This is a genomic window from Xylophilus sp. ASV27, assembly GCF_016428875.1.
Taxonomy (GTDB): Bacteria; Pseudomonadota; Gammaproteobacteria; order Burkholderiales; family Burkholderiaceae_C; genus Xylophilus.
Map to the genome: position 1 here is coordinate 1 of NZ_JAELTO010000028.1, position 42,869 is coordinate 42,869.

The 42,869-nt window shown below is 68.5% G+C and carries 48 protein-coding genes and 3 pseudogenes; 36 read left to right on the forward strand and 15 right to left on the reverse strand.

Annotated features, from left to right (window positions below; all coding sequences use genetic code 11):
• The 13 genes and pseudogenes from tuf to JHD63_RS08165 form a co-directional block, all read left to right on the forward strand.
• Positions 1–126: pseudogene (gene tuf, locus JHD63_RS08105) on the forward strand (elongation factor Tu); the annotation flags it as partial.
• Between the two features lie 27 nt (positions 127–153).
• On the forward strand, positions 154–465 hold the full coding sequence (gene rpsJ, locus JHD63_RS08110; protein ID WP_054257904.1) for a 30S ribosomal protein S10: 312 nt from the start codon (positions 154–156) through the stop codon (positions 463–465).
• A 278-nt stretch (positions 466–743) separates the two neighbouring features.
• Positions 744–1,424 carry a 50S ribosomal protein L3 gene (gene rplC, locus JHD63_RS08115; RefSeq protein ID WP_198970244.1) on the forward strand — a complete coding sequence of 227 codons (681 nt, stop codon included), beginning with the start codon at positions 744–746 and terminating at the stop codon, positions 1,422–1,424.
• Positions 1,424–2,044 (forward strand): 50S ribosomal protein L4, encoded by a 621-nt coding sequence (gene rplD, locus JHD63_RS08120; RefSeq protein WP_198970245.1) that lies wholly within the window; start codon positions 1,424–1,426, stop codon positions 2,042–2,044. The genes rplC and rplD overlap by 1 nt, the downstream gene beginning before the upstream one ends.
• Entirely contained in the window at positions 2,041–2,361 is a 321-nt protein-coding gene (gene rplW, locus JHD63_RS08125; RefSeq protein ID WP_198970246.1) for a 50S ribosomal protein L23, read from the forward strand. The genes rplD and rplW overlap by 4 nt, the downstream gene beginning before the upstream one ends.
• A gap of 2 nt (positions 2,362–2,363) precedes the next feature.
• A complete protein-coding gene (gene rplB / locus JHD63_RS08130) occupies positions 2,364–3,188 on the forward strand; it encodes a 50S ribosomal protein L2 (RefSeq protein ID WP_198970247.1) in 825 nt (274 codons plus the stop codon).
• Between the two features lie 10 nt (positions 3,189–3,198).
• Positions 3,199–3,474, forward strand: coding sequence for a 30S ribosomal protein S19 (gene rpsS, locus JHD63_RS08135; protein ID WP_198970248.1), 276 nt, complete (start codon positions 3,199–3,201; stop codon positions 3,472–3,474).
• An 11-nt stretch (positions 3,475–3,485) separates the two neighbouring features.
• Positions 3,486–3,818, forward strand: coding sequence for a 50S ribosomal protein L22 (rplV, locus tag JHD63_RS08140; RefSeq protein ID WP_198970249.1), 333 nt, complete (start codon positions 3,486–3,488; stop codon positions 3,816–3,818).
• A gap of 17 nt (positions 3,819–3,835) precedes the next feature.
• Entirely contained in the window at positions 3,836–4,735 is a 900-nt protein-coding gene (gene rpsC / locus JHD63_RS08145) for a 30S ribosomal protein S3 (RefSeq protein WP_198970250.1), read from the forward strand.
• A 24-nt stretch (positions 4,736–4,759) separates the two neighbouring features.
• Positions 4,760–5,176, forward strand: a complete 417-nt coding sequence (rplP, locus tag JHD63_RS08150; RefSeq protein ID WP_198970251.1) for a 50S ribosomal protein L16 — start codon at positions 4,760–4,762, stop codon at positions 5,174–5,176.
• A gap of 15 nt (positions 5,177–5,191) precedes the next feature.
• Positions 5,192–5,401, forward strand: a complete 210-nt coding sequence (gene rpmC / locus JHD63_RS08155; RefSeq protein WP_198970252.1) for a 50S ribosomal protein L29 — start codon at positions 5,192–5,194, stop codon at positions 5,399–5,401.
• 9 nt (positions 5,402–5,410) lie between these two features.
• Positions 5,411–5,680 (forward strand): 30S ribosomal protein S17, encoded by a 270-nt coding sequence (rpsQ, locus tag JHD63_RS08160; RefSeq protein WP_198970253.1) that lies wholly within the window; start codon positions 5,411–5,413, stop codon positions 5,678–5,680.
• Between the two features lie 114 nt (positions 5,681–5,794).
• On the forward strand, positions 5,795–6,304 hold the full coding sequence (locus JHD63_RS08165; protein WP_198970254.1) for a peroxiredoxin: 510 nt from the start codon (positions 5,795–5,797) through the stop codon (positions 6,302–6,304).
• A gap of 15 nt (positions 6,305–6,319) precedes the next feature.
• Here the strand turns inward: JHD63_RS08165 and JHD63_RS08170 are convergent, their stop codons facing one another.
• Both JHD63_RS08170 and JHD63_RS08175 read right to left on the reverse strand, forming a co-directional pair.
• Positions 6,320–6,814 (reverse strand): GNAT family N-acetyltransferase, encoded by a 495-nt coding sequence (locus JHD63_RS08170; protein WP_198970255.1) that lies wholly within the window; start codon positions 6,812–6,814, stop codon positions 6,320–6,322.
• 46 nt (positions 6,815–6,860) lie between these two features.
• The gene (locus tag JHD63_RS08175) at positions 6,861–7,523 is read right to left on the reverse strand and encodes a cytochrome b/b6 domain-containing protein (protein ID WP_198970256.1); all 663 of its coding nucleotides are present in this window, start codon (positions 7,521–7,523) and stop codon (positions 6,861–6,863) included.
• 165 nt (positions 7,524–7,688) lie between these two features.
• Between JHD63_RS08175 and JHD63_RS08180 the strand changes: the two genes are divergently transcribed.
• The gene (locus JHD63_RS08180; protein WP_198970257.1) at positions 7,689–8,150 is read left to right on the forward strand and encodes a c-type cytochrome; all 462 of its coding nucleotides are present in this window, start codon (positions 7,689–7,691) and stop codon (positions 8,148–8,150) included.
• Here the strand turns inward: JHD63_RS08180 and JHD63_RS08185 are convergent, their stop codons facing one another.
• Positions 8,151–8,648, reverse strand: coding sequence for a TlpA disulfide reductase family protein (locus JHD63_RS08185; protein WP_198970258.1), 498 nt, complete (start codon positions 8,646–8,648; stop codon positions 8,151–8,153).
• A gap of 147 nt (positions 8,649–8,795) precedes the next feature.
• Here JHD63_RS08185 and JHD63_RS08190 point away from each other — a divergent pair, with 147 nt between their 5' ends.
• The 4 genes from JHD63_RS08190 to ptsP are packed head-to-tail and all read left to right on the forward strand — an operon-like array spanning position 8,796 to position 11,869.
• Positions 8,796–9,344: a hypothetical protein gene (locus tag JHD63_RS08190; protein ID WP_198970259.1), complete on the forward strand. Its 549-nt coding sequence runs from the start codon at positions 8,796–8,798 to the stop codon at positions 9,342–9,344.
• Positions 9,345–9,365: 21 nt separating this feature from the next.
• Positions 9,366–9,827, forward strand: coding sequence for a PTS sugar transporter subunit IIA (locus JHD63_RS08195; RefSeq protein ID WP_370590427.1), 462 nt, complete (start codon positions 9,366–9,368; stop codon positions 9,825–9,827).
• Positions 9,796–10,065, forward strand: a complete 270-nt coding sequence (locus JHD63_RS08200) for an HPr family phosphocarrier protein (RefSeq protein WP_198970261.1) — start codon at positions 9,796–9,798, stop codon at positions 10,063–10,065. The genes JHD63_RS08195 and JHD63_RS08200 overlap by 32 nt, the downstream gene beginning before the upstream one ends.
• Positions 10,066–10,102: 37 nt before the next feature.
• Positions 10,103–11,869, forward strand: a complete 1,767-nt coding sequence (gene ptsP, locus JHD63_RS08205) for a phosphoenolpyruvate--protein phosphotransferase (RefSeq protein WP_198970262.1) — start codon at positions 10,103–10,105, stop codon at positions 11,867–11,869.
• Positions 11,870–11,990: 121 nt separating this feature from the next.
• Here ptsP and JHD63_RS08210 read toward each other — a convergent pair whose 3' ends face one another.
• The 5 genes from JHD63_RS08210 to JHD63_RS08230 are packed head-to-tail and all read right to left on the reverse strand — an operon-like array spanning position 11,991 to position 18,485.
• Positions 11,991–15,389, reverse strand: a complete 3,399-nt coding sequence (locus JHD63_RS08210; RefSeq protein WP_198970263.1) for a DEAD/DEAH box helicase — start codon at positions 15,387–15,389, stop codon at positions 11,991–11,993.
• Positions 15,389–16,381: a lipoyl synthase gene (gene lipA, locus JHD63_RS08215; protein ID WP_198970264.1), complete on the reverse strand. Its 993-nt coding sequence runs from the start codon at positions 16,379–16,381 to the stop codon at positions 15,389–15,391. The genes JHD63_RS08210 and lipA overlap by 1 nt, the downstream gene beginning before the upstream one ends.
• 28 nt (positions 16,382–16,409) lie before the next feature.
• A complete protein-coding gene (lipB, locus tag JHD63_RS08220) occupies positions 16,410–17,084 on the reverse strand; it encodes a lipoyl(octanoyl) transferase LipB (RefSeq protein WP_198970265.1) in 675 nt (224 codons plus the stop codon).
• A 16-nt stretch (positions 17,085–17,100) separates the two neighbouring features.
• Complete coding sequence (locus JHD63_RS08225) at positions 17,101–17,397, reverse strand: YbeD family protein (RefSeq protein ID WP_198970266.1); 297 nt, start codon at positions 17,395–17,397, stop codon at positions 17,101–17,103.
• On the reverse strand, positions 17,394–18,485 hold the full coding sequence (locus JHD63_RS08230) for an MBL fold metallo-hydrolase (RefSeq protein ID WP_233167804.1): 1,092 nt from the start codon (positions 18,483–18,485) through the stop codon (positions 17,394–17,396). The genes JHD63_RS08225 and JHD63_RS08230 overlap by 4 nt, the downstream gene beginning before the upstream one ends.
• A gap of 214 nt (positions 18,486–18,699) precedes the next feature.
• On the opposite strand from JHD63_RS08230, the gene JHD63_RS08235 reads away from it, so the two are divergent.
• The 11 genes from JHD63_RS08235 (at position 18,700) to JHD63_RS08285 (ending at position 28,918) form a co-directional block, all read left to right on the forward strand.
• The gene (locus tag JHD63_RS08235) at positions 18,700–19,170 is read left to right on the forward strand and encodes an ATP synthase subunit I (RefSeq protein ID WP_198970267.1); all 471 of its coding nucleotides are present in this window, start codon (positions 18,700–18,702) and stop codon (positions 19,168–19,170) included.
• A gap of 42 nt (positions 19,171–19,212) precedes the next feature.
• Positions 19,213–20,109 (forward strand): F0F1 ATP synthase subunit A, encoded by an 897-nt coding sequence (gene atpB / locus JHD63_RS08240; protein ID WP_198970268.1) that lies wholly within the window; start codon positions 19,213–19,215, stop codon positions 20,107–20,109.
• Positions 20,110–20,168: 59 nt separating this feature from the next.
• Positions 20,169–20,417 carry a F0F1 ATP synthase subunit C gene (gene atpE, locus JHD63_RS08245; protein ID WP_166309855.1) on the forward strand — a complete coding sequence of 83 codons (249 nt, stop codon included), beginning with the start codon at positions 20,169–20,171 and terminating at the stop codon, positions 20,415–20,417.
• A gap of 35 nt (positions 20,418–20,452) precedes the next feature.
• Positions 20,453–20,923, forward strand: a complete 471-nt coding sequence (locus tag JHD63_RS08250; protein WP_198970269.1) for a F0F1 ATP synthase subunit B — start codon at positions 20,453–20,455, stop codon at positions 20,921–20,923.
• A gap of 13 nt (positions 20,924–20,936) precedes the next feature.
• A complete protein-coding gene (locus tag JHD63_RS08255; RefSeq protein WP_198970270.1) occupies positions 20,937–21,470 on the forward strand; it encodes a F0F1 ATP synthase subunit delta in 534 nt (177 codons plus the stop codon).
• A gap of 46 nt (positions 21,471–21,516) precedes the next feature.
• Entirely contained in the window at positions 21,517–23,070 is a 1,554-nt protein-coding gene (gene atpA, locus JHD63_RS08260) for a F0F1 ATP synthase subunit alpha (protein ID WP_198970271.1), read from the forward strand.
• A 31-nt stretch (positions 23,071–23,101) separates the two neighbouring features.
• Positions 23,102–23,968, forward strand: coding sequence for a F0F1 ATP synthase subunit gamma (gene atpG, locus JHD63_RS08265; protein WP_198970272.1), 867 nt, complete (start codon positions 23,102–23,104; stop codon positions 23,966–23,968).
• A gap of 37 nt (positions 23,969–24,005) precedes the next feature.
• Positions 24,006–25,430, forward strand: a complete 1,425-nt coding sequence (gene atpD, locus JHD63_RS08270; protein WP_198970273.1) for a F0F1 ATP synthase subunit beta — start codon at positions 24,006–24,008, stop codon at positions 25,428–25,430.
• 139 nt (positions 25,431–25,569) lie between these two features.
• The gene (locus JHD63_RS08275) at positions 25,570–25,989 is read left to right on the forward strand and encodes a F0F1 ATP synthase subunit epsilon (RefSeq protein ID WP_198970274.1); all 420 of its coding nucleotides are present in this window, start codon (positions 25,570–25,572) and stop codon (positions 25,987–25,989) included.
• 209 nt (positions 25,990–26,198) lie between these two features.
• Positions 26,199–27,266 carry a ligase-associated DNA damage response exonuclease gene (locus tag JHD63_RS08280; protein ID WP_198970275.1) on the forward strand — a complete coding sequence of 356 codons (1,068 nt, stop codon included), beginning with the start codon at positions 26,199–26,201 and terminating at the stop codon, positions 27,264–27,266.
• The gene (locus JHD63_RS08285) at positions 27,263–28,918 is read left to right on the forward strand and encodes an ATP-dependent DNA ligase (protein WP_198970276.1); all 1,656 of its coding nucleotides are present in this window, start codon (positions 27,263–27,265) and stop codon (positions 28,916–28,918) included. Before JHD63_RS08280 ends, JHD63_RS08285 begins: the two co-directional genes overlap by 4 nt.
• Positions 28,919–28,934: 16 nt before the next feature.
• Here the strand turns inward: JHD63_RS08285 and JHD63_RS08290 are convergent, their stop codons facing one another.
• Complete coding sequence (locus JHD63_RS08290; protein ID WP_198970277.1) at positions 28,935–30,320, reverse strand: hypothetical protein; 1,386 nt, start codon at positions 30,318–30,320, stop codon at positions 28,935–28,937.
• A 146-nt stretch (positions 30,321–30,466) separates the two neighbouring features.
• On the opposite strand from JHD63_RS08290, the gene JHD63_RS08295 reads away from it, so the two are divergent.
• From JHD63_RS08295 to JHD63_RS08305, 3 genes are all read left to right on the forward strand, one after another.
• The gene (locus tag JHD63_RS08295) at positions 30,467–33,364 is read left to right on the forward strand and encodes a ligase-associated DNA damage response DEXH box helicase (protein ID WP_198970278.1); all 2,898 of its coding nucleotides are present in this window, start codon (positions 30,467–30,469) and stop codon (positions 33,362–33,364) included.
• 14 nt (positions 33,365–33,378) lie between these two features.
• A complete protein-coding gene (gene pdeM / locus JHD63_RS08300) occupies positions 33,379–34,095 on the forward strand; it encodes a ligase-associated DNA damage response endonuclease PdeM (RefSeq protein ID WP_198970279.1) in 717 nt (238 codons plus the stop codon).
• Positions 34,096–34,176: 81 nt separating this feature from the next.
• A complete protein-coding gene (locus JHD63_RS08305; RefSeq protein ID WP_198970280.1) occupies positions 34,177–35,997 on the forward strand; it encodes a DEAD/DEAH box helicase in 1,821 nt (606 codons plus the stop codon).
• 102 nt (positions 35,998–36,099) lie between these two features.
• Here JHD63_RS08305 and JHD63_RS08310 read toward each other — a convergent pair whose 3' ends face one another.
• On the reverse strand, positions 36,100–36,276 hold the full coding sequence (locus JHD63_RS08310) for a hypothetical protein (protein ID WP_198970281.1): 177 nt from the start codon (positions 36,274–36,276) through the stop codon (positions 36,100–36,102).
• Between the two features lie 58 nt (positions 36,277–36,334).
• Between JHD63_RS08310 and JHD63_RS08315 the strand changes: the two genes are divergently transcribed.
• Complete coding sequence (locus JHD63_RS08315) at positions 36,335–36,877, forward strand: DUF2267 domain-containing protein (RefSeq protein ID WP_198970282.1); 543 nt, start codon at positions 36,335–36,337, stop codon at positions 36,875–36,877.
• A 189-nt stretch (positions 36,878–37,066) separates the two neighbouring features.
• Here JHD63_RS08315 and JHD63_RS08320 read toward each other — a convergent pair.
• From JHD63_RS08320 to JHD63_RS08335, 4 genes and pseudogenes are all read right to left on the reverse strand, one after another.
• A pseudogene (locus JHD63_RS08320) lies at positions 37,067–37,818 on the reverse strand (DDE-type integrase/transposase/recombinase); the annotation flags it as partial.
• 136 nt (positions 37,819–37,954) lie between these two features.
• Positions 37,955–38,506: a TPM domain-containing protein gene (locus tag JHD63_RS08325; protein WP_198970283.1), complete on the reverse strand. Its 552-nt coding sequence runs from the start codon at positions 38,504–38,506 to the stop codon at positions 37,955–37,957.
• The gene (locus JHD63_RS08330) at positions 38,506–39,492 is read right to left on the reverse strand and encodes a TPM domain-containing protein (protein ID WP_198970284.1); all 987 of its coding nucleotides are present in this window, start codon (positions 39,490–39,492) and stop codon (positions 38,506–38,508) included. The genes JHD63_RS08325 and JHD63_RS08330 overlap by 1 nt, the downstream gene beginning before the upstream one ends.
• Before the next feature lie 6 nt (positions 39,493–39,498).
• The gene (locus JHD63_RS08335; protein WP_198970285.1) at positions 39,499–40,092 is read right to left on the reverse strand and encodes a LemA family protein; all 594 of its coding nucleotides are present in this window, start codon (positions 40,090–40,092) and stop codon (positions 39,499–39,501) included.
• Positions 40,093–40,190: 98 nt separating this feature from the next.
• Here JHD63_RS08335 and JHD63_RS08340 point away from each other — a divergent pair, with 98 nt between their 5' ends.
• From JHD63_RS08340 to JHD63_RS08350, 3 genes are read left to right on the forward strand one after another with little or no spacing between them, the layout of a single operon-like run.
• Entirely contained in the window at positions 40,191–40,643 is a 453-nt protein-coding gene (locus tag JHD63_RS08340) for a YybH family protein (protein WP_198970286.1), read from the forward strand.
• 52 nt (positions 40,644–40,695) lie between these two features.
• Positions 40,696–41,682, forward strand: coding sequence for a YheT family hydrolase (locus JHD63_RS08345; protein WP_198970287.1), 987 nt, complete (start codon positions 40,696–40,698; stop codon positions 41,680–41,682).
• The gene (locus tag JHD63_RS08350) at positions 41,675–42,211 is read left to right on the forward strand and encodes a DUF2946 family protein (RefSeq protein WP_198970288.1); all 537 of its coding nucleotides are present in this window, start codon (positions 41,675–41,677) and stop codon (positions 42,209–42,211) included. The genes JHD63_RS08345 and JHD63_RS08350 overlap by 8 nt, the downstream gene beginning before the upstream one ends.
• A 154-nt stretch (positions 42,212–42,365) precedes the next feature.
• Here the strand turns inward: JHD63_RS08350 and JHD63_RS08355 are convergent.
• A pseudogene (locus JHD63_RS08355) lies at positions 42,366–42,695 on the reverse strand (c-type cytochrome); the annotation flags it as partial.
• Positions 42,696–42,869: the final 174 nt, after the last annotated feature.

The window sequence follows — 42,869 nt, forward strand, 5'->3', positions numbered from 1 at the left end:
GGCGACAACGTGTCGATCACCGTCAAGCTGATCGCCCCCATCGCCATGGAAGAAGGCCTGCGCTTCGCCATCCGTGAAGGCGGCCGTACCGTCGGCGCCGGCGTCGTGGCCAAGATCCTGGCGTAACTTGCGAGTGCACGAGGAGATACCATCATGTCCAAGCAAAAGATCCGCATCCGTCTCAAGGCCTTCGACTACAAGCTGATCGACCAGTCGGCAGCCGAGATCGTGGACACCGCCAAGCGCACCGGCGCCATCGTCAAGGGACCCGTGCCCCTGCCGACGCGCATGAAGCGCTTCGACATCCTGCGCTCGCCGCACGTCAACAAGTCGAGCCGTGACCAGTTCGAAATCCGCACCCACCAGCGCCTGATGGACATCGTCGACCCGACCGACAAAACCGTCGACGCGCTGATGAAGCTCGACCTGCCCGCGGGCGTCGACGTGGAAATCAAGCTGCAGTAACACGGCCCGGCGGCATGCCGCCACCCGTTTGAAGCCCGTCCGGCATTCGTGCAGGGCGGGCTTTTCCAATGCCGCTTCCGTTAATGCCTGCGAAGCGTTGCCATGGCTTGCGCCAATTCTCCAGGCGGGCTAGAATGCGCGGCTCTGCCCGATTTGCGTTCATTGCAGATCGGGCGGAATTTTTATCAACCTTCTTTCGCGCACGCGCAACTCGAACTAGCGCGTGCAAACGCAGCGGCCAATTGCAGTCGTTGCGGCGGGAGTTTTGGAGAAAACACATGAGTCTGAGCAACTCCCTCGGGTTGCTGGGTCGCAAGGTGGGCATGATGCGTCTCTTCACCGATGAAGGGGACGCAGTGCCCGTCACGGTGGTGGACGTGTCCAACAACCGCGTGACCCAGGTCAAAACCCAAGAGAACGATGGCTACGTCGCCCTGCAGGTGACGTTCGGCGCGCGCAAGGCTTCGCGCGTGGCCAAGCCCCTGGCGGGCCATCTGGCCAAGGCCGGTGTCGAAGCCGGCGAGATCATCCGTGAATTCCGCGTGACCGCTGACGCGGCGGGCCAGTACCTGGCCGGCGGCGTGGTCAAGGCCGAGTCGCTGTTCGCGGTCGGCCAGAAGGTGGACGTGCAAGGCACCTCCATCGGCAAGGGCTTCACCGGCACGATCAAGCGCCACAACTTCAAGTCGCAGCGCGCGTCGCACGGCAACAGTCGTTCGCACAACGTTCCGGGCTCCATTTCGATGGCGCAGGATCCGGGCCGCGTGTTCCCGGGCAAGAAGATGTCGGGCCACCTGGGCGACGTGACCGTCACCACCCAGAACCTCGACGTGATCCGCGTGGACGAAGCCCGTCAGCTGCTGCTGATCAAGGGCGCCATTCCTGGCGCCAAGGGTGGTTTCGTGACCGTGCGTCCGGCCGTCAAGGCCAAGCCGCAAGCTGCTGAGGGAGCGAAGTGATGCAACTCGAACTCCTGAACGAACAAGGCCAGGCGGCTTCCAAGTTCGACGCGCCGGAAACCGTGTTCGGCCGTGACTACAACGAAGACCTGGTGCATCAGGTCGTCGTCGCGTTCCAGGCCAATGCGCGCCAGGGCACCCGTGCCCAGAAGGACCGCGAACAGGTCAAGCACTCGACCAAGAAGCCTTTCAAGCAAAAGGGAACGGGCCGCGCCCGTGCCGGTATGACGTCCTCGCCGCTGTGGCGCGGCGGCGGCCGGATCTTCCCGAACATGCCTGACGAGAACTTCTCGCACAAGATCAACAAGAAGATGTACCGCGCCGGCATGGCCTCCATCTTCTCGCAGCTGGCGCGCGAAGGCCGCCTGGCGGTGGTGGATTCGCTGAAGGTGGATTCGCCCAAGACCAAGCAGCTCGCCGACAAGTTCAAGGCGATGAACCTGCAATCGGTGATGGTGATCGCCGAAGAGGTCGATGAGAACCTGTACCTGGCATCGCGCAATCTGGTGAACGTGCTGGTCGTCGAGCCGCGCTACGCCGATCCGGTGTCGCTGGTGCACTACAAGAAAGTGCTCGTCACCAAGGGCGCGATCGACAAGCTCAAGGAGATGTTCGCATGAGCACCCCCATCGCGAAGTTTGAAGAAGGTCGTCTGATGGCGGTGCTGGTCGCGCCTATCGTGTCCGAGAAGGCCACGATGGTGGGCGAGAAGTCCAACGCCGTCACGTTCAAGGTGCTGCAGGACGCCACCAAGCCGGAGATCAAGGCCGCTGTTGAACTGATGTTCAAGGTCCAGGTCAAGGGCGTGTCCGTGGTCAACACCAAAGGCAAGACCAAGCGTTTTGGCAAGTCCATCGGCCGCCGCGACAACGTGCGCAAGGCCTATGTGACGCTGCAACCGGGTCAAGAGCTGAACCTGTCCGGGGAGGCCGCGTAATCATGGCTGTCATCAAGATGAAACCGACCTCGCCCGGCCGCCGCGCCGTGGTCAAGGTCACGCGTGATCACCTGTACAAGGGTGCTCCGCACGCAGCCCTGCTGGAGCCCCAGTTCCAGAAGGCTGGCCGCAACAACAACGGCCACATCACCACCCGCCACAAGGGCGGTGGCCACAAGCACCACTACCGCGTGGTCGATTTCGTCCGCAACAAGGACGGCATCCCGGCCAAGGTGGAACGCATCGAGTACGACCCGAACCGCACGGCCCACATCGCCCTGGTGGTGTATGCCGACGGCGAGCGCCGCTACATCATTGCCCCGCGCGGTGTCGAGGCCGGTGCCACGCTGGTGTCCGGTTCCGAAGCGCCGATCCGCGTCGGCAACACGCTGCCGATCCGCAACATCCCGGTGGGTTCGACCATCCACGCCATCGAACTGCAGCCCGGCAAGGGTGCGCAGATCGCGCGTTCGGCAGGCTCTTCCGCCACGCTGCTGGCCCGCGAAGGCACCTATGCCCAGGTCCGCCTGCGTTCCGGCGAAGTGCGCAAGATCCACATCGAGTGCCGCGCCACCATCGGTGAAGTCGCCAACGAAGAGCACAGCCTGCGCCAGCTCGGCAAGGCCGGTGTGAAGCGCTGGATGGGTATTCGCCCGACCGTGCGCGGTGTGGCCATGAACCCGGTCGATCACCCCCACGGCGGTGGTGAAGGCAAGACCGGCGAAGGCCGCCACGCAGTCGATCCGTGGGGCAATCTGACCAAGGGTTACCGCACCCGCAACAACAAGCGCACGCAGGTCATGATCGTGTCGCGTCGCAAGAAGTAAGGGATAGCAAATGACTCGCTCTCTCAAAAAGGGTCCGTTTGTTGACCACCACCTCGTGGCCAAGGCCGACAAGGCCGTGACGACGAAGGACAAGAAGCCGATCAAGACCTGGTCGCGTCGCTCCATGGTCTTGCCCGAGTTCATCGGCCTGACCATCGCCGTGCACAACGGCAAGCAGCACGTGCCCGTCTACATCACCGACCAGATGGTCGGCCACAAGCTGGGCGAATTCGCCCTGACGCGCACGTTCAAGGGTCACCCCGCGGACAAGAAAGTCAAGAAGTAAGGAGCACCGACATGTCTGAAACACGTGCAGTCCTCCGCGGCGTCCGTCTCTCGGTCGACAAGGGTCGTCTGGTCGCTGACCTGATCCGCGGCAAGAAAGTGGACCAAGCCCTCAACATCCTGTCCTTCACGCAAAAGAAGGCCGCCGGGATCGTCAAGAAGGTGCTCGAGTCGGCCATCGCCAACGCCGAGCACAACGACGGTGCCGACATCGACGAACTGAAGGTCAAGACCATCTATGTCGAGCAGGGAGCCACCCTCAAGCGCTTCACTGCGCGGGCCAAGGGCCGCGGCAACCGCATCAGCAAACCCACGTGCCATGTGTACGTGACGGTGGGCAACTAACAGAAGGTCTGGAAGATATGGGACAGAAAATCCACCCGACCGGCTTCCGTCTTTCGGTGAGCCGCAACTGGTCCAGCCGCTGGTATGCCAACAACCGTGACTTCGCCGGCATGCTGGCCGAAGACATCAAGGTGCGCGAGTTCCTCAAGGCCAAGCTCAAGAACGCGGCCGTCTCGCGCATCCTGATCGAGCGTCCCGCCAAGAACGCCCGCATCACCATCTTCTCGGCACGTCCGGGCGTGGTGATCGGCAAGAAGGGCGAAGACATCGAAAACCTCAAGCGCGAGTTGGCGACCCGCCTGCGCGTGCCTGTTGCCGTCAACATCGAGGAAGTGCGCAAGCCCGAAATCGATGCCAAGCTGATCGCCGACTCGATCACCCAGCAGCTCGAAAAGCGCATCATGTTCCGCCGCGCCATGAAGCGCGCCATGCAGAACGCGATGCGCCTGGGCGCCCAGGGCATCAAGATCATGTCGTCGGGCCGCCTGAACGGCATCGAGATCGCGCGTTGCGAGTGGTACCGTGAAGGTCGCGTGCCGCTCCACACCCTGCGCGCCGACATCGACTACGGCACCTCCGAAGCCAAGACCACCTACGGCGTCATCGGCGTCAAGGTCTGGGTCTACAAGGGCGACACCCTGGGCCGCAACGACCTGCCGGCCGTGGTAGAGCCGCGTGACGACGAGCGTCGTCCGCGTGGCCCGCGCCGCGATGGCCGCCCGGGTGGCGACCGTCCGGGTGCCGACCGCCGTGGTCCGCGCCGCGATGCCCGCCCCGCAGGCGGCAACGTGGCGCCTGCCGACGGCAGCGACAAGCCCGCCGGTGCGGGCGGTGCCGCCGCCGACCCCTCAGCCGTTAAGCGCGTCCGCAAGGTAGCCGCGCCCGCTGCAGCAGCGGACGGTGCCAAGACCGAGTAATCGGTCGCATAAGGAAGAAACATCATGCTGCAACCCGCTCGCCGCAAATACCGCAAGGAGCAGAAGGGCCGCAACACCGGCATCGCCACCCGGGGCAACTCGGTGGCGTTCGGTGACTTCGGTCTGAAGTGCACCGACCGCGGCCGCCTGACGGCCCGCCAGCTCGAGGCCGCACGCCGTGCGATCTCCCGTCACGTCAAGCGTGGCGGCCGCATCTGGATCCGTGTTTTCCCCGACAAGCCGATCTCCACCAAGCCCGCAGAAGTGCGGATGGGTAACGGCAAGGGCAACCCCGAGTACTACGTGGCTGAAATCCAGCCCGGCAAGATCGTGTTCGAGATTGTCGGCGTGCCGGAAGAGCTGGCGCGTGAGGCGTTCCGCCTGGCCGCTGCCAAGCTGCCGCTGCGCACCACGTTCGTCGCCCGCCAGCTCGGCGCTTGATCAGGAGAAATCGACATGACCAAAGCTGCTGAACTGCGCCAAAAAGACGTTGCCGGTATCGAAGCCGAAATCAAGGCCCTGCAGAAAGCCCATTTCGGTCTGCGCATGCAGAAGGCCACGCAACAACTCAACAACCTGTCGACGCTGCGCACCACGCGCCGCGACATTGCCCGTGCCAAGACCATCCTTGCCCAAAAGCAGGCCGAGTCCCAGGCTGCCAAGTAAGGAGTGACCATGACGGAAGCTAAAAAATCCCTCAAGCGCACCTTGATCGGCAAGGTCGTCAGCGACAAGCGTGCCAAGACCGTGACGGTGCTGGTCGAGCGCCGTGTGAAGCACGAGCTCTATGGCAAGATCGTCGCCAAGTCGAGCAAGTACCACGCGCACGACGAGAACGGTGACTACCACCTGGGCGATCTGATCGAGATCACCGAGAGCCGCCCGATCTCCCGCACCAAGAACTGGGTCGCCACGCGCCTGGTTCAGAAGGCTGCGGCGGTCTGAAGCTGCTGACCCGGCTTCGGTCCCGTACCGTATGAAGGCGGCCCACCCTCGGTGGGCCGTTTTTCTTTCTGGGGCGCCGATCCCCGGCGCCCTGCAACTGCAAGGAGTGGAAACATGATCAAGGTTGGCGACAGGCTTCCGGCGGCAACGCTGATGGAGTATTCCGAAGTCGAAGGCAATGGCTGCAGCATCGGCCCGAACCCTGTGGACGTGCAGCAGGCCGCCGCCGGCAAGACGATTGCGCTGTTCGCCGTGCCGGGGGCGTTCACGCCCACCTGCTCGGCCAAGCACGTGCCGGGCTATGTGGAACATGCCGCAGCCTTCAAGGCCGCCGGCGTGGATGAGATCTGGTGCCTGTCGGTCAACGATGCCTTCGTGATGGGGGCCTGGGCGCGTGACCAGAAGACCGGCGGCAAGCTGCGCATGCTGGGCGACGGCAGTGCCGCCTTTGCCCAGGCCACCGGCCTGACGCTGGACCTGACCGGCCGCGGCATGGGTGTGCGCAGCAACCGCTACTCGATGCTGGTGAAGGACGGCGTGGTCGAGAGCCTCAACATCGAAGCGCCCGGCAAGTTCGAGGTGAGCGACGCTGCCACCCTGCTGGTGCAGGCCAAGGCCGCCTGATTCCCAAGACGAAGCTCAGCCGAGATCGACCTTGAGGTAGTGCGAGCCCGCCAAGGGGTTGTGGTAGTACGGCGGGATTTCCTCGAAGCCGAGCTCGGAATACAGCTCCCTGGCGGCCTCCATGCCATCGAGCGTGTCCAGCAGCACGCAGGCATAGCCGGCCTGGCGCGCCACGTCGAGCATGGCCTCGGCCAATTGCCGGCCCAGTCCGAAGCCGCGAAACGCCTTGCGCACGTACAGGCGCTTCATCTCGCAGGCATTCGGATAGTCGGCCGAATCCAGCGGCCGCAGCGCGCAGCAGCCGGCAATGGCGTCGTCCACCCGGGCCAACAGGATGCACCCGCGCGGGGGCGCATATTCGCCGGGCAGTCCGGCCATTTCGCCGGCGAAGTCCTGGAAGGAGATATCCACGTCCAGGCTGTCGGCGTATTCCTGGAAGATGCTGCGCACCACCTCCATCGTTTCGGGCTGGGCGGGGCTGAACAGGGAAATGGAAGGTGGCTGATCCATGGCGGAACGATTCTGGCGGCGCTCGAGAGGGGCCCGCGGTCCGGCCCTACAGGTTCGACAGCCACCACGCCAGCGCCCCGCACGCGGCCAGCACGGCCGCCGCGCCCACGAGGGAGCGGGCATCGTCGCGCGACGAGGGCGCCGGCATGGGCAGCCGCTTGTCGCCATGCAGCATGGGCCCGATCAGCGCACGCTTGCGTATCAGTGCATAGAACAGGATGGCCAGCAGGTGCAGGGCCACCAGCACGTAGAGCAGGTACTGGCCGACCTCCTTGTGGTACCAACTGGCCAGGCCGACCGTGTCGCCTGACACGAAGCGCGCCAGCGGGCCGGCAAAGGCGATCTCGTCGTCGCTGGTCAGGCCGCTGGCCACCTGCAGCAGCAGCGCGGCCAGCATGGTGCACACCGCGAGTGCGCCCAGTGGCGTATGGCCGACGCTGTCGACGGCGCCGTCACCCTCGCCACGTAGATACCGCCTCAGCCGTGCGGGCGTGCACGCAAAGCTGGCAAAGCGCGACCAGCGCCCGCCCACCAGGCCCCAGACGAGGCGAAACGCCAGCAGGGCCAGCATGGCATAGCCCAGGCGCAGGTGCCACTCCATGGCGTTGCCGCCCAGTTTGGCGGTGACGACCAGGGCCACGGTGATGGTGGCCAGCGACCAGTGGAAAAGCCGGGTGGGCAGATCCCAGACGCGGATGGTGTGCGGCATGGCGTTGTCGCGGGGCAGTGCGAAGGAAAGCGCCTATTGTGGCGCATGCAGGGCGCGCGGCAGTCGGGATTGCCATTGCGGCCGGCGTGCGCCGGGCGATACTGTCCGCTGGCAAGCGGGAAAACGCGCTTGCCGCTCCGTCATTTCCCACGAAAGGCGCATCCCATGCACATCAAACACCTCGCCCTCACCGCTGCCGCCTCGGCGGCCCTGCTGCTGTCGCTGCCGGCGGCCGCCCAATTCGCCAAGTCCGAAGACGCCATCAAGTACCGCCAAAGCGCCTTGTTCGTGATGGGGCAGCATTTCTCGCGGCTGGGTGCCATGGCCAGCGGCCGTGCCCCGTTCGACGCGAAGGTGGCGCAGGAGAACGCCGACATCGTGGCCGCTCTGGCCAAGCTGCCCTGGGCGGGCTTTGGCCCCGGTACCGACAAGGGCGCGCCGACGAAGGCCAAGCCCGAGGTATGGACGGAGCAGGCCAAGTTCATGGAGCTTGCGGACAAGATGCAGGCAGAGACGCTCAAGCTGGCCGCGGCAGCCAAGACCGGCAGCCTGGACGAGGTCAAGGCCGCCTTCGGCCCCGCCGCCAACTCCTGCAAGGCCTGCCACGACGCCTACCGCAGCCGTTGATCAGGCTTCGGCCAGCAGGCGTTCGATGAGCTTGTGCAGCGCGGCGAAATCAGGGGCGCCTACGAAGCTCTTCACGATTTCGCCGCGCTTGTTGACGATGAAGGTCGAGGGGGTGAGCTGCACGTCGCCCCAGGCCTTGGCCACCGCGCCGGTGTTGTCGATCGCCACCTTGAATGGGAGCTTGCGCGTCTCGGTGAAATTCACCACGTAGCTCGGCGGGTCGTAGCTCATGGCCACGGCCAGCGTCTCGAAGCCCCTGTCCTTGTACTTGTCGTAGGTGGCGACGATCTCCGGCATCTCCGCCACGCAGGTGGTGCAACTGGTGGCCCAGAAATTCACCAGCGTGACCTTGCCGCGCAGGTCGGCGGTGGTCTGGCGCGAGCCGTCGAGCAGCACGAAAGTGGATGCGGGCGCAGCGGCGGTGCCGCCGTGCCAGAAGGCGGCGGCGCCCAGGCCGAGCACGGCGGCGATCGCGGCGGCGTAGAGAAGGCGTTTCATGGCGGTTGGCGGTCTGTGCGCACGGGCCCAGCCTTCGGAGTGTAGGCCGTTTGCCGCGCGCGCGCGGGGGGGTTGAGCCGCCGCGGGCGGCAAAGGTTCCGCAAAGCGGCGTGCGCCGGCACCGGCCGGCCCTCCGATAATCCGAGCATGCGACTGCCTGCCGCCAGCGCCGCGCTGTTCTGCGCCGCCCTTCTTGCCGCCTGCACGCCAGACCTGAACTGGCGCGAGGTGCAGCTGCCGCCCACCCCCCTGCAGGCCCTGCTGCCCTGCAAGCCGGACGAGGGAGAGCGGCCGGTGCTGCTCGCCGGCCTGTCCGTGCGCATGCACATGCTGGGCTGCGATGCCGCTGGCGCCACCTTCACCGTGGCCTGGGTCGAGGTGGCCGAGCCGGCGCAACTCGGCGCGGTGCTCGGGGCCTGGCAGGACGCGTCGCTGGCCCGCATGGGCCTGGTGTCCGGGCCCGACGCGCCGGCCGGGCGGGCCTTCGTGCCCGCCGGCGCCATTGCGCTGCCGCAGTCGGTGCGCCTTGCGGCCACCGGGCGGCGGCCGGACGAGGGTGGTGCGGTGAGCGTGCAGGCGGCCTGGTTTGCCAGCACGCGCGCCGGCAAGGCCTATGCCTACCAGGCGGCCATGTACAGCCCACGCGTGGAACCGGCCACGGCCGAGAACTTCCTGGCCGGACTGCACGTGCCCTGACGGCCGGCACATAATCCGATGGTGCACCGCAACGCCTCGCCCAACCGCATCTTCATCATCGCCCACGCGCCGCTGGCCCATGCCCTGCGCCAGTGCGTGCTGCACGTGTTCCCGGACGGTGGCGAGGGCGTGATGGCGCTCGATGTGCAGCCCAACGTCTCGCCTGAGGAGACGCTGGCGTCCGCGCGCATCATCTTGCAACAGCAGCGCGGCGGCGGCACGCTGGTGCTGACCGACGTGTTCGGCGCCACCCCCTGCAACGTCGCGCAGCGGCTGGTCGATGGCGTACGCTCCAAGCTCGTGACCGGCGTCAACCTGCCGATGCTGCTGCGCACCGTCACCTACCGCCACGAGGCGCTCGACGCGCTGGTCGCGCGCGCGGTGGTCGGTGGCACGCAGGGCGTGATGCAGGTCGCCATCACCGCACCGCAGAACCAGACCCGTCGCAAACATGATCCAGAAGAACATAACCATCAGCAATAGGCTCGGGCTGCATGCCCGGGCGTCGGCCAAGCTCACCAAGCTCGCCGGCAGTTTCCCGTGCGACGTGTGGATCGCACGCGGCGAGCGCAAGGTCAACGCCAAGAGCATCATGGGCGTGATGATGCTGGCCGCGGGCATCGGCACCGAGGTCCGGATCGAGACCGAGGGCGCCTCCGAGCAGGCCGCGATGGACGCAATCCTGGCGCTGATCCAGGACAAGTTCGGGGAGGGCGAGTGATCCAGCGCCCCTTGCTGCCCGGCCGCGGAGGCGCCGCGTGACCTTCGCCGTGCATGGCCTCGCCGTGGCCCGTGGCATCGCCATCGGGCGGGCGGTGCTGGCGGCGTCCAGCCGGATCGACGTCGCGCACTATTTCATCGACCCCGGCAGCGTGCTCTCCGAGATCGCGCGCGTGCGCTCGGCGCGCGACGCCGTGAAAGAGGAGCTGCAGCGGCTGCAGCAGACCGTGGCGCTGATGAGCGCCAAGGAGGCGCCGCAGGAGCTGTCGGCGATCCTCGACGTGCACCTGATGCTGATGCAGGACAAGGAGCTGGAGGAGGGCGTCAAGCACTGGATCATCGACCGGCTCTACAACGCCGAGTGGGCGCTGACCACCCAGCTCGAGGCTATCTCGCGCCAGTTCGACGAGATGGAGGACCCCTACCTGCGCGAGCGCAAGGCGGACCTGGAGCAGGTGGTGGAGCGCATCCTGCGCTACATGAAGGGCGTGGCCTCGCCGGTGGCGCCGCCGCCCGCGCGGCCGGCGCCGCGCCAGCAGGACCTGCAGCTGGGCGACACCGAGGACGTGCCGCTGGTGCTGGTCGCGCACGACCTGTCGCCGGCCGACATGCTGCAGTTCAAGCAGAGCGTGTTCGCCGGTTTCGTGACCGACGTGGGGGGCAAGACCTCGCACACGGCCATCGTCGCGCGCAGCATGGACATCCCGGCGGTGGTCGGTGCGCGCAGCGCGAGCCAGCTGGTGCGCCAGGACGACTGGGTGATCATCGACGGCGACGCCGGCGTGATGATCGTCGATCCGTCGGCCATCATCCTGGCCGAGTACGGCTTCAAGCAGCGGCGCGGCGACCTGGAGCGCGAGCGCCTGGCGCGGCTGCGCCACACGCCGGCCGTCACGCTCGACGGCGAGCGCGTGGAGCTGCTGGCCAACATCGAGATGCCCGAGGACGCGGAGGCGGCGCTCAAGGCCGGCGCCGCGGGCGTGGGCCTGTTCCGCAGCGAATTCCTGTTCATGGGCCGGCAGGGCCACCTGCCCGACGAAGAGGAGCAGTACCACGCCTACCGCCGCGCGGTGGAAGGCATGCAGGGGCTGCCGGTCACCATCCGCACGGTGGACGTGGGCGCCGACAAGCCGCTGGACGACACGCGGCGCGACAACGCCCACCTGAACCCGGCGCTGGGCCTGCGCGCGATCCGCTGGAGCCTGGCCGACCCCGCGATGTTCCGCACCCAGTTGCGCGCCATCCTGCGCGCCGCGGTGCATGGGCCGGTGCACATGATGATCCCCATGCTCGCGCACGGCAGCGAGATCCGCCATACGCTGGCCCTGATCGACCATGCGCGCGCCGAACTCGACAACGCCGGCATCGCCTACGGCAACCCGCAGATCGGCGCCATGATCGAGATTCCCGCGGCCGCGCTCACGCTGCCCCTGTTCCTGCGCTACTTCGACTTCCTCTCCATCGGCACCAACGACCTGATCCAGTACACGCTGGCCATCGACCGGGCGGACGAGTCCGTGGCCCACCTGTACGACCCGCTGCATCCGGCCGTGCTGCGCCTGGTGGCCGACACCATCGCGGAATGCCGGCGCCAGCGCAAGGGCGTGAGCATCTGCGGCGAGATGGCGGGCGACACCAGCATGACGCGCCTGCTGCTGGGCCTGGGCCTGCGCACCTTCTCCATGCATCCGGCGCAGATCCTCGCCGTCAAGCAGGAGGTGCTGCGCTCCAACACCACGCGCCTGGCGCCCTGGGCGCAGCGCGTGCTGCAGGCCGAGGACCCGGCCGCGGCGATGGCCGGCTGAGGATGCCGCCAGGCGCCATGGCGCGGTATGGACGCCGTTTCCTGGAAATTTTTGGAAAAAAGTGGCTGTAGCCCAGGTGATATCTGGGTTTGTTGCTATAAAATATATAGCAAAGCAGGCATCACTCGCCCAGCGGCCGCAGCAGCTCGGCCACGTCGTTCTCGGTGAACAGGGGCTCGCGCCGCGCCACGGCGCCGCTGTAGAGGCTCTCGGCCAGCGCGGCCTTGCGCGCCTGCAGGCCCAGGATGCGCTCCTCGATCGTGCCCTCGGCCACCAGCTTGTAGACGAACACCTGGCTGCGCTGGCCGATGCGGTGGGCGCGGCCGGTGGCCTGCTCCTCCACCGCCGGGTTCCACCACGGGTCGTAGTGGATGACGGTATCGGCCTGCGGCAGGTTCAGGCCGGTGCCGCCGGCCTTCAGGCTGATCAGGAACAGCGGCACTTCGCCGGAGGTGAAGCGGGCGATGGCGCGCTCGCGCTGCTGCGTCTGGCCAGTGAGCTTGGTCCAGGCGATACCGCCGCGGGCCTTGAGCTCGTCCTCGATCAGGCCGAGCATGGTGGTGAACTGCGAGAACAGCAGCACGCGCCGGCCTTCGGCCAGCATCTCGGGCAGCAGCTCCATCAGCAGTTCGAGCTTGGCGGACTGGCGCAGGCGTTGGGCCGCCGGCACCGAGGACACCAGGCGCGGGTCGCAGCAGACCTGGCGCAGCTTGAGCAGCGCATCGAGCACCTGGATCTGCGATTTCGCCAGGCCCTTGTCCTGCAGCGACTGGCGCACGGCCTTCTCGGTGCTCAGGCGGATGGTTTCGTACAGGTCCGCCTGCGCGCCGCCGAGCGTGACGCTGGCGATGTTCTCCACCTTGGCGGGCAGTTCATCGGCGACCTCGCGCTTGTTGCGCCGCAGCATGAAGGGCGTGATGCGGCGGCGCAGCTGGTCCATGCGCTCGGGGTCGGCGTGCTTCTCGATCGGCGCGCGGAACAGGTCCTTGAAGCGCGCCTGGCTGCCCAAGAAGCCGGGCATCAGGAAGTGGAACAGGCTCCACAGCTCGCCCAGATGGTTCTCCAGCGGCGTGCCGGTCAGGCACAGGCGGTGCCGGGCGTCGAGTTCGGCCACCACCTGCGCCGCGTGGGTGCTGGCGTTCTTGATGTTCTGCGCCTCGTCCAGCACCACCAGGTGCCAGGGCTGGACCTGCCAGCGGGCACGGTCGCGCTGCAGCAGCGAGTACGGCGCGATCACCAGGTCGCAGTGCGCCAGCGCATCGGCTGCCGCATGCCGCTCCTTGCCGTGCCAGACCTGCGTGCGCAGCTCCGGCGCAAAGCGCGCGGCCTCGTGCCGCCAGTTGCCCAGCAGGCTGACCGGCGCCACCACCAGGCAGGGCCGGTCGAGCCGGCCGGCCTGCTTTTCGATCAGCATGTGGGCCAGCGTCTGCAGTGTCTTGCCCAGCCCCATGTCGTCGGCCAGGATGCCGGCCAGGCCGTGCGTGCGCAGGAACTGCAGCCATTCCAGGCCGCGCTGCTGGTAGGGCCGCAGCGTGGCGCGCAGGCCCGCGGGCGGCGGCACTTCGGGCAGGCGCTCATGGCCGCCCAACTGGCGCAGCATCTCGCGCAGCTGCGCCGCGCCTTGCCATTGCGCACCTTCGCCCAGCGAGGCGCCCAGGCGCAGCGCCTCCAGGCGCGAGAGCCGCAGCAGCTCGCCTTCCAGGTCCTGCGCGCTGCGGTCGCCGACCAGGTCGAGCAAGGCCTGCAGCCAGGGCCGCAGCGGCGCGGAGGGCAGGCGCACGAAGCCGCCGTCCTCGCGCGGGCGCCAGATCCATTCGGGCAGCTCGGCGCCCTCTGCCGTGGGGCGCAACTGCTCCAGCAGTTCGGGCAGCCAGGGCAGCACGTTCTGGCGCCGGCCGTCGATCTCGATGCCGAGCGAGAGGTCGAACCAGCGCGAACCGCCCGCTTCCTCCGGCACCTCGCCGTGCAGCTCCAGCGCGTCGTCCGTGGCGGCGGACACCAGCCGCACGTCCAGCGCGTCGGCATGCTGGATGAAGCCGTGCAGGCGCGGGTCCAGCTCCAGCGCGAAACCGGAGGCGCGCAGCGGCGCATAGTCGCTGTCGGCCCAGTCCAGCCAGGGCGAGGGGCCGGCGCCGGGCATCAGGTGGTGCCGGCCCTGGCCGTCGTCTTGCAGGCCCAGGCGGTTCAGCGCCTGCCGGGCGTCCAGTTCCGTGGCCATGTGCCGCTGCAGCAGCACCCGGCGGCCGCCGTGCTCCACCAGCACCCGGCCTTCGTGGTGCGGCCAGTAGTGGCAAAGGCCCTCGTAGTCAAAGCGCAGCGTGGCGCGCAGCAGGCCGAGCCGGGCCGTGTCCTGTGGCGGCACGGGCTCCAGGCGCAGCCGCGCGACCGGGATCACGTCCCGCACCGTCTCGGGCGGCGTCACCGTCGGCGGCAGCGGCAGGCCCGCCAGGCGGCCCAGCAGCGCGGCCTGCTGGCTGTCGAAAGCGGACTGCGGGATGGGCGGCGCGCTCAGCAGCAGCGGCAGATGCTGCTCGGCGATGCCGGGCGCCTCTGCCACGCCGCACAGCCCCGCCGCGGTGTCCAGGTAGAGCGGCGGCTGGCTGGTGAACAGGCGCGCTTCGGCGGCATGCCCGGCCAGTTGCGGGCGCAGCGCCCACAGCGGCTCCGGAACCGATGGCCGGGTGAGTTCGCTCCACTGCCAACCGATGCCGCGCGGCGGGCCCCACTGCAGCGCCTCCCCGCTGATCTGCCCCTGCGCGTCGGCCATGAACAGCCGGCCCGTGCCTGCCGCCAACTGCAGGGCCAGCACGCCGGCGCGGCCTTGCACCACGCCCTGGAGCGTGCCGTAGCCCTGCTGCTGCAGCGAGGCGATCAGCCGCATGCACTCCTGGTCCTCGGCGGTCTCGCCGGTCGCGCTGCCGCCGTAGGGTGTGTAGTAGGGGGCCTTGACCTTGGTCCAGCCGCCGCGGCGCAGCGGGCGTGCGCGGCCCCAGCGCAGCATCAGCAGCCGCGGGCCCCCGTCCTCGCGTGTGCGGCGCTGCTCGGACAGCAGATAGACGTTGCGGTCCAGCGTGGGAGCGGGCGGCGCCGGCGCGGCATCGGCTGCGCCGAACAGGTCCAGCCATTGGCTCACCTGGCCTTGCGCCCGCGCCAGCATCTGCGCGGGTAAGGGCGGCGCGGCGGTGGGGGCGGTCTGCCGCTGGACGCCGCCGGTCTTGTAGGCGGCCTTGAGCGTGAGCGCCACGGCATGCTTGCAGTTGTGGCCGACCGGGCAGCTGCATTCACCCGCGAAAACGGTGATGCGGCCCTGGCCATCGACTTCGAGGTCGACGCTGGTCTCGTAGGGCTCGCGCTCGCTGCCGCGGACTTCACCGTCGATGTGCCACTCGCTGCTGCTGGCCGCGCTCAGCGCGTAGTCAAGCACGCATTGCTTGCGGTAGACCTCCAGCGCGCGCGCATAGGTGGCCGGCGAGACCCGCGCCAGCAGCGACTGCGGGTCGAGCAGGAAAGCGGCCGGCATCAGGCTCCGGCTGGGTTCAGGACGTGTTCGGCTTGCTGGTCCGCGTGGTAGCTGGAGCGCACCATCGCGCCGACGGCGGCGTGGGTGAAGCCCATCTTGTAGGCCTCTTCCTCGAACATCCTGAACACGTCGGGGTGCACGTAGCGGCGCACCGGCAGGTGGCTGGTGCTGGGCGAGAGGTACTGGCCGATGGTCAGCATGTCGATGTCGTGCGCGCGCATGTCGCGCATGACCTGCAGGATTTCCTCGTCGGTCTCGCCCAGGCCGACCATGATGCCGCTCTTGGTCGGCACGCTCGGGTGCAGCGCCTTGAACTTCTTCAGCAGGTTGAGGCTGAACTGGTAGTCGCTGCCCGGGCGCGCCTCCTTGTAGAGGCGCGGCGCGGTCTCCAGGTTGTGGTTCATCACGTCGGGCGGGGCGGTCTTGAGGATCTCCAGCGCGCGGTCGTCGCGGCCGCGGAAGTCGGGCACCAGGATCTCGATCTGGGTCTGGGGCGACAGTTCGCGGATGTTTCGGATGCACTCGACGAAATGGCCGCTGCCGCCGTCGCGCAGGTCGTCGCGGTCCACGCTGGTGATCACCACGTACTTCAGGCGCAGCCTGGCGATGGTGCGCGCCAGGTTCAGCGGCTCGTCCTTGTCCAGCGGGTCGGGGCGGCCATGGCCGACGTCGCAGAACGGGCAGCGCCGGGTGCACTTGTCACCCATGATCATGAAGGTGGCAGTGCCCTTGCCGAAGCACTCGCCGATGTTGGGGCAGGAGGCTTCCTCGCACACGGTGTGCAGGTTGTTCTCGCGCAAGATCTGCTTGATCTCGTAGAAGCGCGTGCTCGGGCTGCCGGCCTTGACGCGGATCCAGTCGGGCTTCCTGAGCGCCTCGCCCTGCTCGACCTTGATCGGGATGCGCGCGAGCTTGGCCCCGGCCTTCTGCTTGGCCAGCGGGTTGTAGGTGGCGAGGCTCTGGGCTTCGCGGACGACTTCTGTGGTGCTCATGGCGCGTTCCGGCGGGGCAGGGGTGGGGTCAGGGTGCGAGGTAGATGCCGAGCTTGTGCCCCAGCACCGATGCGGCCTCGTCCCAGGAGGCGGTGACGCCGATTGTAGAAAGGTCCACCGTGCGCAGCCCGGCGTAGCCGCAGGGGTTTATGCGCAGGAAGGGCTCCAGATCCATCGCCACGTTCAGGGCGATGCCGTGGTAGCTGTAGTGCCGGCTCACCTTGATGCCCAGCGCGGCGATCTTGCCCAGGCCGCGGAACGGATCGCCTGCGGGCATCGGGCCGGCGAGCGCGGCATGCGAGAACGGGTCGTCCAGCCGCACGTAGATGCCGGGCGCACCGGTCACGCGGTGGCCCGTGACCCCGAAATGCGCCAGCGTGCTGATCACCGACTCCTCCAGGCGGTAGACGTATTCCTTGACGTGGCAGCCCGCGCGCCGCAGGTCCAGCAAGGGGTAGGCCACCACCTGGCCGGGGCCGTGGTAGGTCACCTGGCCGCCGCGGTTGGTGGGCACGACCGGGATCGTGCCCGGATGCAGCACGTGGTCGGCCTTGCCGGCCAGGCCCTGGGTGAAGACCGGGTCGTGCTCGCACAGCCACAGCGCGTCGGCCGTGTCCGCCGTGCGCCGGGCGGTGAAGTCCTGCATGGCTGCGTACGTGGCGGCGTAGTCCACGCGCCCAAGCCGGGTGGCGGCAAGGCTCATGGGGCGCTGCGCGAGGTCACAGCACGACCTTCACCATCGGGTGCGAGGACAGCGCGCGGTACAGGTTGTCGAGCTGCTCGCGGCTGGTCGCCGTCACGGTGATGGTGATGCCCAGGTAGTTGCCTGCCTTGCTGTCGCGCAGTTCGATCGTGGAGGCGTCGAACTGCGGGTCGTACTCCTCGGCGATGGCCGTGATGGCGTGCACCAGTCCATCGACCTTGGTGCCCATGACCTTGATCGGGAACAGCGAGGGGTATTCGATCAGCGAGTCCTTGCGCGGGTCGCTGCCGGGCGTGGTGGGCGTGGTGCTCATGCGTTGTCCTTGGTGGAGAGGTGCGATGCGGCGCGGCGTGGAAGAGTGCGTGTTTCGCCGATGGCCATCACAGAGAAGTCCGCCTCGCCCAAGCCCCGCGCCGCGCGGGCGGCGGCGAGGTCGCGCGGCGGCTGGTCGAGCGCCTCGTCGGTGAGGGCGAAGGTGCCCCAATGAATGCCGAAGCTGCGCTTGGCGCCGAGGTCCAGGTGGATCTGCACCGCCTCGCGCGGGTCCACGTGCTGCTTGCGCATGAACCAGCGCGGCTCGTAGGCGCCGACGGGAATCAGCGACGCATCGAAGCCGCCGCCTTGTGCCGCGCCCTGCCGGGCCGCGAAATGCGAGCGGATGTCGGTGAAGTCGGGCGAATAGCCGGTGTCGCCGGCGAAGAACAGGTGGAATTCCGGCGTCAGCACCGCGAAGCCACCCCACAGCCTGGCCAGCCGGTCCCGCAGGCCGCGGCCGCTCCAGTGCTGGGCCGGCGTGAGCGTGGCCTCCGCCACGGCGCCGCCCGTCTGCACCAGGTGCGTGTTCCACCAGTCGAGTCCGACCGCGCCCCGCACCCCGTGGCGCGCCAGCCAGGGCCTGATGCCCAGCGGCACGATGAACAGCGGCGGCCCGCCGGCCTGCGCGGCGAGGGCGCGCACCGACGCCGTGTCCAGGTGGTCGTAGTGGTTGTGGCTGATCAGCACCAGGTCCACGTGCGGCAACTGCGCCGCCGCCAAGGCCGGCGCCTGCATCCGGCGCGGGCCGATGAAGGGCAGGGGCGAGGCGCGGTCGGAAAACACCGGGTCGGTCAACAGCGTGAGGCTGCCCGCGCCGGCAGGCAACTGCGCCAGCATGGAGGAGTGGCCGATGGAGGTAAGGGCCGGCTGCATCGCTGCGCCCGCCTCTGCATTGGCCCGCAGGAAGGCATGGTCGGGCGCCACGACACGGGGCACTTCCCGGGGCGCGTGCGGCGACCCGGCGCGCCTCGCCTCGCGCCTCCAGCGCAGCAGGTCACGCAGGCCGCGCGGCGTGAAATCGCCATAGCGGTTCTGGAAACCATGCGGGCGATGGTGCGGTCTGGCCGCGTCGTAATACGGGTTCAAGATCAGCGGGGCGGTTGCCGGCAGATGCTGGCCTTCGGGTTGGAAAACCCTCTGCCGGAGGCTCTGCGCGCCATTGTCGCGCAGCATCGAAAGGCGACCGCGCAAGCAGTCTTTCCCGATGAGCCGCCGGGTCATGGAGGAAGTGCCCGGGCTTATACCTATAATCAATGGCTTTGCTGAATTTTGGAAACCGTAACACAGGCTTCGCTCACAGATGAAACCCGTGGCTACAGATTCCGACATGGAGGCAGGCGAGCCCGAATTCAAGCCGCTTACCGCCGATGAGGCGCAAAGGTTGCGCGAACGGCATCCGCAGGTATCGCCCTGGCGGGTGGTCGCCGGGCAGGTGATCGTCGGTGTACTGCTGGCCCTGGGGGTCTGGGTGGTCACCGGGCAGTCACGCATGGCATGGTCGGCCGCCTGGGGCGCGCTGGCCGTGGTGGTGCCCGCAGCCTTGTTCGCGCGGGGCATCACGCGCCGGCGGGCTGCTGGAAATGCGGCCGCCGCGGTGGCCGGGTTTCTGGGATGGGAAATCGTCAAGATCGTACTGACCGTTGCCTTGCTGGCGGCGGCGCCCCGGGTGATCCCGGGGCTCAGTTGGCTCGCGCTGTTGCTGGGCATGGTGTTGACGATGAAGGCGTATTGGATCGCACTGCTGGTGCGTTCGAAGCGCACAACCGGTTGATGGATCGTTCATTGTCGAGAAGAGTTCAAGGAAGTTACTGAGATGGCCGCAGAAGGACACGCCCCGACCGCCAGTGAATACATCGTTCACCACCTGACGCACTGGCAGGTCAACTGGGATTTCGAACCTGTCAAGCAGGTCAAGATCATCGATTTCAATGTCATCAACCTTGACTCGATCCTCTATGCCGCCGTGCTCGGGGCGCTGGGTTGCTTTGTCCTGTGGCTGGCCGCGCGCAAGGCCAGCTCGGGTGTGCCCGGCCGCTTCCAGGCCGCCGTCGAGATGCTGGTCGAGATGGTGGACAACCAGGCCAAGGCCAACATCCACAACGCCAAGAGCCGCCGCTTCATCGCGCCGCTGGCCCTGACGGTGTTCGTCTGGATCTTCCTGCTCAATGCCATGGACATGCTGCCGGTCGACTTCCTGCCGCTGGTGTGGCAGGCCGTGCACACTGCGGCGGGCGGCGATCCGCATCACGCCTACATGCGCGTCGTGCCGACCGCCGACCTCTCCACCACCCTCGGCCTGTCGACCTCCGTGCTCCTGCTGTGCCTGTTCTACAGCGTGAAGATCAAGGGCGTGGGCGGCTGGGCGCACGAACTCGTGTCGGCTCCGTTCGGCACCAGCAAGAATCCCGTGTTCGCCGTGATCCTGGGCATCGTCAACTTCTTGATGCAGGTCATCGAGTATGTCGCCAAGACCGTGTCGCACGGCATGCGGCTGTTCGGCAACATGTATGCGGGTGAACTGGTCTTCATGCTGATCGCGCTCATGGGTGGCGCGGCTGCGGCGTCGTTGTCGGGGGTGCTGCTGCCTATCGGGCACATCATCGCCGGTACGGTCTGGGCGATCTTCCACATTCTGGTGATCACGCTCCAGGCCTTCATTTTCATGATGCTGACCCTGATCTATCTGGGCCAGGCGCATGAAGCCCACTAGTTCACGCTAGTTCTCTTCGTTCCCTTTCCAACTCTCTCAATCTCTCCAAAGGAATCATCATGGAAAACGTTCTCGGTCTCGTCGCTCTGGCTTGTGGTCTGATCGTGGGTCTCGGCGCCATCGGCGCTTCGATCGGTATCGCATTGATGGGCGGCAAGTTCCTGGAGTCGTCGGCACGCCAGCCTGAACTGATCAACGAGCTGCAAACCAAGATGTTCATCCTGGCCGGCCTGATCGACGCGGCTTTCCTGATCGGCGTTGCCATCGCTCTGCTGTTTGCCTTCGCCAACCCCTTCGTTCTGGCCTGATTCCCGTCCAACGCCCTCTTTAGAAAGGTGTTGCCGTGAGTATCAACGCGACCCTGTTCGTTCAGGCGATCGTCTTCTTGATCCTCGTGCTGTTCACGATGAAGTTCGTGTGGCCGCCGATCGCGAAGGCGCTTGATGAACGAGCCCAGAAAATCGCCGATGGCCTCGCTGCTGCAGATCGTGCCAAATCCGAACTGACCGCTGTCAACCAGCGCGTCGAGAAGGAACTGGCCGAGACGCGCAACGAAACCGCGCAGCGCCTGGCAGATGCCGAGCGCCGCGCGCAGTCCATCATCGAGGAAGCCAAGGCCCGTGCCGTCGAGGAAGGCAACAAGATCGTTGCCGCCGCTCGCGCAGAAGCCGAGCAGCAGACCGTCCGTGCGCGTGAAGCGCTGCGTGAAGAGGTGGCGGCACTGGCCGTAAAGGGCGCCGAACAGATCCTGCGCAAGGAAGTCGACGCCCGTGTCCATGCCGACCTGCTGTCGCGCCTGAAGACCGAGTTGTAGAAGGACGACCACCATGGCTGAACTCGCCACGATTGCGCGCCCCTATGCCGAAGCGCTGTTCAAGTCCGCAGCCGGCGGCGACCTGACCGCCACCGCGGCCTGGGTCGACGAACTGGCCGCGATCGCTGCGAACCCGCAGCTCGCCCAGTTCGCCGACAACCCCAAGGTGAGCGCCGAGCAGGTCTTCGACCTGATCGCAGGCGTTGCCCGTACGCCGCTGCCCGACGCGGCGCGCAATTTCCTGCGCGCCGTGATCGAGAACGGCCGCCTCGCGGCGCTGCCTGAAATGGCCACCCAGTTCCGTGCGCTGAAGAATGCGCAGGGCGGTTCTTCCGACGCGGTGGTCTACAGCGCCTTTCCGATCGACGCCGCAGCCCTGGCCGAACTCGGCCAGGCGCTGCAAAAGCGCTTCGGCGGCCAGCTCAATCTGAGCGTGCAGCAGGATCCGTCGCTGATCGGCGGCGTGCGCGTCGTGGTTGGCGACGAGGTGCTCGACACCTCGGTCAAGGCCCGTCTTGAACAAATGAAGGTGGCCCTCTGCGCGTAATGCGCGGCCCGGGCTTCCCGCTAACCTCAAAGAGAAGGAAAGAGTCATGCAACTCAATCCCGCAGAAATTTCCGAACTGATCAAGAGCCGCATCGAAGGGCTGGCGGGCAGCGCCGACATCCGCAACCAGGGCACCGTCGTGTCGGTGACCGACGGCATCGTGCGCATCCACGGCCTGTCCGACGTGATGCAGGGCGAAATGCTGGAGTTTCCGGCCGGCTCCGACGGCCAGCCGTCTTACGGCCTGGCACTGAACCTCGAGCGCGACTCGGTCGGCGCCGTGATCCTGGGCGAGTACGAGCACATCTCCGAAGGCGATACCGTCAAGTGCACGGGCCGCATCCTGGAAGTGCCGGTCGGCCCCGAACTGGTGGGCCGTGTGGTCAACGCACTGGGCCAGCCGATCGACGGCAAGGGCCCGATCAACGCCAAGATGACCGACGTCATCGAAAAGGTCGCGCCGGGCGTGATCGCCCGCAAATCGGTCGACCAGCCGCTGCAGACCGGCCTGAAGTCCATTGACTCCATGGTGCCGATCGGCCGCGGCCAGCGCGAGCTGATCATCGGCGACCGCCAGACCGGCAAGACGGCTGTGGCGATCGACGCCATCATCAACCAGAAGGGCCAGGGCGTAACCTGTATCTACGTCGCCATCGGACAGAAGGCGTCGTCGATCAAGAACGTGGTGCGCGCGCTGGAGCAGGCTGGTGCCATGGACTACACCATCGTCGTGGCGGCGTCCGCTTCCGAATCGGCCGCCATGCAGTACGTGTCGGCCTACTCCGGCTGCACCATGGGCGAGTACTTCCGCGACCGCGGAGAAGACGCGCTGATCGTCTATGACGACCTGTCCAAGCAGGCCGTGGCCTACCGCCAGGTGTCGCTGCTGCTGCGCCGGCCGCCGGGACGCGAAGCCTACCCGGGCGACGTGTTCTATCTCCACAGCCGTCTGCTCGAGCGCGCCGCGCGCGTGAACGCCGACTACGTCGAAGCCTTCACCAAGGGTGCCGTCAAGGGCAAGACCGGCTCGCTGACCGCGCTGCCGATCATCGAGACGCAGGCCGGCGACGTGTCGGCGTTCGTGCCGACCAACGTGATCTCGATCACCGACGGCCAGATCTTCCTGGAAACCAGCCTGTTCAACGCCGGCATCCGCCCCGCCATCAACGCCGGTATCTCGGTGTCGCGCGTCGGTGGCGCCGCGCAGACCAAGCTCATCAAGGGCCTGTCCGGCGGCATCCGTACCGACCTGGCCCAGTACCGTGAACTCGCTGCGTTCGCGCAGTTCGCCTCGGATCTGGACGAAGCCACGCGCAAACAGCTCGACCGCGGCGCCCGCGTGACCGAACTGCTCAAGCAGCCCCAGTACAGCCCGCTGCCGATCAGCCTGATGGGCGCCACGCTGTTCGCGGTGAACAAGGGCTTCCTCGACGACGTGGACGTGAAGAAGGTCCTGTCCTTCGAACACGGCCTGCACCAGTTCCTCAAGACCAGCCACGGCGCTCTGCTCGACAAGCTCGAGAAGGCCAAGGCCATGGACAAGGACGCCGAGGCAGAACTCACCACCGCGATCACCTCGTTCAAGAAGTCCTTCGCCTGATTCCGGTCGGGTGAAGGTCTAAGGAGTCCCAATGGCAGCAGGCAAGGAAATCCGCGGCAAGATCAAATCGGTGGAAAACACCAAGAAGATCACCAAGGCCATGGAAATGGTGGCCGCGTCCAAGATGCGCAAGGCGCAGGACCGCATGCGTGCGGCCCGCCCGTACAGCGAGAAGGTTCGCGCCATCGCCGCCCACCTGGGCGAGGCGAATCCGGAATACACGCACCCGTTCATGCAGACGAACGATGCGAAGACCGCCGGCTTCATCGTGGTCACCACCGACAAGGGTTTGTGCGGCGGCATGAACACCAACGTGCTGCGCGCCGTCACCACCAAGCTGCGCGAGCTGCAGTCGCAGGGCGTGCAGGCCGAGGCGGTGGCGATCGGCAACAAGGGCCTGGGCTTTCTCAACCGCATCGGCGCACGCGTGGTTTCCCACGTCACGGCGCTGGGCGATACGCCGCACCTGGACAAGCTGATCGGCCCGGTCAAGGTGCTGCTCGACGCCTATGCGGAAGGCCGCGTCAGCGCCGTCTACCTCTGCTATACCCGCTTCATCAACACGATGAGGCAGGAGTCGGTGGTGGAGCAACTGCTGCCGCTGGCCACCGAGACGCTCAAGAAGGAGCCCGGCGCACCGGCCTGGGATTACATCTACGAGCCCGACGCGCAGACGGTCATCGACGAACTGCTGGTGCGCTATGCCGAGTCCCTGGTCTACCAGGCGGTGGCGGAGAACATGGCGTCGGAGCAGTCGGCCCGCATGGTGGCCATGAAGGCCGCCACGGACAACGCCGGCAACGTCATCGGCGAACTGAAGCTGGTCTACAACAAGACGCGCCAGGCAGCGATCACGAAAGAACTTTCGGAGATCGTTTCGGGTGCCGCGGCTGTCTGACGGCCCGCAAGTCACGTATACATTTTTGGAGCAAACAATGGCTCAAGCCAACATCCAAGCAGGCGCGCAGGGCAAGATCGTGCAATGCATCGGCGCCGTGGTCGACGTGGAATTTCCGCGCGACCAGATGCCCCGGATCTACGACGCTCTCAAGCTCGAAGGTTCGGCCCTGACGCTCGAAGTGCAGCAGCAGCTCGGCGACGGCGTGGTGCGCACGATTGCGCTGGGCTCTTCCGACGGCCTGCGCCGCGGCCTGATGGTGTCCAACACCGCGGCCCCGATCACCGTGCCGGTCGGCAAGGCCACGCTTGGCCGCATCATGGACGTGCTCGGCGCGCCCATCGACGAGCGCGGCCCGGTCAGCCAGGAACTCACCGCCTCCATCCACCGCAAGGCGCCTGCATACGACGAACTGTCGCCCTCGCAGGAACTGCTGGAAACCGGCATCAAGGTGATCGACCTGATTTGCCCGTTCGCCAAGGGCGGCAAGGTGGGCCTGTTCGGTGGCGCCGGCGTCGGCAAGACCGTGAACATGATGGAGCTCATCAACAACATCGCCAAGGCGCACTCGGGCCTGTCGGTGTTCGCCGGCGTGGGCGAGCGCACCCGTGAAGGGAACGACTTCTACCACGAGATGGCCGACTCCGGCGTGGTGAATCTGGAGAACCTGTCCGAGTCCAAGGTGGCCATGGTCTACGGCCAGATGAACGAGCCCCCGGGCAACCGTCTGCGCGTGGCGCTGACCGGCCTGACCATCGCCGAGTCGTTCCGCGACGAGGGCCGTGACGTGCTGTTCTTCGTGGACAACATCTACCGCTACACGCTGGCCGGTACCGAAGTGTCGGCGCTGCTGGGCCGCATGCCTTCGGCCGTGGGCTACCAGCCGACGCTGGCTGAGGAAATGGGCCGCCTGCAAGAGCGCATCACCTCGACCAAGGTCGGATCGATCACCTCGATCCAGGCCGTGTACGTGCCGGCCGATGACTTGACCGACCCGTCACCTGCCACCACCTTCGCCCACCTGGACTCCACCGTGGTGCTGTCGCGCGACATCGCCTCGCTCGGCATCTACCCGGCGGTCGACCCGCTGGACTCCACCAGCCGCCAGCTCGACCCGAACGTGGTCGGCGAGGAGCACTACAGCGTGGCCCGCGCCGTCCAGGGCACGCTGCAGCGCTACAAGGAACTGCGCGACATCATCGCCATTCTGGGCATGGACGAACTGGCACCGGAAGACAAGCTGATCGTGGCCCGCGCGCGCAAGATCCAGCGTTTCCTGTCGCAGCCCTTCCACGTGGCCGAAGTGTTCACCGGTTCGCCGGGCAAATACGTGCCGCTGGCCGAGACCATCCGCGGCTTCAAGATGATCGTCTCCGGTGAGGCCGATCATCTGCCCGAGCAGGCGTTCTACATGGTCGGCACCATCGACGAAGCTTTCGAGAAAGCCAAGAAGCTGGCGTAAGCGGCGTATCCGGGCGCCTGGCGGCGTCGCCCGTGCTCTCAACGTACTCCGGTGCGTTTCGCGCGGCGTCTAGCCAGGGACCCGGCTACTTGCGCACCCCCGCTTCTTGCGAAGCGTTTCAGAACGCAAAGGAAACCACATGGCCAACACCATTCATGTCGACGTCGTCAGCGCGGAAGAGTCCATCTTCTCGGGCGAGGCGCGCTTCGTGGCGCTGCCCGGCGAAGCCGGCGAGCTGGGCGTGTACCCGCGGCACACGCCGCTGATCACGCGCATCAAGCCCGGCACGGTGCGCATCGACACCGCCGACGGCGGCGAGGAGTTCGTCTTCGTGGCCGGCGGCATCCTCGAGATCCAGCCCGACTGCGTGACGGTGCTCTCCGACACCGCGGTGCGCGGCAAGGACCTCGACGAAGAGAAGGCCAATGCCGCCAAGGCATCTGCCGAAGAGGCGCTGAAGAACGCCAAGACCGATCTCGACCTGGCCAGAGCGCAGTCGGAACTCGCGGTCATGGCCGCCCAGATCGCGGCGCTGCGCAAGTACCGCCAGAAGCGCTGAGCGCACCGCACTGCCGGCACTGATGAAGAAAACCGCCCGAGGGCGGTTTTTTTCTTGGGCGCTCGATCCGTGCGGATGCGGATGGGATTTGTTGCAGGCCCGGGACCGCGCCGCGCTAGTCTGACGAGGATGAAACACCTCCAGGCTGCGCGCGTTGCGTGCTGCTCTGCTCACCCGCCGGGCCGGGCGCAGTGCCAAGGACCGCCGCCATGAACCTCATCGTGGCGCGGCCCGAGGGCCTGTACTGCCCGCCCGGCGACTTCTACATCGACCCCTGGCGGCCGGTCGAGCGCGCGGTCATCACCCATGCGCATTCCGACCATGCGCGCCGCGGCCACCGGCATTACCTCGCGCATACCGACAGCACAGGCACGCTGCGCATCCGGCTTGGCGCCGATATCGACCTGCAGACGCTGCCCTACGGCGAGGCCATCGTGCACCACGGCGTGCGGCTGTCGCTGCACCCCGCGGGCCACGTGCTTGGCTCGGCCCAGGTGCGGCTGGAGCACGGCGGGCAGGTCTGGGTGGCCTCGGGCGACTACAAGCTGCAGGACGACGGCACCTGCGCGCCGTTCGAGGCGGTGCGCTGCGACACCTTCATCACCGAATCCACCTTCGGCCTGCCGATCTACCGCTGGCCAGCCCAGCAAGTGCTGTTCGCGGACATCGACGCCTGGTGGCGCGCCAATGCCCAGGCCGGGCGTGCCTCGGTGCTGTTCTGCTATGCCTTCGGCAAGGCCCAGCGCATCCTGCACGGCGTGGATGCCGGCATCGGGCCCATCGTGGTGCACGGCGCGGTCGAGCCGCTCAACGCGGTCTACCGCGCGGCCGGCGTGCGGCTGCCGCCGACGCGCCGCGTGACGGACGAGGGCGTGGACGCCGCCCTGCTGCGCAGCGCGCTGGTGCTGGCGCCGCCCTCGGCCCAGGGCACGCCCTGGATGCGGCGCTTCGGTGCCTACGCCGACGCCTTCGCCAGCGGCTGGATGCAGTTGCGCGGCACGCGCCGGCGGCGCGGTGTGGACCGGGGCTTCGTCATGTCCGACCACGCGGACTGGCCGGGCCTGCTGCAGGCCATTGACGCCACCGGCGCCGAGCGCGTCTTCGTCACCCACGGCAGCGTGGCGGTGCTGGTGCGCTGGCTCAACGAGCAGGGGCTGCAGGCGCAGGGCTTCAGGACCGAATACGGCGAAGAGGATGAGGCCGACGCCGCTTCCCCGCCGCCCGCGGCGGCCGCAGCGCCGCCCGCGGCGGCCGCAGCGCCGCCTGGCCCCGCATGAAAGACTTCGCCGCGCTCTACCGCGCGCTGGACGCCACCACCTCCAGCCTGGCCAAGCAGGCCGCGCTGCAGCAGTACCTGCGGCAGGCCGCGCCGGCCGATGCGGCCTGGGCGGTGTATTTCCTGGCCGGCGGCAAGCCGCGCCAACTGGTGCCTACGCGGCTGCTGCGCCAGATCGCGCGCGAGGCGGCCGGCCTGCCGGAGTGGCTGTTCGATGAGAGCTACGAGGCGGTCGGCGACCTGGCCGAGACCATTTCGCTGCTGCTGCCGGCGCCGGATGAGGCGCACGAGCTGGGGCTCGCGCAGTGGGTCGAGCAGCACCTGCTGCCGCTGCGACAGGTGCCGGCGGAGGCGCTGCCCGGCCTGCTGCGCGCGCAGTGGCGGCAACTGGCGCTCGACGAGCGGCTGGTGTATTTCAAGCTCATCACCGGCAGCTTCCGTGTCGGCGTCTCGCGGCTGCAGGTGACGCAGGCGCTGGCCACGGTGGCCGCGGTCGATCCCAAGCGCATCGCGCAGCGCCTGATGGGCTACACCCACATCACCGGACGGCCCGCGGCGGCAGACTACGGCCGGCTGGTGGCGCCCGAGTCCGAGGCCGAGCGCGACCAGCAGACCAGCGGCCAGCCCTACCCGTTCTTCCTCGCGCATCCGCTCAACCTGCCGGTGGCGGCGTTCGACGCGGCGCTAGGGGCCCCGCAGCGCTGGCTGGTCGAGTGGAAGTGGGACGGCATCCGCGCGCAACTGGTGCGGCGCGGCGGCCAGGCCTGGGTCTGGTCGCGCGGCGAGGAACTGGTGACCGAGCGCTTCCCCGAACTGCAGGACATGGCCGGCGCGCTGCCCGACGGCACGGTGCTCGACGGCGAGATCGTCGTCTGGCGCGACGAGCGTGTGCAGCCCTTCGCCGAACTGCAGAAGCGCATCGGCCGCAAGACGCTGGGCCCCAAGCTGCTGCGCGAGCTGCCGGTGGTGCTGCTGGCCTACGACCTGCTGGAGCAGGATGGCCGCAACCTGCGGGCGCTGCCCCAGCACGAGCGCCGCGCCCGGCTCGACGCGCTGCTGGCCGCCACGCGGCACCCCGCGCTGATCGCCAGCCCGCTGCTGCAAGGCGACACCTGGGCGGCGCTGGCCACCGTGCGCGAGCAGGCGCGCGCCCTGGGGGTCGAAGGCATGATGCTCAAGGCGCAGGACGCGCAGTACGGCGTTGGCCGCACCAAGGACGTGGGCACCTGGTGGAAATGGAAGATCGACCCGCTCTCGGTCGATGCGGTGCTGGTCTATGCCCAGCGCGGCCATGGCCGGCGCGCCAGCCTCTACAGCGACTACACCTTCGCGGTCTGGGACGGGCCGCAGGGCGCGGCCGAGCGCCGGCTGGTGCCCTTCGCCAAGGCCTACTCGGGCCTGACCGATGCCGAGATGGCGCGCGTGGACGCCATCATCCGCAAGACCACGGTGGAGAGCTTCGGGCCGGTGCGCAGCGTGACGCCGACGCTGGTGTTCGAGCTGGGCTTCGAGGGCATCGCGCGCAGCGCGCGGCACAAGAGCGGCATAGCGGTGCGCTTCCCGCGCATGCTGCGCTGGCGCGAGGACAAGCCGGTGGCCGAGGCCGACACCCTGCAAACCCTGGCTGCGCTGCTGCCGCACTCGGACCCGTGAAGGCGATGGCCCTCCGTCAGCGTGTTTCGTAGTAGCGGCGCGCGAGTTCCGGATAGGTATCAGGCGGCTGGCCGCTGAGGATCAGGCGCCGCGCCTGGGTGTCGAATGCTTCCAGGGCCCGCGGCGGGTAGTACCAGACGGCATGCACCGCATAGCCCGCCGTCGCGACGACGAACAGGACGAGCGCAGGACGGGACACATGGCGCGGCATCGATGCCTGCAGGATCCACCGCCATCCCACGAGCAGCACGATGGTGGCGAACGGCCAGGCCGCGCAGCTACGCAGCGAATGGGGCTGACCTTCGCTGGTCAAGGCCGCGCCGGTCAGCGATGCCAGCCAGCCAGCGCATGCCACCAGCAGCAGGAACCGCACGCGCGCCGTCTGCGGGTGCGGCTTTGGCGGCCGCCGGATGGCTGCCATCACGGCCGCGGCGGCCAGACCCAGCACCGGCGCAAGCGCCGCCAGACCGAGCAGCCCCTGAAACCCGGTGCCGTGCCGCAGATTGGGATCACCCGTGAAGAACAGGGTCGCGGGATCGAGCAGCCGGAGCATGTTGGCACCGAAGGCCCGCAATCCTTCGGCAAGGCTTGCGCCGTGGAAAACGCTGAGGAGCCGCGCCCGCACCAGCGCTTCGGGTTGCAGCATGAACTGCAGCAGTGGCAACGCAAGGATTGAACAAGCGATTAGGGTCGCCATGAGTTCGCGCGCGCCGATGCGCTTGTGTTGCCAGAACACCGCATAGGCACCCGCGAACAACAAAGGAGCGGTCACGCGCATCGGCGGATACAGGTACGCCAGCAGCAGCAACAGCACGGGAAACAGGACCAGCAGAACGCGCCGGCCCCGGTCCGATCCAGGGAGCACGATGCGTGAAAACGCCCAGAAGCCGCTTGCGACGATCAGCGGCACGAGCGCGGGATCCCAGGCGACGCTGCCCTGTATCCAGTTCCACGGCAGCGCCAGGGCGATCGCGGCTGCCAGCCATGCGTCGCGCCGGCCGAACCACCGCTGGATCGCCAGACACAGAACAGCGATCGCCATGAAGGTACCCGCCAAAGAAAAGGCACGGATGGCCCACTCGCTGTTGCCGAACGCCGCGATCCACGCCGTCAGCGGGTACAGATAGATGGCGGTGGTGAAGCCGCCTCCCAGCGCGGGCGAAAACAGGGGGTGCGGCGTGCCCCAGGCATCAAGGCCATGGTGCAGCATGGCGATCGCATGCGCTGCGCCGGCGGCTTCGTCCATATAGAAGCCCGGGGGGACGAAGGTGAGGAATGCGACGCGGACCGTGGCCAGCACGAGCACCGCCACCACCACCCACCACAATCGGACGGAGGGGGCCGGCGAACGATCCGGGGGCGGCACTGCGCCGTCGGCGGGGTTCGCTTGCTGCAGGCTCATCGAAGGTATCGAACTTTCTCCGTCCGATTCGACGGCACGCGGGGCCAAGGAAGGTGGCGGGATCCGGATTCTAGGGTGTGTCCAGCGGCATCTGCTGGCGCGTTTGGATACGTGCCCGCGCCGCGTCTGCGTTTCAATCGGGCGGTATGCCTGTCGCCGGATCGTCCCGCCGCCCCGCGCCTGCCCTGGCCGCGCGGCAGGCCATCGCCGATTGGTTCGCCCGGCGCGGCTGGGCCCCTTTCCCGTTTCAGAAGCAGGTGTGGAAGGCCATGGCCGAAGGCCGCTCGGGCCTGCTGCATGCCAGCACCGGCGCGGGCAAGACCTATGCCGTGTGGCTCGGTGCGCTGCAGGCCTTTGCCGATGCGCTGCCAGCGGCCGATGAGCCTGCGCCACCGCGCCGCCGCAGCGTGGCCAGCGTGCCGCTCACCGTGCTCTGGATCACCCCCATGCGCGCGCTGGCGGCCGACACCCTGGCCGCGCTGCAGGCGCCGCTGGCGGCCCTGGCGGCAGGGCACGCCGGTTGGGCGCGCTGGAGTACGGGCGCGCGCACCGGCGATACCAGCAGCGGCGAGCGCAGTGCGCAGTCGCGCCGGCTGCCCACGGTGCTGGTGACCACGCCCGAGAGCCTGTCGCTGCTGCTGGCCCGCGCCGATGCGCGCGACGTGCTCGGCCGGGTGCAGCTGGTGGTGGCCGACGAATGGCACGAGCTGCTCGGCAACAAGCGCGGCGTGCAGCTGCAACTGGCGCTGGCGCGGCTGCAGGGCTGGAACCCGGCACTGCGGGTCTGGGGCATGTCGGCCACGCTCGGCAACCTGCCCGAGGCCATGCACACCCTGCTTGGTCATGAAGAGGGCGTGCTGGTGCAGGGGCAGGTCGACAAGCAGTTGCGCATCGACACCCTGCTGCCCGAGCGGCCCGAGCGCTTCAGCTGGGCCGGCCACCTGGGCCTGCGCATGCTGCCCCAGGTGGTGCGCGCCCTGGAGCAGAGCGCGACCACGCTGGTCTTCGTCAATGTGCGCTCGCAGGCCGAGCTCTGGTACAAGGCCATCCTCGACGCGCGGCCCGACTGGGCCGGCACGCTGGCGATCCACCACGGCTCGCTCGACCGCGCGGCGCGCGAGTGGGTCGAGGCGGGCCTCAAAGCCGGCACGCTGCGCGCCGTGGTCTGCACCAGCAGCCTGGATCTGGGCGTGGACTTCTCGCCGGTGGAGCAGGTGCTGCAGATCGGCTCACCCAAGGGCGTGGCGCGGCTGCTGCAGCGCGCCGGGCGCTCCGGCCATGCGCCCGGCCGGCCCTCGCGCATCACGCTGGTGCCCACCCACAGTCTGGAACTGGTCGAGGCCGCCGCCGCCCGCGCCGCGGTCAAGGCCGGGCAGGTCGAGCTGCGCAGCACCCCGCGCCAGCCGGTCGACGTGCTGGTGCAGCACCTGGTCACCGTGGCCCTGGGCGGCGGCTTCGAGCCCGCCGCGCTGTACGACGAGGTGCGCCGCACCGCCGCCTACCGCGGCCTGCCGGCCGGGGTGTGGCAGTGGTGCCTGGACTTCGTGCGCCGCGGCGGCCCGTCGCTGCAGGCCTATCCCGACTACCAGCGCGTGGTGCCGGACGAGGCCGGCGTCTGGCGCGTGCCCAGCGCCCGGCTGGCGCGCCGGCACCGCGCCAACATCGGCACCATCGTCAGCGACGCCAGCATGGTGGTGCAACTCCAGCACGGCGCGCGCCTGGGCAGCATGGAGGAGAGCTTCCTCGCGCGGCTCTCGCCCGGCGACTGCTTCCTGTTTGCCGGCCGCGTGCTCGAGCTGGTGAAGATCCACGACATGACCGCCTACGTGCGCCGCGCCGGCGCCGGCCGGCCCACCGTGCCGCGCTGGGCCGGCTCGCGCATGCCGCTGTCCACCGTGCTGGCCGACTTCGTGGTGCAGCAGCTGGCGCTGGCCGGCGACCACCATTTCAACGGACCCGAGCTGCGGGCCGTGCGCCCCCTGCTGGAGGTGCAGCAGCGCTGGTCGGCGCTGCCCACGCCCACCACCCTGCTGGCCGAGACGCTGCGCACGCGCGAGGGCTGGCACCTGTTCCTCTACCCCTTTGCCGGCCGCCATGCGCACACCGGGCTTGCCAGCCTGCTGGCCTGGCGCGCGGCGCAGGGCGCGGCCGGCACTTTCTCCATCGCGGTCAACGACTACGGGCTGGAACTGCTCAGCGCCACCGAGCGCGACTGGGCCGCGCTGCTGCCCGGCCTGCTGCACACGGGCGCAGCGCCCGGCGCGCCCCCGCCGGCGCAGGGGCTGCGGGCCGACGAGGCCCTGGCCATCCGCAACACCGCCAACGCCGCCGCCCAGGACGCCGCCGGCAATGCGCAGGCGGCGCATGACCCGGCGCACCGCGCGCTGCTGCACGAAGTGCTGGCCAGCCTCAACGCCACCGAGATGGCGCGGCGGCGCTTTCGAGAGATCGCGCGCGTGGCCGGCCTGATCTTCCAGAGCCACCCGGGCGAGCGCCGCAGCGCACGCCAGTTGCAGGCCTCGTCGCAACTGTTCTTCGAGGTCTTCAGGAAGTACGACGCCGGCAACCTGCTGCTGCGCCAGGCCGACGAAGAAGTGCTGAGCCAGGAGCTGGACGTGGCCCAATTGCTCGCCAGCCTGAGCCGCATGCAGGCGCAGACCCTGATCGTGAAGGGCCTGCTGCGGCCCAGCCCCTTTGCGTTTCCGCTGATGGTCGAGCGCTTCCGCGAAAAGCTCAGCAACGAGAACCTCGCCGACCGCATCGCGCGCATGCTGCAGCAGCTGGAGTCCGCGGCCGATGCGCCCGTGCAGCCGCCCCGGGCCAAGGGTGATGCGATCGTGCCGCCCGAGCCGGCGGCGCGTGCGCGTGCGCGGCGCGGCAGCCCTGCCGCCGCAGCGTCCGCGGCCGATTCCTCCCTGCAGGACGCGACGCAGGCGGTGCACCGCATGCTCGATTTTTCGCTAACTTCTCCTGCTGGCGACCTGACGGCGGGCAGCCGGCCGCGGCGGCAGCGCAAGCCATCGCGGCCACTGCCGCGCCTGTAGCCGGCATAACCAGTATGGACCGTCTTTCCCACTACTCCCCCGCTGCCGCGCTGCCGCTTGCCCTGGCCGGCGAGCCGGTGCTGCTGCTGCCCGACCCGGCCCTGTGGTGGCCCGGCGGCCATACGCTCTTCATCGCCGACCTGCACCTGGGCAAGGCCGCCACCTTCCGCGCGCGCGGCCTGCCCGTGCCGGGCGGCACCACCGCGCAGAACCTGCAGCGCTTGTCGCAACTGCTGGCGCGGCACGCCGCGCGGCGCCTGGTGGTGCTGGGCGACTTCCTGCATGCGGCCGAGGCCCAGACGCCCGCCGTGCTGGCCGCCTTAGAGGCCTGGCGCGCCGCGCATGCAGAACTGGAGCTGGTGCTGGTGCGCGGCAACCACGACAGCCATGCCGGCGATCCCCCGGCCACGCTGGACATGGCCATCGTCGACGAGCCCTGGCGGCTCGGCCCTTTCGCCTGCTGCCACCATCCGCAGCGCCATGCCACCCACTACGTGCTGGCGGGGCATGTGCATCCGGCGGTGCAACTGCGCGGGCCCGGGCGCGATGCGCTGCGGCTGCCGTGCTTCAGCGTGGAGCCGGGGCTGGCGGTGCTGCCGGCGTTCGGCGAATTCACCGGCACCCATCTGCAGCTACCGGCGCCAGGGCAGTTGCTGTACGCCGTGGGGGGCGGGCGGGTCTGGCCGGTCATGTCTGCGGTGGTCCCCGGCCGCCAGGAGCGTGCGCGGTAGCCCTCGCGCAAAGCGGCAAGCGGTGCCCAGCCATGGGGCTTGCTACATACTTGGTGCTTCTGGACACGATATGCGCACCTGATGGCAACGCTCATCCAGGCTCTTGGCTCCTGCGCCGCCCGCATGACTTCTGGCGAAAAGCGCCTGGCCGAGCGGCTGGAGCAGAAGCTCGAAGGCGACTACCTGCTGTGGTGGGATGTGCCCATCGGCCCCAAGCAGACGCGGCCCGACTTCGTGGTGCTGCACCCACGCCGGGGCGCACTGATCCTGGAGACCAAGGACTGGCGCCTGGACACCATCCGCAGGGCCACCCGCGAATACTTCGAGATTGCGCCCGACGGCCAGCCCAAGGTTGTCATGAGCCCGCTGCAGCAGGCGCGCCACTGCGCGGTGCAGGTGGTGCACGCGCTGGAGCGTGACCCGCAGCTAGTGCAGGGCAGCGGACCGCACCGTGGCAAGCTGGCGTTTCCGTGGGGCCACGGCGTAGTGCTCACCCGCATCACGCGCGGGCAGTTCGAGGCGGCCGGGCTGGGCGATGCGATACCGCCGCACCTGGTCATCTGCCAGGACGAGATGTTCGAGGACGTGGAGGCCGAGACCTTCCAGCAACGCCTGTGGGCCATGTACCCGCACAGCTTCGGCAAGGGTGCCATCAGCCTGCCGCAGCTCGACCGCGTGCGCTGGATCCTCTTTCCCGAAGTACGTGTGCCGCAACAGCAGAGCTTGTTTGGCGACAGGGCAGACAAGGACGCCGAGTTGCCCGACATCATGCGCGTGATGGACCTGCAGCAGGAGCAGCTGGCCCGCAGCCTGGGCGAGGGCCACCGCGTGATCCACGGCGTGGCCGGTTCGGGCAAGACCATGATCCTGGGCTATCGCGCGGAGCATCTGGCTCAGACGCAAGGCCCCGGCAGCAAGCCCATCCTCGTGCTTTGCTACAACGAGCCGCTGGCCGTCAAGCTGGCCGCGAGCATGCGGGCCAAGCGGCTGGAGGCGCGCGTACACGTGCGCAATTTCCACAAATGGTGCCGCGATCAGTTGGTGGCCTACCACCAACTGCCCGGTGCGACGCAGGGCTGGCCGACGGACAAGCTCATGGAGGAGTTCGTGCGCCGCGTCATCAAGGGCGTGGAGGCCGGCCATATTCCCGGCGGCCAGTACCACGCAGTCCTGATCGACGAGGGGCATGACTTCGCGCCCGAGTGGCTCAAGCTGGTCACGCAGATGGTAGACCCGGCCACCAATAGCCTGCTGCTGCTCTATGACGATGCGCAGAGCATCTACGACCGTGCCAGGAAGAAGAACTTCAGCCTCAGGAGCGTGGGCATCCAGGCCTCCGGCCGCACCACCATCCTCAAGATCAACTACCGCAACACGCGGCAGATCCTGCAACTGGCCCATCGCATGGCCGGCGACGTTCTGCAGCCTGAAGAGGCCGCAGGCGGTGAAGACGGCATTCCCTTGCTGCATGCCATGAGCTGTGGCCGCGAAGGCCCCGAGCCCCTCGTGATCGATCTGCCCACCCTGCCCGAGCGCGTCGCCAAGGTGGCCGAACTGCTCGCCGACCAGCACGCGCAGGGCCATGCCTGGGGCGATATGGCCATACTCTGCCGTCATTACAGCGAGATGGATCTGTGCGCCAGCGCGCTGGCCCGCAGGGGCCTGCCGCACCGGGTGCGCAAGCGCTCAGGCGACTACCGGCCGGAAGAGAATTCCATCAAGGTCATGACCATGCATGCGAGCAAGGGCCTGGAGTGGCCCGTGGTGGCGGTTCTGGCGAGTGATGGCAGTCTGAATGCCAATGGCGCCGAGAACCTTGCGGAACTCGAAGCACGCCTGATCTACGTGGCGGCGACGCGAACGACGCAGCGGCTGCTGGTGCTGCTCGGGGGAAATGGGTGACGGCCACTTGCGCGCGGCCCAACTGCGCGTCACCCAAATACACCGGCGATGAGCGAAAAATGCCCCGTAGCCAAAGCTCTACCTTTGCTACCAGCTACTCTTTCAATAGCGCATCGCCTTCCAGCACCGGCGCATCACCCAGACCAGCGTCTCGGTGGTGCCGCCGGGCGGGCTGCCCACGATGATGGTGAGCGGCTTGTCCTGCGCCGTGGACGGCAGTGGCATGGCAAGCAGTGCGCAGAGCGCGGCCATGCCCGCGCGCCGGTTCAACCTGTGCATCCTGTCTCCTCGTGAGGGGGGCGGATGCTCATCGTAGGAAGAGCGGCCCGTTGGTTCAATGGAACCTGCTGGTTCTGTCGGCCAGACCGGTGTGCGCGGCAGGCACCGGTCCGGCCCGCGATGGAGCAGGCCGGGTATAACAAGAAGCATCCAGCCGCTGCGCGCCCGTTTCCCCACCGGTCCCACGCCCGTCCCCTTCGAATACCAGAACGCCTCCCTGCACTTCGACCAGTTCCTGGTCGATGCCCGTGACAACGCCGGCCTGGCCACCACCAACATGGCGTGGAACATGGTCGTCGGGGTGCTGCACACCTTTCGAAGGCGGCTCGCGCCCCGGCAGGTGCTGCGGTTCGGCTCCGTATTGCCGCCCGTGGTGCGCGCGCTGTATCTCGAAGGATGGGAGGTGGACGCGGCGCCCCAGCCCTTTACGGACCGCACGGCGCTGCTGGCGGAAGTCCGCGCGGTCCGGCACGAGCACAACTTCTCGCCCGACAACGCCATTTCCGCCGTGGCCGCGGCGCTGCGCAAGCGGGTCGATCAAGAGGCCTTCGATCGGGTGCTGGGGGCTTTGCCGGAGGGGGCGCGGGACTACTGGTCCTAGGGCGGAGTCCGGCGATCGGGCCGCGCCAGGAGCCAACACCTGACGGTCTCTATTTCCGGACAGTGGAAGGTACCCTCTGGACACATCAGAAACTCGCCAGGATGACCGCCTGTGAGTTGGTCGCACCTATAACCTGGGTGGCGCCCCAGACTTCGATCCACCAGAAGGTCGATCTTCCCGTGCAACAGCTCATGCAATCCAGCGGGTGGCTGACCTATCACATCCCGGACGATCATATGGCCGCCCGTGGAGCAGATGCGGATGTGTCTGATGCCATTCCTTCATCGCCTGCAATGGCGTCTTGCTCTTGGGCGCTGACTGCGGCGACTGGTGGTGGTCAGGGCCACATAGCGCAGCAAGGTCTGCTCCATGTCCTCGCGGCTGTTGAACCGGTGGGTCTTGAGCACGTCCGCTATGCGGCCATTGAACCGTTCCACCATGCCGTTGGTCCTCTGTGTCCTGGGCTTGGTCAGCCGGTGCTCGATGCCCAGTTCCCGGCACAACTGGTCGAATTGATGATCGCCGCTGGGCTCGCGCCGCCTGCTGGCAAACAGGCGGTCCGTGAACTCCTTGCCGTTGTCGTTCAGCAGTTTGGTGATCCTGATCGGGCAGGCCTTGTGCAGCGCCTTGAGGAAGGCTCGTGCACTGGCCGCTGTCTTGTTGGTCTTGAGTTGCATGAACACCCACAGGGTGGCCCGGTCGATGGCCACGAACAGGTAGCGCCTGCGGCTCTCGTCCTGCATCTGCGGCAGGTACTTCACGTCCACATGCACATAGCCCGGCTCGTAGCGCTTGAAGGCCTTGTGCGTCACCGCAGGCGCCCGGGGCTTGAGCGCGTTGAGATTGCCTGCTCCATGCTGGCGCAGGCAGGGCGTGGCCTCCGAGGGGGATTGGAGCGACTCTATCAACTCCTGCAGCACGGCTCTGGTCATGAACAGCGGGTAGCGACTTCCGCTTATGCAATCATCCGGGATGTGGCGCATAGGCGCCCCATGCACGGCGGTGCCCGGGCACTCTCCCCGTGCACCATTTGCGAAAGAAAAGTGCCCGTAGCCCAGATTCCACCTGGGCTGCCAGCTATTCTTTCAGTAGCGGATCGCCTTCCAGCACCGGCGCATCCGGCAACTCGTTGATGCGCGCGCCGGCCTCGCCCTCGTCTGCGGGCGCCGGGAAGTACTCCACCAGCAGCGCCGACACTTCCTCCAGCGCCTGGGTCAGCCCGTCCTCGTAGCGGCCGGCGCCGAAGGCGTCGCCCATGTGGGCCACCAGGTGCTGCCAGCGCGTGGCGTCGATGTGGCGGTTCAGGCCGCGGTCGGCCACGATCTCGATGGCGTGGTCGGCCAGCAGCAGGTAGATCAGCACGCCGTTGTTGTCCTCGGTGTCCCAGACGCGCAGCTTGCCGAACAGCGTCACGGCGCGCTCGCGCGCGGTGGCGTGGCGCCAGAGGTAGCTGGCGGGCAGGCCGGCTTCCACGCAAATGCGGATCTCGCCGGTGTGGCGCCGCTCGCTGGCGGCGACGCGGCGCATCAGGCGCTCGACCATCTCGGGCGGGATGGCGCGGCGCGTGTCGCGCTCGTCGTGCCAGCGGTGGCGCACGATGCGCGCCAGGGTTGCGATCAGGCCTGCCATCACCAGTCTCCCGAGGCGCCGCCGCCACCAAAGTCGCCGCCTCCACCGGAGCGGAAGCCGCCGCCGGAGCTGAAGCCCCCGCTGTCGCGGCCGCTCCAGCCGCCGGTGCCCAGGTTGCCCAGGCCGCCGAAGCTGCCCGGCAGCACGCCGCCCAGGGGGCCGGTGCGGGCCAGCAGGCCGAACAGTAGCGCCGCCAGCGCCGCGATGCCGGCCAGCAGCAGGCTCAGCGTGAAGACGAAGGCCAGCAGGCCGACTGCCGCTCCGCTGGCGACCGCCCCGAGCGGGCGGCCCAGCACGCGGCGCAGCAGCGCGGTCAGTACCGGCACGGCCAGGAACAGGAAGACCGCCAGGTCGAACCACTGGAAGCCCAGCGGGCTGCGCATGTGCTCGTCGCCGTCGATGGAGGCCTGGGCCGCGTCGGGCCGGGCCGCGGGCGCGGGCAGGGCCTCGGCGCGGATGCGCGTCTCCAGCCGGTCGAGGGCGGCGGTAATGCCGCCCGCGTAGTCGTTGCGCCGGAAGGCCGGCGTGATGGCCTCGTCGATCACCTCCTTGGCGGCCAGGTCGGGCACCGCGCCTTCGAGCGCCTTGGCCACCTCGATGCGCACCTTGCGGTCGCGCTTGGCCACCAGCAGCAGCAGGCCGTCGCCGATGGTCTTGCGGCCGATCTTCCAGGCGTTGGCCACGCGGTTGGCGTAGGCGGCGATGTCCTCGGGCGCGGTGGTCTGCACCAGCAGCACGGCCACCTGCGAGCCGGTGGCCTGCTCGAACGCGGCCAGACGCTGCTCCAGCGCGGTCTTCTGCTCGGCGCTGAGGGTGCCGGTGCTGTCGGTCACGCGGCTGGCCAGGGGCGGCACCGGCTGCAGCTTCTGGGCGTGCGCGGCCGGCGCCAGCGCCAGCAGGCCGGCGGCCGCGAGCAGCAGCCAGCCCAGCAGGCGGCGCAGCAGGGCGCCCGGTGCGGCTGCCGGATCGGGGAGGCGAAGCAGCATCGGCGCTTACTTCTTGCCGGTGCCGAAGTCCACCGTGGGCGGCGCGGAGATCTGCGCCTCGTTCTGCACCGTGAAGCTGGGCTTGGGCGGGTAGCCGAACACCTTGGCGGTGAGGTTGGTGGGGAAGCTGCGCGCCATCACGTTGTACTCCTGCACCGCCTGGATGTAGCGGTTGCGCGCCACGGTGATGCGGTTCTCGGTGCCTTCGAGCTGCACCCGCAGGTCGCGGAAGCCCTGGTTGGCCTGCAGCGTGGGGTAGTTCTCGGAGACCGCCAGCAGGCGCGAGAGGGCGCCGGTCAACTGGCTCTGCGCCTGCTGGAAGCGCTCGAAGGCCTGCGGGTCGTTCAGCGTCTCGGGCGTGACCTGGATCGAGGTCGCCTTGGCGCGCGCCTCGATCACCTTGGTCAGCGTGTCCTGCTCGAAGCTGGCCTCGCCCTTGACGGTGGCGACGATGTTGGGGATCAGGTCGGCGCGGCGCTGGTACTGGTTGAGCACCTCGCTCCAGGCGGATTTGGTCTGCTCGTCCAGGCGCTGGAAGTCGTTGTAGCCGCAGCCGGTGAGGGCCAGGGTGGTGATGAGAAGCAGGAAGAGGCGTCGCATGCTGGGCATCCGGAGTTCAGGAATGCGGCCAAGTATCCACGCTGCGGCAGGTGGCCGCAAATGCGGTGCCGCCGCGCCGCTGTGGCATCCTCCGCGCCATGAGTACCGCACCGCTTCGCGCCGCCAGCCTCGGCGGCACCGCCGACGACGTGGAGGCCCAGTTCTACGAAGCCCTGCAGAAGGGCGACATCACCCAACTGATGGCCTGCTGGGCCGACGAGGACGAGATCGTCTGCGTGCACCCCGGCGGCCCGCGCCTGGTCGGGGTGGGCCAGATCCGCGCCGCGTTCGAAACCCTGTTCAGCCACGGCACGCTGCGGGTGCGCACCGAGGGCGTGCGGCGCATCGAGGCGATGGCCAGCGCCGTGCACACCCTGGTCGAGCGCATCGAACTGGAGTCGCCCGGCGGCCGGCAGGAGGTCTGCGTGGTGAGCACCAACGTCTACCACAAGACCGCGCAGGGCTGGCGCATGGTGGCCCACCATGCCAGCCCCGGCACGGAGCAGGAGGCGCAGGCCATGGCCCTCGACGGGCCGCAGGTGCTCCACTGAGAATTCTGGAGCAAGAGTGCCTTTAGCCGAGGTTCTGCATGGGCCTGTAGCTATGAAATATGTAGCGCCGTACTGGCTGCCCGGCGGCAACCTGCAAACCATCTGGCCGGCGCTCTGCGGGCGCCGCGGCCCTGGTGCGCCGCCGGCCTACCAGCGCGAGCGCTGGGACACGCCCGATGGCGACTTCATCGACGTCGACTTCCTGCGCGCGGGCGGCGCGGCCGGCGGCGCGCGGCCGCTGCTGGTGCTGTTCCACGGCCTGGAGGGCTCCTCGCGCAGCCACTACGCCGAGGCCTTCGCCGCATGGGCCGCAGGGCGCGGCTGGGACTACGCGGTGCCGCACTTCCGTGGCTGCGGCGGCAGCCTCAACCTCGCGCCGCGCGCCTACCACTCGGGCGACTTCGAGGAGATCGGCTGGGTGCTTGAGCGCCTGCGCGCGCAGCGCGGGCCGGAGGCCGGCCCGCTGCTGGCCGTGGGCGTCTCGCTGGGCGGCAACGCCCTGCTGCGCTGGACCCAGGAGGCCGGCGAGGACGCGCGCCGCACCGTGGCCGCCGTGGCCTCGGTCTGCGCGCCGCTGGACCTGGCCGCCGGCGCCGAGGCGATCAGCCGCGGCTTCAACCGCTACATCTACACGCGCATGTTCCTCTCCAGCATGAAGCCCAAGGCGCTGGCCAAGCTGGCGCAGCACCCGGGGCTGTTCGATGAGCAGGCGCTGCGCGCCGCGCGCGACCTGCATGCCTTCGACGACATCTTCACCGCGCCGCTGCACGGTTTCCGCGACGCGCGCGACTACTGGGCGCGCGCCTCCGCCGCGCCGCATCTGGGGCGCATCCGCGTGCCGGCGCTGGTGCTCAACGCCCGCAACGACCCGTTCGTGCCGGCGGCCTCGCTGCCGGACGCGGCCCCCGTCCCCTGGGTGACGCTGTGGCGGCCCGCGCAGGGCGGCCACGTCGGCTTCCCGCAGGGCTGGCCGCCCGGCCACGTCCTGGCCATGCCGCGGGCCGTGGGCGGCTGGCTGGCAGAATCGATGCATGGATGACATCGTCAAGCAAGCCCTGGCCAAGTGGCCGAACGTGCCCGCCTGCTACGGCTGGCTGGGCCTGGATGCGCGCGGCCGGTGGTACATGCGCGACGACCCGACGCAGGCCGCCGGACCCTTCCCGCAGAGCCGCGGCTCGCTGCTGCGGCATGACAAGCTGGTCGACTTCATCCAGCGCAACTACGAAGCCGACGCCCATGGCCGCTGGTTCTTCCAGAACGGGCCGCAGCGCGTCTATGTCGAGCTGGAGGCCACGCCCCTGATCTGGCGCGTGTCCGGGAACCTGGAGGTCACCGCCCACACCGGAGCCGAGGCCCGCGTACAGCGCTGCCTGGTCGACGAAGCCGGGCGTGTGTACCTGGAGACGCACCTCGGCTTCGGCCTGGTGCACACGCTGGACATGGCGCTGGTCGGCGACGCGGTGGAGCAGGGCCTGTGGGTGCCGCAGGAGGTCCGGGCCGCCACCCTGCCGCAGCGCTTCGGCTACGTCATGAGCCCCGCGCAGCAGCACGCCACGAGCGCCCAGTAAAAAAGCCGGTCTGAAGACCGGCTTTGTTTACAGCGGCCACTACTGGCGCTGCCTATGCGCAGGATGCCGCGGAACCGGCTTCGCCGGGCCGCTGGCATCGCCCCCTGGAAGGGGGTTGGCGAAGACACGAAGTACGCAGCCTGGGGGTTGAGCCCTACTTCGCTGCGTTGGCCATGTACTCGACCGCCGCACGCATGTCCGCGTCCGAGGCCTGCGAGCCGCCGCGCGGGGGCATCGCGCCCTTGCCCTGGATGGCGATCTTGGTCATGCCGTCGATGCCGTCCTTCATGCGCGGCGCCCAGGCCGCCTTGTCGCCGAACTTGGGTGCGCCGGCCACACCGGCCGCATGGCACATCTGGCAGACCTGCTTGTACAGCGCCTCGCCCGCGCCACCAGTGGCCGAGGCGGTCTGGGGCGCCGCTGCGGGTGCTGCCGCCGGGGGCGCGGCTTCTGCAACGGGAGCAGGCGCGGGCGCTGCGGCGGCTGTCTCTTATACACATCTGACGCTGCCGACGAAGAGAACCTAGTGGAGGGGGCGGGGGGGGGGGGGGGGGGGGGGGGGGGGGGGGGGGGGGGGGGGGGGGGGGGGGGGGGGGGGGGGGGGGGGGGGGGGGGGGGGGGGGGGGGGGGGGGGGGGGGGGGGGGGGGGGGGGGGGGG

Bases quoted from the DNA above. Each gene is read 5' to 3' on its own strand.
- rpsJ (WP_054257904.1), top strand. From the start codon at position 154: ATGTCCAAGCAAAAGATCCGCATCCGTCTCAAGGCCTTCGACTACAAG.
- rplC (WP_198970244.1), top strand. From the start codon at position 744: ATGAGTCTGAGCAACTCCCTCGGGTTGCTGGGTCGCAAGGTGGGCATG.
- rplD (WP_198970245.1), top strand. From the start codon at position 1,424: ATGCAACTCGAACTCCTGAACGAACAAGGCCAGGCGGCTTCCAAGTTC.
- rplW (WP_198970246.1), top strand. From the start codon at position 2,041: ATGAGCACCCCCATCGCGAAGTTTGAAGAAGGTCGTCTGATGGCGGTG.
- rplB (WP_198970247.1), top strand. From the start codon at position 2,364: ATGGCTGTCATCAAGATGAAACCGACCTCGCCCGGCCGCCGCGCCGTG.
- rpsS (WP_198970248.1), top strand. From the start codon at position 3,199: ATGACTCGCTCTCTCAAAAAGGGTCCGTTTGTTGACCACCACCTCGTG.
- rplV (WP_198970249.1), top strand. From the start codon at position 3,486: ATGTCTGAAACACGTGCAGTCCTCCGCGGCGTCCGTCTCTCGGTCGAC.
- rpsC (WP_198970250.1), top strand. From the start codon at position 3,836: ATGGGACAGAAAATCCACCCGACCGGCTTCCGTCTTTCGGTGAGCCGC.
- rplP (WP_198970251.1), top strand. From the start codon at position 4,760: ATGCTGCAACCCGCTCGCCGCAAATACCGCAAGGAGCAGAAGGGCCGC.
- rpmC (WP_198970252.1), top strand. From the start codon at position 5,192: ATGACCAAAGCTGCTGAACTGCGCCAAAAAGACGTTGCCGGTATCGAA.
- rpsQ (WP_198970253.1), top strand. From the start codon at position 5,411: ATGACGGAAGCTAAAAAATCCCTCAAGCGCACCTTGATCGGCAAGGTC.
- JHD63_RS08165 (WP_198970254.1), top strand. From the start codon at position 5,795: ATGATCAAGGTTGGCGACAGGCTTCCGGCGGCAACGCTGATGGAGTAT.
- JHD63_RS08170 (WP_198970255.1), bottom strand. From the start codon at position 6,814: ATGGATCAGCCACCTTCCATTTCCCTGTTCAGCCCCGCCCAGCCCGAA.
- JHD63_RS08175 (WP_198970256.1), bottom strand. From the start codon at position 7,523: ATGCCGCACACCATCCGCGTCTGGGATCTGCCCACCCGGCTTTTCCAC.
- JHD63_RS08180 (WP_198970257.1), top strand. From the start codon at position 7,689: ATGCACATCAAACACCTCGCCCTCACCGCTGCCGCCTCGGCGGCCCTG.
- JHD63_RS08185 (WP_198970258.1), bottom strand. From the start codon at position 8,648: ATGAAACGCCTTCTCTACGCCGCCGCGATCGCCGCCGTGCTCGGCCTG.
- JHD63_RS08190 (WP_198970259.1), top strand. From the start codon at position 8,796: ATGCGACTGCCTGCCGCCAGCGCCGCGCTGTTCTGCGCCGCCCTTCTT.
- JHD63_RS08200 (WP_198970261.1), top strand. From the start codon at position 9,796: ATGATCCAGAAGAACATAACCATCAGCAATAGGCTCGGGCTGCATGCC.
- JHD63_RS08210 (WP_198970263.1), bottom strand. From the start codon at position 15,389: ATGCCGGCCGCTTTCCTGCTCGACCCGCAGTCGCTGCTGGCGCGGGTC.
- lipA (WP_198970264.1), bottom strand. From the start codon at position 16,381: ATGAGCACCACAGAAGTCGTCCGCGAAGCCCAGAGCCTCGCCACCTAC.
- lipB (WP_198970265.1), bottom strand. From the start codon at position 17,084: ATGAGCCTTGCCGCCACCCGGCTTGGGCGCGTGGACTACGCCGCCACG.
- JHD63_RS08225 (WP_198970266.1), bottom strand. From the start codon at position 17,397: ATGAGCACCACGCCCACCACGCCCGGCAGCGACCCGCGCAAGGACTCG.
- JHD63_RS08235 (WP_198970267.1), top strand. From the start codon at position 18,700: ATGAAACCCGTGGCTACAGATTCCGACATGGAGGCAGGCGAGCCCGAA.
- atpB (WP_198970268.1), top strand. From the start codon at position 19,213: ATGGCCGCAGAAGGACACGCCCCGACCGCCAGTGAATACATCGTTCAC.
- atpE (WP_166309855.1), top strand. From the start codon at position 20,169: ATGGAAAACGTTCTCGGTCTCGTCGCTCTGGCTTGTGGTCTGATCGTG.
- JHD63_RS08255 (WP_198970270.1), top strand. From the start codon at position 20,937: ATGGCTGAACTCGCCACGATTGCGCGCCCCTATGCCGAAGCGCTGTTC.
- atpA (WP_198970271.1), top strand. From the start codon at position 21,517: ATGCAACTCAATCCCGCAGAAATTTCCGAACTGATCAAGAGCCGCATC.
- atpG (WP_198970272.1), top strand. From the start codon at position 23,102: ATGGCAGCAGGCAAGGAAATCCGCGGCAAGATCAAATCGGTGGAAAAC.
- atpD (WP_198970273.1), top strand. From the start codon at position 24,006: ATGGCTCAAGCCAACATCCAAGCAGGCGCGCAGGGCAAGATCGTGCAA.
- JHD63_RS08275 (WP_198970274.1), top strand. From the start codon at position 25,570: ATGGCCAACACCATTCATGTCGACGTCGTCAGCGCGGAAGAGTCCATC.
- JHD63_RS08280 (WP_198970275.1), top strand. From the start codon at position 26,199: ATGAACCTCATCGTGGCGCGGCCCGAGGGCCTGTACTGCCCGCCCGGC.
- JHD63_RS08285 (WP_198970276.1), top strand. From the start codon at position 27,263: ATGAAAGACTTCGCCGCGCTCTACCGCGCGCTGGACGCCACCACCTCC.
- JHD63_RS08290 (WP_198970277.1), bottom strand. From the start codon at position 30,320: ATGAGCCTGCAGCAAGCGAACCCCGCCGACGGCGCAGTGCCGCCCCCG.
- JHD63_RS08295 (WP_198970278.1), top strand. From the start codon at position 30,467: ATGCCTGTCGCCGGATCGTCCCGCCGCCCCGCGCCTGCCCTGGCCGCG.
- pdeM (WP_198970279.1), top strand. From the start codon at position 33,379: ATGGACCGTCTTTCCCACTACTCCCCCGCTGCCGCGCTGCCGCTTGCC.
- JHD63_RS08305 (WP_198970280.1), top strand. From the start codon at position 34,177: ATGGCAACGCTCATCCAGGCTCTTGGCTCCTGCGCCGCCCGCATGACT.
- JHD63_RS08310 (WP_198970281.1), bottom strand. From the start codon at position 36,276: ATGCACAGGTTGAACCGGCGCGCGGGCATGGCCGCGCTCTGCGCACTG.
- JHD63_RS08315 (WP_198970282.1), top strand. From the start codon at position 36,335: ATGGAACCTGCTGGTTCTGTCGGCCAGACCGGTGTGCGCGGCAGGCAC.
- JHD63_RS08325 (WP_198970283.1), bottom strand. From the start codon at position 38,506: ATGGCAGGCCTGATCGCAACCCTGGCGCGCATCGTGCGCCACCGCTGG.
- JHD63_RS08330 (WP_198970284.1), bottom strand. From the start codon at position 39,492: ATGCTGCTTCGCCTCCCCGATCCGGCAGCCGCACCGGGCGCCCTGCTG.
- JHD63_RS08335 (WP_198970285.1), bottom strand. From the start codon at position 40,092: ATGCGACGCCTCTTCCTGCTTCTCATCACCACCCTGGCCCTCACCGGC.
- JHD63_RS08340 (WP_198970286.1), top strand. From the start codon at position 40,191: ATGAGTACCGCACCGCTTCGCGCCGCCAGCCTCGGCGGCACCGCCGAC.
- JHD63_RS08345 (WP_198970287.1), top strand. From the start codon at position 40,696: ATGAAATATGTAGCGCCGTACTGGCTGCCCGGCGGCAACCTGCAAACC.
- JHD63_RS08350 (WP_198970288.1), top strand. From the start codon at position 41,675: ATGGATGACATCGTCAAGCAAGCCCTGGCCAAGTGGCCGAACGTGCCC.